Annotated in this window: 65 protein-coding genes, 1 tRNA gene and 1 pseudogene (2 of these 67 only partly in view); 32 read left to right on the top strand and 35 right to left on the bottom strand. The window is 39.1% G+C overall.

Translation table 11 applies throughout. The annotated features are described in order from the left end of the window. On the bottom strand, window positions 1-163 hold the 5' portion of the coding sequence (locus QZ289_RS00855; RefSeq protein WP_295698100.1) for an FAD-binding and (Fe-S)-binding domain-containing protein. Its footprint begins 2,855 nt before the window's first position; the window shows 163 of its 3,018 coding nt (coding positions 1-163); the start codon lies at window positions 161-163; its stop codon lies off the left edge, out of view. Window positions 164-260: 97 nt separating this feature from the next. Here QZ289_RS00855 and QZ289_RS00850 point away from each other — a divergent pair, with 97 nt between their 5' ends. The 10 genes and pseudogenes from QZ289_RS00850 to QZ289_RS00805 all read left to right on the top strand — a co-directional run bounded on the left by QZ289_RS00850 (window position 261) and on the right by QZ289_RS00805 (window position 7,214). After that, window positions 261-362: a hypothetical protein gene (locus QZ289_RS00850; protein WP_295698098.1), complete on the top strand. Its 102-nt coding sequence runs from the start codon at window positions 261-263 to the stop codon at window positions 360-362. A gap of 15 nt (window positions 363-377) precedes the next feature. Beyond that, window positions 378-1,058 (top strand): HNH endonuclease, encoded by a 681-nt coding sequence (locus tag QZ289_RS00845; RefSeq protein WP_295698096.1) that lies wholly within the window; start codon window positions 378-380, stop codon window positions 1,056-1,058. Window positions 1,059-1,062: 4 nt separating this feature from the next. Beyond that, window positions 1,063-1,616 (top strand): annotated as a pseudogene (locus tag QZ289_RS00840) (DNA adenine methylase); the annotation flags it as partial. 136 nt (window positions 1,617-1,752) lie between these two features. After that, complete coding sequence (gene ureA / locus QZ289_RS00835; protein WP_295698095.1) at window positions 1,753-2,430, top strand: urease subunit alpha; 678 nt, start codon at window positions 1,753-1,755, stop codon at window positions 2,428-2,430. Window positions 2,431-2,445: 15 nt separating this feature from the next. Next, a complete protein-coding gene (gene ureB / locus QZ289_RS00830; RefSeq protein WP_295698093.1) occupies window positions 2,446-4,155 on the top strand; it encodes an urease subunit beta in 1,710 nt (569 codons plus the stop codon). Window positions 4,156-4,164: 9 nt separating this feature from the next. Next, entirely contained in the window at window positions 4,165-4,677 is a 513-nt protein-coding gene (locus QZ289_RS00825; RefSeq protein ID WP_295698091.1) for an AmiS/UreI family transporter, read from the top strand. Beyond that, on the top strand, window positions 4,674-5,180 hold the full coding sequence (locus QZ289_RS00820; protein WP_295698088.1) for an urease accessory protein UreE: 507 nt from the start codon (window positions 4,674-4,676) through the stop codon (window positions 5,178-5,180). Before QZ289_RS00825 ends, QZ289_RS00820 begins: the two co-directional genes overlap by 4 nt. A 1-nt stretch (window position 5,181) precedes the next feature. Beyond that, window positions 5,182-5,844 carry an urease accessory protein UreF gene (locus tag QZ289_RS00815; protein ID WP_295698086.1) on the top strand — a complete coding sequence of 221 codons (663 nt, stop codon included), beginning with the start codon at window positions 5,182-5,184 and terminating at the stop codon, window positions 5,842-5,844. A 9-nt stretch (window positions 5,845-5,853) separates the two neighbouring features. Further along, window positions 5,854-6,453, top strand: coding sequence for an urease accessory protein UreG (gene ureG / locus QZ289_RS00810; RefSeq protein ID WP_295698084.1), 600 nt, complete (start codon window positions 5,854-5,856; stop codon window positions 6,451-6,453). A 2-nt stretch (window positions 6,454-6,455) separates the two neighbouring features. Further along, a complete protein-coding gene (locus QZ289_RS00805) occupies window positions 6,456-7,214 on the top strand; it encodes an urease accessory protein UreD (RefSeq protein ID WP_295698081.1) in 759 nt (252 codons plus the stop codon). A 327-nt stretch (window positions 7,215-7,541) separates the two neighbouring features. On the opposite strand, the gene QZ289_RS00800 is transcribed toward QZ289_RS00805, so the two are convergent. After that, a complete protein-coding gene (locus QZ289_RS00800; RefSeq protein ID WP_295698078.1) occupies window positions 7,542-7,796 on the bottom strand; it encodes a helix-turn-helix transcriptional regulator in 255 nt (84 codons plus the stop codon). A gap of 114 nt (window positions 7,797-7,910) precedes the next feature. On the opposite strand from QZ289_RS00800, the gene rmuC reads away from it, so the two are divergent. From rmuC to QZ289_RS00780, 4 genes are all read left to right on the top strand, one after another. Beyond that, window positions 7,911-9,452, top strand: coding sequence for a DNA recombination protein RmuC (rmuC, locus tag QZ289_RS00795; RefSeq protein WP_295698076.1), 1,542 nt, complete (start codon window positions 7,911-7,913; stop codon window positions 9,450-9,452). Between the two features lies 1 nt (window position 9,453). Next, window positions 9,454-9,816, top strand: a complete 363-nt coding sequence (locus QZ289_RS00790; protein ID WP_295698073.1) for a hypothetical protein — start codon at window positions 9,454-9,456, stop codon at window positions 9,814-9,816. Continuing rightward, window positions 9,813-10,361 (top strand): hypothetical protein, encoded by a 549-nt coding sequence (locus QZ289_RS00785; RefSeq protein ID WP_295698072.1) that lies wholly within the window; start codon window positions 9,813-9,815, stop codon window positions 10,359-10,361. The genes QZ289_RS00790 and QZ289_RS00785 overlap by 4 nt, the downstream gene beginning before the upstream one ends. A 124-nt stretch (window positions 10,362-10,485) precedes the next feature. Next, on the top strand, window positions 10,486-10,878 hold the full coding sequence (locus QZ289_RS00780; RefSeq protein ID WP_295698070.1) for a hypothetical protein: 393 nt from the start codon (window positions 10,486-10,488) through the stop codon (window positions 10,876-10,878). A gap of 148 nt (window positions 10,879-11,026) precedes the next feature. Here the strand turns inward: QZ289_RS00780 and QZ289_RS00775 are convergent, their stop codons facing one another. Beyond that, the gene (locus QZ289_RS00775) at window positions 11,027-11,671 is read right to left on the bottom strand and encodes an NAD(P)-dependent oxidoreductase (RefSeq protein WP_295698067.1); all 645 of its coding nucleotides are present in this window, start codon (window positions 11,669-11,671) and stop codon (window positions 11,027-11,029) included. 180 nt (window positions 11,672-11,851) lie between these two features. Between QZ289_RS00775 and QZ289_RS00770 the strand changes: the two genes are divergently transcribed. Further along, a complete protein-coding gene (locus tag QZ289_RS00770; RefSeq protein WP_295698064.1) occupies window positions 11,852-12,184 on the top strand; it encodes a helix-turn-helix domain-containing protein in 333 nt (110 codons plus the stop codon). A gap of 585 nt (window positions 12,185-12,769) precedes the next feature. Here QZ289_RS00770 and QZ289_RS00765 read toward each other — a convergent pair. From QZ289_RS00765 to QZ289_RS00695, 15 genes are all read right to left on the bottom strand, one after another. Next, window positions 12,770-13,498 (bottom strand): hypothetical protein, encoded by a 729-nt coding sequence (locus QZ289_RS00765; protein WP_295698060.1) that lies wholly within the window; start codon window positions 13,496-13,498, stop codon window positions 12,770-12,772. Between the two features lie 12 nt (window positions 13,499-13,510). Then, complete coding sequence (gene coaBC, locus QZ289_RS00760) at window positions 13,511-14,734, bottom strand: bifunctional phosphopantothenoylcysteine decarboxylase/phosphopantothenate--cysteine ligase CoaBC (RefSeq protein ID WP_295698058.1); 1,224 nt, start codon at window positions 14,732-14,734, stop codon at window positions 13,511-13,513. Between the two features lie 73 nt (window positions 14,735-14,807). Next, window positions 14,808-15,299: a ferritin gene (locus QZ289_RS00755; protein WP_295698056.1), complete on the bottom strand. Its 492-nt coding sequence runs from the start codon at window positions 15,297-15,299 to the stop codon at window positions 14,808-14,810. Window positions 15,300-15,373: 74 nt separating this feature from the next. Further along, complete coding sequence (pseB, locus tag QZ289_RS00750; RefSeq protein WP_295698154.1) at window positions 15,374-16,363, bottom strand: UDP-N-acetylglucosamine 4,6-dehydratase (inverting); 990 nt, start codon at window positions 16,361-16,363, stop codon at window positions 15,374-15,376. Between the two features lie 18 nt (window positions 16,364-16,381). Then, window positions 16,382-18,166 (bottom strand): penicillin-binding protein 2, encoded by a 1,785-nt coding sequence (gene mrdA, locus QZ289_RS00745; protein ID WP_295698054.1) that lies wholly within the window; start codon window positions 18,164-18,166, stop codon window positions 16,382-16,384. After that, window positions 18,163-18,615 (bottom strand): hypothetical protein, encoded by a 453-nt coding sequence (locus QZ289_RS00740; protein WP_295698052.1) that lies wholly within the window; start codon window positions 18,613-18,615, stop codon window positions 18,163-18,165. The genes mrdA and QZ289_RS00740 overlap by 4 nt, the downstream gene beginning before the upstream one ends. Further along, complete coding sequence (locus tag QZ289_RS00735; RefSeq protein ID WP_295698051.1) at window positions 18,579-19,049, bottom strand: N-acetyltransferase; 471 nt, start codon at window positions 19,047-19,049, stop codon at window positions 18,579-18,581. The genes QZ289_RS00740 and QZ289_RS00735 overlap by 37 nt, the downstream gene beginning before the upstream one ends. Further along, on the bottom strand, window positions 19,039-19,695 hold the full coding sequence (gene yihA, locus QZ289_RS00730; RefSeq protein ID WP_295698048.1) for a ribosome biogenesis GTP-binding protein YihA/YsxC: 657 nt from the start codon (window positions 19,693-19,695) through the stop codon (window positions 19,039-19,041). Before yihA ends, QZ289_RS00735 begins: the two co-directional genes overlap by 11 nt. Before the next feature lie 3 nt (window positions 19,696-19,698). Beyond that, window positions 19,699-20,172: a lipopolysaccharide transport periplasmic protein LptA gene (gene lptA, locus QZ289_RS00725; protein WP_295698046.1), complete on the bottom strand. Its 474-nt coding sequence runs from the start codon at window positions 20,170-20,172 to the stop codon at window positions 19,699-19,701. Further along, window positions 20,172-20,705, bottom strand: a complete 534-nt coding sequence (locus QZ289_RS00720) for a hypothetical protein (protein WP_295698043.1) — start codon at window positions 20,703-20,705, stop codon at window positions 20,172-20,174. The genes lptA and QZ289_RS00720 overlap by 1 nt, the downstream gene beginning before the upstream one ends. Continuing rightward, on the bottom strand, window positions 20,686-21,180 hold the full coding sequence (locus tag QZ289_RS00715; protein ID WP_295698040.1) for an HAD family hydrolase: 495 nt from the start codon (window positions 21,178-21,180) through the stop codon (window positions 20,686-20,688). The genes QZ289_RS00720 and QZ289_RS00715 overlap by 20 nt, the downstream gene beginning before the upstream one ends. After that, window positions 21,177-21,779, bottom strand: coding sequence for an imidazoleglycerol-phosphate dehydratase HisB (gene hisB, locus QZ289_RS00710; RefSeq protein WP_295698037.1), 603 nt, complete (start codon window positions 21,777-21,779; stop codon window positions 21,177-21,179). Before hisB ends, QZ289_RS00715 begins: the two co-directional genes overlap by 4 nt. Window positions 21,780-21,801: 22 nt before the next feature. Beyond that, on the bottom strand, window positions 21,802-22,713 hold the full coding sequence (locus tag QZ289_RS00705) for a septal ring lytic transglycosylase RlpA family protein (RefSeq protein ID WP_295698034.1): 912 nt from the start codon (window positions 22,711-22,713) through the stop codon (window positions 21,802-21,804). An 11-nt stretch (window positions 22,714-22,724) separates the two neighbouring features. Beyond that, window positions 22,725-23,834 (bottom strand): lytic transglycosylase domain-containing protein, encoded by a 1,110-nt coding sequence (locus QZ289_RS00700; protein ID WP_295698032.1) that lies wholly within the window; start codon window positions 23,832-23,834, stop codon window positions 22,725-22,727. A gap of 19 nt (window positions 23,835-23,853) precedes the next feature. Beyond that, a complete protein-coding gene (locus QZ289_RS00695) occupies window positions 23,854-24,648 on the bottom strand; it encodes a TatD family hydrolase (protein WP_295698152.1) in 795 nt (264 codons plus the stop codon). Window positions 24,649-24,793: 145 nt separating this feature from the next. On the opposite strand from QZ289_RS00695, the gene ribE reads away from it, so the two are divergent. The 11 genes from ribE (at window position 24,794) to ruvX (ending at window position 32,816) form a co-directional block, all read left to right on the top strand. Continuing rightward, entirely contained in the window at window positions 24,794-25,426 is a 633-nt protein-coding gene (ribE, locus tag QZ289_RS00690; protein ID WP_295698029.1) for a riboflavin synthase, read from the top strand. Window positions 25,427-25,447: 21 nt separating this feature from the next. Beyond that, window positions 25,448-25,726: an EscU/YscU/HrcU family type III secretion system export apparatus switch protein gene (locus QZ289_RS00685; protein WP_295698026.1), complete on the top strand. Its 279-nt coding sequence runs from the start codon at window positions 25,448-25,450 to the stop codon at window positions 25,724-25,726. Next, window positions 25,723-26,925, top strand: coding sequence for an ABC transporter permease (locus QZ289_RS00680; RefSeq protein WP_295698023.1), 1,203 nt, complete (start codon window positions 25,723-25,725; stop codon window positions 26,923-26,925). Before QZ289_RS00685 ends, QZ289_RS00680 begins: the two co-directional genes overlap by 4 nt. A gap of 101 nt (window positions 26,926-27,026) precedes the next feature. After that, a complete protein-coding gene (locus QZ289_RS00675; protein WP_295698021.1) occupies window positions 27,027-28,235 on the top strand; it encodes an argininosuccinate synthase in 1,209 nt (402 codons plus the stop codon). A gap of 203 nt (window positions 28,236-28,438) precedes the next feature. Next, a complete protein-coding gene (locus QZ289_RS00670; protein WP_295698019.1) occupies window positions 28,439-28,588 on the top strand; it encodes a hypothetical protein in 150 nt (49 codons plus the stop codon). Between the two features lie 277 nt (window positions 28,589-28,865). Next, window positions 28,866-29,222, top strand: coding sequence for a hypothetical protein (locus QZ289_RS00665; protein ID WP_295698016.1), 357 nt, complete (start codon window positions 28,866-28,868; stop codon window positions 29,220-29,222). Between the two features lie 267 nt (window positions 29,223-29,489). Then, window positions 29,490-30,305 (top strand): septum site-determining protein MinD, encoded by an 816-nt coding sequence (gene minD, locus QZ289_RS00660; RefSeq protein ID WP_295698014.1) that lies wholly within the window; start codon window positions 29,490-29,492, stop codon window positions 30,303-30,305. Then, window positions 30,302-30,547 carry a cell division topological specificity factor MinE gene (minE, locus tag QZ289_RS00655; protein WP_295698011.1) on the top strand — a complete coding sequence of 82 codons (246 nt, stop codon included), beginning with the start codon at window positions 30,302-30,304 and terminating at the stop codon, window positions 30,545-30,547. The genes minD and minE overlap by 4 nt, the downstream gene beginning before the upstream one ends. Continuing rightward, window positions 30,544-31,515: a divergent polysaccharide deacetylase family protein gene (locus QZ289_RS00650; RefSeq protein ID WP_295698008.1), complete on the top strand. Its 972-nt coding sequence runs from the start codon at window positions 30,544-30,546 to the stop codon at window positions 31,513-31,515. The genes minE and QZ289_RS00650 overlap by 4 nt, the downstream gene beginning before the upstream one ends. Continuing rightward, the gene (locus QZ289_RS00645) at window positions 31,515-32,396 is read left to right on the top strand and encodes a DNA-processing protein DprA (protein ID WP_295698005.1); all 882 of its coding nucleotides are present in this window, start codon (window positions 31,515-31,517) and stop codon (window positions 32,394-32,396) included. Before QZ289_RS00650 ends, QZ289_RS00645 begins: the two co-directional genes overlap by 1 nt. 9 nt (window positions 32,397-32,405) lie before the next feature. Further along, window positions 32,406-32,816, top strand: a complete 411-nt coding sequence (ruvX, locus tag QZ289_RS00640) for a Holliday junction resolvase RuvX (RefSeq protein ID WP_295698003.1) — start codon at window positions 32,406-32,408, stop codon at window positions 32,814-32,816. A 52-nt stretch (window positions 32,817-32,868) separates the two neighbouring features. Here the strand turns inward: ruvX and QZ289_RS00635 are convergent, their stop codons facing one another. The 7 genes from QZ289_RS00635 to QZ289_RS00605 form a co-directional block, all read right to left on the bottom strand. Then, on the bottom strand, window positions 32,869-33,567 hold the full coding sequence (locus tag QZ289_RS00635; protein ID WP_295698001.1) for an endonuclease: 699 nt from the start codon (window positions 33,565-33,567) through the stop codon (window positions 32,869-32,871). Between the two features lie 201 nt (window positions 33,568-33,768). Beyond that, window positions 33,769-33,990, bottom strand: a complete 222-nt coding sequence (locus QZ289_RS00630; protein ID WP_295697999.1) for a YdcH family protein — start codon at window positions 33,988-33,990, stop codon at window positions 33,769-33,771. A 115-nt stretch (window positions 33,991-34,105) separates the two neighbouring features. Then, entirely contained in the window at window positions 34,106-35,320 is a 1,215-nt protein-coding gene (gene argJ / locus QZ289_RS00625; RefSeq protein WP_295697997.1) for a bifunctional glutamate N-acetyltransferase/amino-acid acetyltransferase ArgJ, read from the bottom strand. Further along, the gene (locus QZ289_RS00620; protein ID WP_295697994.1) at window positions 35,313-36,440 is read right to left on the bottom strand and encodes a TrkA family potassium uptake protein; all 1,128 of its coding nucleotides are present in this window, start codon (window positions 36,438-36,440) and stop codon (window positions 35,313-35,315) included. The genes argJ and QZ289_RS00620 overlap by 8 nt, the downstream gene beginning before the upstream one ends. An 8-nt stretch (window positions 36,441-36,448) precedes the next feature. Further along, a complete protein-coding gene (rpmB, locus tag QZ289_RS00615; RefSeq protein ID WP_295697991.1) occupies window positions 36,449-36,637 on the bottom strand; it encodes a 50S ribosomal protein L28 in 189 nt (62 codons plus the stop codon). A 74-nt stretch (window positions 36,638-36,711) separates the two neighbouring features. Further along, window positions 36,712-37,686, bottom strand: coding sequence for an efflux RND transporter periplasmic adaptor subunit (locus tag QZ289_RS00610; protein ID WP_295697989.1), 975 nt, complete (start codon window positions 37,684-37,686; stop codon window positions 36,712-36,714). Window positions 37,687-37,698: 12 nt separating this feature from the next. After that, window positions 37,699-39,048 (bottom strand): TolC family protein, encoded by a 1,350-nt coding sequence (locus QZ289_RS00605; protein ID WP_295697986.1) that lies wholly within the window; start codon window positions 39,046-39,048, stop codon window positions 37,699-37,701. 65 nt (window positions 39,049-39,113) lie between these two features. On the opposite strand from QZ289_RS00605, the gene QZ289_RS00600 reads away from it, so the two are divergent. Beyond that, window positions 39,114-39,971: a TIGR02757 family protein gene (locus QZ289_RS00600; RefSeq protein WP_295697983.1), complete on the top strand. Its 858-nt coding sequence runs from the start codon at window positions 39,114-39,116 to the stop codon at window positions 39,969-39,971. Here the strand turns inward: QZ289_RS00600 and QZ289_RS00595 are convergent. From QZ289_RS00595 to fabD, 5 genes are read right to left on the bottom strand one after another with little or no spacing between them, the layout of a single operon-like run. Beyond that, the gene (locus QZ289_RS00595; RefSeq protein WP_295697980.1) at window positions 39,960-40,385 is read right to left on the bottom strand and encodes a type II secretion system protein; all 426 of its coding nucleotides are present in this window, start codon (window positions 40,383-40,385) and stop codon (window positions 39,960-39,962) included. The genes QZ289_RS00600 and QZ289_RS00595 overlap by 12 nt on opposite strands. Then, window positions 40,372-40,845, bottom strand: coding sequence for a prepilin-type N-terminal cleavage/methylation domain-containing protein (locus tag QZ289_RS00590; RefSeq protein WP_295697977.1), 474 nt, complete (start codon window positions 40,843-40,845; stop codon window positions 40,372-40,374). The genes QZ289_RS00595 and QZ289_RS00590 overlap by 14 nt, the downstream gene beginning before the upstream one ends. After that, entirely contained in the window at window positions 40,842-41,357 is a 516-nt protein-coding gene (locus QZ289_RS00585; protein WP_295697975.1) for a histidine phosphatase family protein, read from the bottom strand. The genes QZ289_RS00590 and QZ289_RS00585 overlap by 4 nt, the downstream gene beginning before the upstream one ends. A gap of 10 nt (window positions 41,358-41,367) precedes the next feature. After that, window positions 41,368-42,060 (bottom strand): 5'-methylthioadenosine/adenosylhomocysteine nucleosidase, encoded by a 693-nt coding sequence (locus QZ289_RS00580; RefSeq protein WP_295697972.1) that lies wholly within the window; start codon window positions 42,058-42,060, stop codon window positions 41,368-41,370. Window positions 42,061-42,081: 21 nt separating this feature from the next. Further along, window positions 42,082-43,020 (bottom strand): ACP S-malonyltransferase, encoded by a 939-nt coding sequence (gene fabD, locus QZ289_RS00575; protein ID WP_295697970.1) that lies wholly within the window; start codon window positions 43,018-43,020, stop codon window positions 42,082-42,084. Between the two features lie 183 nt (window positions 43,021-43,203). Here fabD and QZ289_RS00570 point away from each other — a divergent pair. Continuing rightward, window positions 43,204-43,294, top strand: a tRNA-Ser gene (locus QZ289_RS00570). Window positions 43,295-43,646: 352 nt separating this feature from the next. Continuing rightward, window positions 43,647-46,004, top strand: a complete 2,358-nt coding sequence (gene eptA, locus QZ289_RS00565; RefSeq protein ID WP_295697968.1) for a phosphoethanolamine--lipid A transferase EptA — start codon at window positions 43,647-43,649, stop codon at window positions 46,002-46,004. A 695-nt stretch (window positions 46,005-46,699) separates the two neighbouring features. On the opposite strand, the gene QZ289_RS00560 is transcribed toward eptA, so the two are convergent. From QZ289_RS00560 to pta, 5 genes are all read right to left on the bottom strand, one after another. After that, a complete protein-coding gene (locus tag QZ289_RS00560) occupies window positions 46,700-49,081 on the bottom strand; it encodes a TonB-dependent receptor (protein WP_295697966.1) in 2,382 nt (793 codons plus the stop codon). 171 nt (window positions 49,082-49,252) lie between these two features. Next, window positions 49,253-50,143 carry a J domain-containing protein gene (locus QZ289_RS00555; protein ID WP_295697964.1) on the bottom strand — a complete coding sequence of 297 codons (891 nt, stop codon included), beginning with the start codon at window positions 50,141-50,143 and terminating at the stop codon, window positions 49,253-49,255. 187 nt (window positions 50,144-50,330) lie between these two features. After that, window positions 50,331-50,876: an isochorismatase family protein gene (locus QZ289_RS00550; protein ID WP_295697961.1), complete on the bottom strand. Its 546-nt coding sequence runs from the start codon at window positions 50,874-50,876 to the stop codon at window positions 50,331-50,333. 21 nt (window positions 50,877-50,897) lie between these two features. Further along, window positions 50,898-52,097: an acetate kinase gene (locus tag QZ289_RS00545; RefSeq protein ID WP_295697958.1), complete on the bottom strand. Its 1,200-nt coding sequence runs from the start codon at window positions 52,095-52,097 to the stop codon at window positions 50,898-50,900. 25 nt (window positions 52,098-52,122) lie between these two features. Continuing rightward, on the bottom strand, window positions 52,123-53,133 hold the full coding sequence (pta, locus tag QZ289_RS00540) for a phosphate acetyltransferase (protein WP_295697955.1): 1,011 nt from the start codon (window positions 53,131-53,133) through the stop codon (window positions 52,123-52,125). Between the two features lie 585 nt (window positions 53,134-53,718). Between pta and QZ289_RS00535 the strand changes: the two genes are divergently transcribed. The 3 genes from QZ289_RS00535 to QZ289_RS00525 all read left to right on the top strand — a co-directional run. Next, window positions 53,719-54,594, top strand: coding sequence for an NAD(+)/NADH kinase (locus QZ289_RS00535; protein ID WP_295697953.1), 876 nt, complete (start codon window positions 53,719-53,721; stop codon window positions 54,592-54,594). Between the two features lie 23 nt (window positions 54,595-54,617). Further along, window positions 54,618-56,162: an AAA family ATPase gene (locus QZ289_RS00530; protein ID WP_295697952.1), complete on the top strand. Its 1,545-nt coding sequence runs from the start codon at window positions 54,618-54,620 to the stop codon at window positions 56,160-56,162. A 66-nt stretch (window positions 56,163-56,228) separates the two neighbouring features. Next, window positions 56,229-56,620 carry the 5' end (the start) of an NFACT family protein gene (locus QZ289_RS00525; RefSeq protein ID WP_295697949.1) on the top strand. It continues 925 nt past the right edge of the window, so only the first 392 of its 1,317 coding nucleotides appear in the window; it begins with the start codon at window positions 56,229-56,231; its stop codon lies beyond the right edge, outside the window.

Below are 56,620 nucleotides of genomic sequence, written 5' to 3'. Positions count from 1 at the left end.
AGGCAAACCGCCGCAAATAATCTGTGTAGATTCTATCTTTGAAAACATCTTGTGCTTCTGTGATGAATCCTCTAAAATCCCTGAATACCTCTGCCTTTGCTTGTGTCTCTGTTTCTGCTTTTGTTTTTGCCTCTGTGGGAGTGGGATTATCTATACTCACCATCTCTTCCTCCTTGTTGTTATCATTGTCATCTAAGGGGCATTATAGCAAAAGCGGCATTAAGCACAAAGAGGTTAGAATATTTTCATAAGGAACATAAATGAAAAAGACAAAAATGGATTTATTTTTAGAGCTTGCCAAACCAGATAGTATGGGGTTTTCACGATGGGTAAATATTACAGAGTTTATTAAGATAATATAAAAATGGGGGCTTGAAATGACTTATGATGAGGCGATAGAAAAAGTAATGCTAGAAAATGGGGAATTTGCCTCGTTGAAATGCTTATATGAATATATTTGGCACTATAAGGACAAAAATGAGATAAGCGGAAAAACGCCTAATAACACCATTCAAGAACGTTGTCAAAGAAATCCAAAGTTTATAAGAATTGCCTATGGCATATATGCGCTTAGAAGCTTTATTAATGATATAGAAAATAAGAATGCAGATATACAAATTATTCTAGATTCTAAGCAGATAAAAACAAGGAATCTTACAGAAAGTCAAAGCCTACAAAATATAAGAATTGGGCAACAAGATTTTAGAAAAGCATTAATACAGACATTAAAAGAATGCCCTATTACACATATACAAGATTTAAAACTTCTTATTGCATCACATATTAAGCCTTGGGTGTTTTGCAGTCATCAAGAAAGGCTTGATGTGTGTAATGGATTGTTGCTATCACCATTGTTTGATAAACTTTTTGATAAAAGTGTAGGACTTATCACTTTTGCGCAAGATAGAGAGATTTTATTTTCAAAGAAAATGGATAGAAGCACTAGAGCATATCTTAATAAATTAAATCTTTTTAATGGAAAAATTATTGAAAATTTGCCAACCAATGGCAGAGAAGCATTTTTAAAATACCATTATCAACATATTTATCAAAAATAAATCTTTAGAAACTGCTGATAGCGTGGCGAATACCGCTTCTGTTTATGGAGCGTTTTTAAAGCATCTTAAAAAAGTGCCACAAGGCAAATGTTTATAACCCCTGCTTATTTTGAATGTAATGAAAATCAACATTTAGTATTTAATGAGGACGCTAATATGCTTATTAAGAGCATTAGTGGTGATATTCTTTACTTAGACCCTCCTTATAATGCTAGAGAGTATGGGGCAAACTATCATCTTTTAAACACCATTGCCCTCTATGATGACTTTATCCCGCAGGGCAAAACAGGCTTAAGAACATATCAAAATCACATTGGTGTAAGAAAGCAAAAGTAGCAAATGAGTTAGAATCGCTTATCAAAAACGCACATTTTGAATGGATTTTTTTAAGCTACAATGATGAGGGATTATTAAGCTTAGAACAGATTAAACAAATCTTTGAAAAATATGGTAAATATGCGCTTAAAAGCCAAAAATACCAGCGTTTTTAAGGCTGATTCTAAACGTGTGTGCAAACAAGATTCTACAATAGAGTATTTGCATATTTTACATAAATAGCTTGTTTGTAGCATATAATAGTGGCAATTCCCACATAATAAAAGCCTAGTTTAAGCCATAAAAAGAGCATTATTTCCTAAATATTAGGATTCTCAAGATTTAATTAATAAAGCAAAGTTTTATATTAAGGATTACAATGCATTTAACACCCAAAGAAACAGATAAACTTATGCTCCACTATGCTGGGGATCTTGCAAAAAAACGGAAAGAAAGAGGTATTAAGCTTAATTATGTCGAAGCTTTAGCGCTGCTTAGTATGGAGATTATGGAACTCGCACGAGAAGGAAATAAAAGTGTGGCTGAGCTTATGAGCTATGGTAGAGAAATACTAAAGACTGAAGATGTGCTTGATGGTGTAGCCTATATGCTCCACGAAGTGCAAGTAGAAGCTACCTTCCCCGATGGCACTAAGCTTGTAACAATCCACAATCCTATACAAGACAATGGAAAGCTAAAACCCGGAGAGTATATCTTAAAAGATGAAGATATACTCCTCAATGTCAATAAAGAATGTATATCTCTCAAAGTAAGCAACCAAGGGGATAGACCTATACAAGTAGGCTCACATTTCCATTTTTTTGAAGTAAATAGATATTTAAAATTTGATAGACAAAAAGCCTTTGGGAGACGTCTTAATATAGCTTCGGGAACTTCTGTGCGATTTGAACCCGGAGAGGTTAAAAATGTGGAGCTTATAGAGTTTGGAGGCAAGAAAAAGATAATAGGATTTAACGACCTAACAAATGGGGTTATTAACCAAGAAAATGAGCAAAAAGCTATAAAAATCGCACAAAAGCAAAACTTCGCAGAATAAGTAAAAAGGAAAGATATGAAAAAAATTTCAAGAAAAGAATATGCTTCGATGTATGGTCCTACAACCGGGGATAGAATAAGGTTAGCAGATACACATTTGCTTGCAGAAATTGAGAAAGATTATACCCTCTATGGAGAGGAGATTAAATTTGGCGGGGGCAAGACAATACGTGATGGTATGGCACAATGTGCGAGTGATTATCCAAATATGCTTGATTTAGTGATTACAAATGTAGTTGTTATTGACTATACAGGTATTTATAAAGCTGATATTGGTATAAGAGAAGGCAAAATCGTAGGTATTGGCAAAGCCGGGAATCCAGATACGCAAGATGGTGTAGGGGAAAATATGATTGTTGGGACTAATACTGAAGTTGTGGCAGGAGAAGGGCTTATACTCACTGCTGGAGGCGTTGATACGCATATTCACTTTATCTCTCCTACACAGATTCCAACTGCCCTTTATAGCGGGGTTACTACAATGATAGGAGGAGGGGTAGGACCAGCTGCTGGGACAAATGCTACAACCTGCACAAATGGAGAGGTGAATATAAAAAGTATGCTTAAAGCCGCTGAATCCTATACAATGAATCTTGGCTTTTTGGGTAAAGGAAATAGCTCAAGTGAAAGTGCCCTAAGCAAACAAATACAAGCTGGTGCCATAGGCTTAAAAATACACGAGGATTGGGGTTCCACTCCTGCTGCAATCAATCACGCCTTAAATGTAGCAGAACGTTACGATGTGCAAGTAGCCATACATACAGATACGCTTAATGAAAGCGGCTTTGTTGAAGATACACTTAAAGCCATAGCTGGTAGAACGATTCATACTTTCCACACAGAAGGAGCAGGAGGCGGACACGCTCCAGATATTATTAAGGCCGCAGGAGAGGCAAATGTCCTCCCTGCCTCCACAAACCCAACGCTTCCATTTACTAAAAATACACTTGATGAACATTTAGATATGCTTATGGTATGCCATCATTTAGATAAAAATATCAAAGAAGATGTAGCCTTTGCAGATAGTAGGATTAGACCTGAAAGTATTGCCGCAGAAGATGTGCTACACGATATGGGGGTGTTTTCTATCACAAGTTCGGATTCCCAAGCAATGGGACGGGTAGGAGAGGTTATCATAAGGACATGGCAAGTCGCAGATAAATGCAAAAATGAATTTGGAAGCCTTAAGGAAGAGCAAGGCGAAAATGATAATTTTAGAATCAAAAGATACATTGCAAAATACACCATAAACCCAGCTATTGCATCAGGCATTGCTGATTATGTAGGCTCTGTTGAGGTGGGTAAATTTGCTGATTTGGTGCTTTATAAACCTGCATTTTTTGGTGTAAAGCCTGAAATGATTATCAAAAATGGAATGATTGTAGCGGCAAAAATTGGCGATGCAAATGCTTCTATCCCCACTCCTCAGCCTGTAGTGTATGCAAAGATGTTTGGGGCAGAAGGAAAGGCAAAATATGATACAAGCATCACCTTTGTTTCACAAGCTGCTTATGACTTAAAGATTCAAGAAACATTAGGCTTGCAAAAAAGAATTCTGCCTGTCAAAAACTGCCGTAAAATCGGTAAAAAAGATATGAAGCATAATGATATTATCACGCATATAGAAGTCAATCCTCAAACCTATGAAGTAAAAATCAATAATCAAACAATCACCTCAAAAAGTGTAGATAAAGTCCCTCTAGGACAACTTTATAGCTTATTTTAGGAGAAGTAAATGCTAGCTCTTGTTTTACTCTATGTTGGGGCTGTGCTTATTAATAATGGCATTTGCCGCTTAAGTAATATTGATGCAAAAACCACAGCTATTATGAATCTTTTTGTCGCTTTTTTATCCATCACTACAAGCATTATTCTTGTAATATGCGCGAGCGCAACCTCTGCTGAGATTCAGTCTTTTTATGCAGCGGCGATGAGCTTACTTTTTGGATTTACGTATTTGTTTATCGCTTGTAATTTGCTTTTTAACCTCGATTTAAGGGCGTATGGCTGGTATAGCCTATTTGTAGCGCTAAATACTATCCCCGCGGCTTTACTTAGCTATGGTGAGAGCTTTCAAGAAAAGGCTTTTATGTGTATATGGCTTGCTTGGGGAGTGCTATGGTTCATAGGTTTTGTAGAATGTGTACTTAAAATTACATTGAAATGGACGCCTTATTTGGCAATTTTAGAGGGTATTTTCACAGCTTTAATCCCTGCTTGGCTGTTCTTTTTGGGATATTGGCATTGATAATTGTAGAAAAAATTTGTGGCAATATCAAGCATATAGATTCTACAGCACTTAAAATTGATGAAGTAAAAATAGAATGGTTTGATTCGTATAAGAAAATCGCTCGTCTTACATCTCAAGGCAATAAACTCATAGGATTAAAACTTACTAAAACATCTGGCTTAAATGATGGAGATATACTTGCCCTAGAAAATAGTGAAGCGATAGTTGTCTCTATTATCCCCACTTCTGCCATTTGCGTGGGTTTGCACGACTTGGGAAGTGTGGCTCACTTTTGCTATGAGATTGGGAATCTCCACGCTCCTCTATTCTTTGCACAAAATACGCAAGAGTTTCACACACCCTTTGAACCAGTGGTGCAAAGAATGCTTGAAAGGCTTAAGATAGATTTTCAAAAAAAGCCCTGCATTTTAGAATCTAAAAATAGGCTCCAAAGTCTCTTTATGAAAGAACCACAGATGCTTTATAGTCCAAATTTCGAAATTGCATTTAAAAAGGCTTAAAATGAACTTTTTACTTTTGCAAATCAACGACTCACTTTTCCCCATAGGAGGCTATACGCATTCTTTTGGGTTAGAAAGCTATGTACAATTAGGCACTATAAAGAATCAAAAAGACGCTAGAGAATATCTCATATCTTATTTACACACACAATTTTTATATACAGATATGCTAGGTATTAAACTTGCTTTAGAATCTAAAAATGTAGAGAAAATCCTTGAGCTAGAATCCTTCTTATACGCAGCAAGTGCCGCAGAGGAATCAAGAAATGCTATGCAAAAAATAGGCATAAGATTCATAAAAACACTGCAAATAACACAAGAAGGGCAAAAGGAGCTTTTTTTAAACTATGCCAAGATGAGTAATTATTTCTTATATCCTATATGCTATGGCGTCTTTTGCAAATCACATCATTTTAAACCCAAAGATTGCATAAAGCACTACATATACACCCAAATATCAAGCACCCTTACAAATTGTGTGAAGCTTATCCCCCTAGCCCAAGGTGAAGGGCAAAAGATTCTTATGAGTTTGCATAAAGAATTTGATATGGCATATACACAGTTAGAAACTTTAGGGGAAGCAGATTTTTGCGCTATAAGCCCTCATCAGGAAATCAAGGCTATGCAGCACGAGAATCTCTACTCAAGATTATATATGTCTTAAGGAGAATAAATGGTAAAAATAGGCGTATGCGGACCAGTAGGAAGTGGCAAAACAGCACTTATAGAAGCACTCACACGAGCAATGAGCGAGGAATACTCTCTCGCAGTGATTACAAATGATATTTACACAAAAGAAGATGCGCAATTTTTGAGCAAAAATTCCATTTTACCACAGGAGAGAATTATAGGTGTAGAGACAGGAGGCTGCCCTCATACAGCTATTAGGGAGGACGCCTCTATGAATCTTGAAGCTTTAGATGAGCTTTTAGAGCGCTTTCCTGAACTTGATATTGTGTTTATAGAAAGTGGGGGAGATAATCTCTCTGCTACCTTTAGCCCAGAACTCGCCGATTTTACGATATTTGTTATTGATGTTTGCGCGGGAGATAAGATCCCAAGAAAGGGGGGACCGGGCATTACACGATCCGATTTATTGCTTCTTAATAAAATTGACTTAGCTTCGTATGTAGGAGCAAGTCTAGAAGTGATGAAAAATGATACACAAAAAATGAGAGGGGATAGGGCATTTCTCTTTACAAATATCCGCCAAAAAGAGGGGATTGCAGATGTAATAGAGTGGATAAAAACTTATGCCCTTTTAGAAAAATAATAATGAGTAACTTTCCGCAAAAAAGTGTGCTAGAGCTCATAACAAAGGTAGGAGCAGATAATAAAAATATCATAGATAAAGTATTTTTCACTCCACCTTTTAAAATTATACAGCCCCTAGAGTATGGGGATTTTGCCGAGATTATGCTGCTGTGTGTCTCTGCTGGGTTAATGAAAGATGATACGCAAGAAATACACTTACGCATAGGTGAAAAAAGCAAAATACTCCTTAGCACCCAAAGCTATGAGAAAATACATAATACACAAGATGGCAAAGCCCAAAGAAACACGCAAATAGTCGTAGAAAAAGATGCTTTTTTGCGCTATTCTCCCCTGCCTTGCATTCCTTTTGAAAATTCCTCCTTTGAGGCACATACAAATGTATTTTTACACGAGGATTGTAGATTCTATTATGATGAAATCTTTTGTGCGGGTAGGGTTGCGATAGGTGAGACATTTGCCTTTAAACAATTTGCTTCAAAAATTGCCCTTTATGCTCAAAATAAACTTATATTTTTTGAAAATATGAGGCTTATCCCTGCGCAAATGCCACTTCAAAGCCTTTGTATGTTTTATCATCATACACATCTTTTAAGCTACATTATCTTTGATAAAAGCATAGATAAGGAGGCATTAAAGGCTAAGGTTTTAGATTCAAAGCTTAATGCCGGCATAAGCTCTCACGGAGATGTTATACTTATCAAAGCTCTAGCCAATGAAAGTGAAATCTTGCTTGATTTTAAAGAAAGTCTATTGAAATAGCTTAAGTTTTATCTTAGCATAGATTCTATGCTCTAATCTATTGTGCCTTTGCTATTTGCAAGTGTGGATAAAACACTGCGTGTTGTATGTGGCTAAAGCTGCTACAAAGGTCTTGTAAATGGGAGCTAAGCCCCCATTTCCGCCATGCAACCCCTTAAAAGGGGCAAATCCCGCAGTGGCAAAGCCACGAGGGAAAAAGGTTGCACTTGATGACTTGCCAACGCAATTTACAGGTATGGATTAGCACTTCGTGTGAATCATCAAGTGAGATTCTAAGGTTTAGAATTTCTATTATCAATCCTCCATTATTACATACAAAAGCCTAAATTAAAGCATAAAAAACTCTGTAATATCTACTTCAAGGGATTTAGCGATTTTGTAGCAATGCTCTAGGTTGAAGTGTTTGCCATAGCGATTATTCTCACAATTAGAATAAAAGGCTACGGATTTAATGCCTATATCAAGAGCTAAGTCAAGCTGCGAGACTCCTCGCTCCTCACGTAAAGAGCGAATCTTACGTGATATGCGTGTATGAAAGGCTAGAATCTCTTCTTGCGTGGCGTTACCAAAGCCATTTTGCATAACTCCCCCGATGATACAGAAAGCTTATCCTATGGGATATTGAATAACGCACTTTACAAAGTTAAAATGTGTTTTCATATATCCTATGGGATAAATACATAAGGAGAAAGTCAAATGATCTATTTTGCAATTACGTGTGTTCTAATATTAGCAGTTATTTGTGTTTATAAATTTGTTAGCACATATACAGAAAAAATTAAAATTGAAACAAAATACGAAGAGTTGGAAATAGAAATTGAAAGACTGAGCAAAGAAAAATATGCAATGAAAGAGGTTTGCGATATTGCACAAGAAACAAAAATAAAGCTTGAGGCAGAAAATAAACACAAAAATGAACGTATCGAAGAATTGTTAAGGCAGGCTGAGCAGATGAATAAAGATAAAAACACTATTGAAGAAAATTACAGCACCATACACGAATACAAGATAAAACTTGAAGCAGACAATAAAAATAAAGAAGTGCAAATTTGTAATTTAAATAAAAATATTGGAGAACTAGAAGAACATATAGAACAAATAAGAAAAGAAAATCAAAGCATAAAAGATGATAATGCAAGATTTAAGGCGACAAATGAGGCAAATGAAAAACGTATTAATGAATTAAATAACGATATCGAGAGGGAAAAAGCACAACATAAAGATATGTTTGAAAGTATTCAAAAAGGACTAGAAAAATACATTAAACTACAAGATGATAATGTACTCAAGAAAGTGGAACTGATATTTAATAGGGATTCTAAAAAAGCATTAGATGATGTTTTTATACCTATTAAAAAGACTATCCAAGAATATTCGGTTAATTTGAGAGAAAATGAAGCCAATCTAAAAGGACAGATTAAAAGTGTGTTTGAATATGCTAGAACAATGCAGGAAACTACAGAATCATTAAGCAAGATTCTTAAAGGAGACAAAAAGGTAAGAGGCAATTTTGGAGAAATACAGCTTAAAAATGTTTTAGAAAATAGTGGGCTTATTGAGGGTGAGCAATATAAACTTCAAACACATTTCAAAGACGGAAACAAAGGATATAAGCCCGATGCTGTAGTATTCTTAGATGGTGGTGCAGAAAATGATAATAAAAGGCGGAATATTATTATTGATTCTAAATTTCCTTTACCCGATGACTTAACGTTAACTTCAGATTCTGATATGGAGCTGGAAAGTCGTATAGCAAAGGAGATAGCTAAAAACCTGAAATATCGTATAGATGAACTTGCTGATAAACCTTATAGAGAGTTTAATGACTACACCTATGATTATGTTTTGCTTTTTTTACCATACAACAATATCTTAGACCTAGCACTCTCGGCAGACCATAACATTTATCAATATGCGTATAGCAAAAAAATATACTTAGTTACTCCTCATACACTTTTTATGGCATTAAAGACTATTCATATAAGCTGGACATACATTCAACGAGAAAAAAGTGTGCAAAGCGCATTTAAAGAGATTAATGCTTTTTATGAAAAGTTTGCCACTGCAATTGAAAGTTTTCAGGGCATTCAAAAACATTTCAAATCTTTAGGAGACGATATTGACAAGCTAGATAAGCAACTTGTGAGTGGCAGAGGGAACTTGTGTGGCAAATTTGAGTCGCTTAAAAATTTTGGAGCTACACCTAAGAAAAACCTACCCAATGTTGAAGGAGAGTAATATGGACGAAATAAAAGGAGACAGAATGAAAAAGTTAATTTTAGCAGGATTTTTAGTAGCAGGTGCTATGGCAAATGATGACGATAAATTAGCAGAATCATTATTGTTTGGACTTGGCTATAAGGTTTTTGAGTGTATGGGGCAAAAACTTTTACAATTACCAAAATCACTTGATGTTGAAACGTATTATAAGTTAAGTGACGTATTTGAACGAGATTGCAGAAAAGAACATATGGATAATCTCACTCCAGATGAACAGGCAACGTTGAGTGCTTATATTAGCAAACGAGGCAGAGAATCTGCAAACAAAGTTTATAATGCAGGTGGAGAAGCAGTAGTGAAGCAATATGAGGGTAAGAAATGAATTTTTTATACTATTGCTTTATTTGGCTTATAGTGCTAGTTTTAGCCATACCAGCGCTCCCCATATTGCTATTACTCTATTATTTAGAAGTAGATGTGAGCGAGGTATGGGAAATATTAAGCTTTAAAACTTGGCGTGATAGAGAACTCATCACTCAAAAAGGTTTCACTACCTTTGGCGCGATAGTAGATATGCTAGTTAATATTGATAGTATAAAAAATCTCAATACTTATCAAATAGCTTTTTATCAAGGTGAGCATAGCAATCCAAAAGATTGTATGCCCTTAAGAGTATCTAAGAATATGAAGCACTTATCTTATAAGCAAAAAGTTAATAAGACAGAGAGAGGCAAGCTAGAGTTTGAAAAGATAGAGGGCAATATCATTATGCTTAATCCCATAAAGAGCAGCACGAGCCTATTTGAAAAAAATATCAAATACACAGCAGAGAAAGATTATATATACAATATCCTTACTTCATTTAAAGATGAGGTATTGGAGAGGCGATACAATTCTTTGGTAAGTTTGGTATATTTGATAATGTAGATTTTATTATGCTTAATAAAACCACAGGCTTTAAGTTTATAGGAAAATATAGAACTACCAGCGCAGCAGTTAATAATGGAGATATATTCTATTGTAAATCAATGGTATTTAATGAGGAGTAAATATGAAAAGATTAGTTTTAACTTTAGGTTTAGGTTTGGTAATGGGTTCATCTCTATACGCAAAGGATAGATATGTTTGTAAAGATAAGTCGTGGGAAGAGTATATGAACGGAGGCAAGATTGAATTTAGGGTAACAAACAGGGAATACAATGCCGATGAGAAATCTAAATTTATTTGCCAATATATAGATAATGTATATGCAGAAACGCGTTGTAGCTACGATGTCGTATCCTTCACTGACATAAATGGTAAAAGCTACCATAGAGAGAATGAAGTTTTAATCAAAGTGCAAGAGTTACAAACTGCTATGATAGGTAACCTCACTTCCTATCTAACAAATCTTAGGCAAGAACTCATAGATAAAGGTGAGTGCAAGATTATCGATTTTGATTGAAAAGCTTTACCAAGTGTTGCCAATGCCCCCTTTTTTTATTTATGGGCGATTTAATAACCTCAATAACACACTCATCCCCCACGTATCTTGCTAATAATTTTGCAATCCTCGCATTTTTTTGCAGTTAAGCAGTGGGCTAAAGCCCTAATTATTTTGCAAGGAGTGAAATGCGCCTCTTAGCATATTTGCTTTCAAAATTTGTGTTTGTAGCAATCTCAATAAGCGCTAGAGCATAATCTTTGTAACTAATATAGCTTTGATTTTGCGCATTTAGCTTAAATTCCTCGCCTATAATCTCGTATTTGCCACTCTCTGCCCCCTCAAAGTCATATATCGCCGCAGGGGAGATATAAAGCCAATTAAGAGAATCTTGTGTGCGGATAAATGCTAGCACATCAGCCGTAGCCTTTGCCACGCCTAAATATTCAGCTGGAAAATCAGGCGTATCCATAAGCCTTGTAGTGTGCGAACTCTCCATATAGAGACTTCCCGCACCGCCCACGATGATAAATCGCGCCTTATTGCCTTGCAAAATCTGCACTAAATGCTTGATATGCTTTATATGCAGCTCTAAATTGACCCATTCAGCAAAGGCATCGACAATCACATCAAAGCCCTGCAAATCTTGTGAATCTAATGCGAAAATATCCTTTTCTACAAGCTTTACATTTGCGGGGAAATCCGCCTTTGCGCGATTACGGACAAATGCCACAATCTCCAAGTTTGCCCTTAATGCTGCTTCTAATACACATCTGCCACTTTTACCACTCGCACATAAAATCGCTATTTTCATTGATGCTCCTTAATATAATAAAACATTGCAAAATGATTTTTGCACTTAGCATTATAAATACACTTAGTTATTAAAATCAAGTAGGTATAAAATTATAATGTAGTTAGATTTTCTATACCTTTATGTAAAATAGGGAAAATCTGTGATATAATTTTTATAGATTTTTTATAAGGAGTGTAGATGAATGCCTATGTTTCACCCTGTCCTGTGGAGACAAGCCTCAATCTTATTGGTAACAAATGGAAGCTTATCATCATACGCGATTTACTCAGTGGCACAAAGCGATTTGGGGAGCTTAAAAAACTAGCGAGTGAGACAAAAAATCAAAATATATCCCAAAATGTGCTCACACAGAATCTACGAGAACTTGAAGCAGCAAAGCTCATTAAGCGCAAGGTATATCCGCAAGTGCCACCAAAAGTGGAGTATTCTCTCACAGAGCTAGGGCAAAGCCTAGAGAGTGTGCTTGATGCGCTTAAAAGTTGGGGAGAGAAATATCAAGATTCACATTAATACCGCTTAATTTTTATAGAAAACTATAAAAATGCAAAACGCTTTCTCTCTTTGCTTAGAATCTTTAAGATCTTCCTCCCACACACTACCCACGTTTGAATATATCCCCCCCCCGATTCAACGATATGCTTCACTTAAGGGGAAAGACTTTAAATTCTCCTACTCTCTTTAATTAAATATATTTTTATTCCCATCCCCTAACCCCCTTCGCTTTGGGAGGGGGGGAACAAAAGGTGAAAGAAATTCTGCAAGGGAGGATAAAACAATATAAACTCTATAATAGAAGGAGAACAAAAAAGCCCCTTCCCTTGTGGGAGGGGGAATAGAGAAAGGAATCTCTCTTAAGGAGTGGAGAAAAGAAAGGCAAGGCAAGGTAATCTCCAAAAGGAGGGGGATAATATATCCGCACAGCAAAAGAAACAAAATGTGAAGCTATATTTGCAAACGCTATGATAGTAAAGCATTAGCTTTAGCTAAAGTCTGCTTTTTAGGTATTTGTAAGTTTTGCTCTACAAGATGAAGTGCTCTAAAAAATAGGGCTATATGATAAAGCTATGCAGACACAAAAGCTAAAGCATTGTCTCATTATCCGCGCACATCAAGCAGGGCTTCTTTATACTCATAGAATGGGCTAAGGTGGGTATTAATGCTGATTTTGCCAATCTTAAAGCCCTTAAGTTTATTCAAATTCTGCTCAAGGAGCGTTTTTGTGCTTTGATAAAGCACTTTCATATCAAGCGTATTGCCCTCTTTATGCACACCAATTTCCCCCTCCACAATCCCCAAAAGCGGCATTATTGCGCTAAATCGCACTTTGTTCGTGCCATATCTTTTCATTTGTAACACTTCATTTTTCTCATCAATCACAAGGCTTAGCACACCATGTTTTAGTCCAAGCAAAAGATGGCTTAAAAAAATGAACTCCTCCCTGCTTTTTGCTTCTGCGAGTTTATAGCTCAAAAAATCTCTAAATCCTTCAAAAATATCACTCTTTTCTCCCATTTCCTGCAGATTCTGTAATGAAAATTTAAGTGGTGCGTCAAAAAACATTTCCATAATTTTAGGCTGCGCGATGAGGTTTTTTAATGCAATATGCCCTAGGGAGCTTCGCCCCATTTCACCCCAATATCGCTCCCCAATATGCAGGGGCTTATAGCTTTTTGTCTCAATCTTTTGTGTGCCAATTTGCAAAAGATACATATCGCCCTTTAGCTTTGCTAATACCTTAATCAAAATAGGCAATGAGGCATTATAGGTAGTGGGCGTTTGTGTGCTTTTGAGCGCGGTGGAAATCTTTTGCAATGCGCCTATCATTTGTCAATCCTGTCACTTAAGGAGGGATTCTAAACTTACAGCAATCCCTAAAGCCACTTCAAACTTTGAGCCTTTAAGCGTTTCTACGCCCTTATGTGTGATGAGCTGTATGCTGTTATTATCATTCCCAAAGGGATTTTCCTCGCTAATCACATTTAAACACACCATTTGAGCGGACTTTGCTTGTAACATATCTTGTGCGTAGTTTTGTGCCTCTAAGTCATCAATCTCCGCCTTAAAGCCCACTTTATAGGCAATATCAGGTGGAATAGAGGCAAGAATATCTTTTGTCTTATGGCAGGTAAGCTGTAGAATCTCACCTATTTGTGCTTTTTTGAGTTTGCCCTTTTGAGATGGTGGGGCATAGTCTGCGAGAGCTGCTGCCATAAACACAATAGGCTTTTTCTTGGAATCTATAGTGTGGAGGGCGTTATTTATAGCATTATCAAAGGATTGCACATCTTGGACATTCACACATTTGATAGCCAGAGGGAGTTTTAACGGAAAGGCACTTGAGATAAGCGTTACCCTCGCACCCAATGTAAAAAGCGCTAAGGCTAATGCACTTGCCTGTTTGCCGCTGCTGTGATTAGAGATATAGCGCACCTCATCAATGTTCTCCTTTGAGCCACCACCGCTAATAATCACCTCTCTCTTATCCCAAAATGCGCTCCTTGTAGTGAGGGCTTGAGCTAGGGTAAAAATAATCTCATCAATATCCGCAAGTGCGCCATCTCCCTCATCGCCACAGGCAAGCACACCCGAGCGTGAAGGGATAATGTGATAATCCATTTGTGCTAATGTAGCGAGATTGCGCTGTGTTTGAGGGGCATAGAGCATAGCTGTATTCATCGCGGGAGCTAGAATCTTTGGCGCTGGAGCGGCTAGAAGTGTGCTAAGCAAGACAGAATCTGCTATACCACAGGCGATTTTTGCAATGGTATTAGCCGTTGCCGGAGCGATAAGCACAATATCCGCCCATTTAGCATAAGCGATATGATTAATGCCCTCTGTATCTGCATTTGCCCAGCTTTGATTAGATTCAACAAGGACGATGTGATGGCTTAGGGTTTCAAAACTAAGAGGATTCACAAACTTACAGGCTTCATCGCTCATAACAACTTTTATCTCTGCGCCGTATTTATAAAGCTGTGAAATACAATCAAGCATTTTATATACAGCAATGCTGCCGCTAATGCAAATAAGGATTTTTTTGTTTGTGAAAATATGCTGCATATACTCTCCTATCAAGCCCTAAAATTTAGGGCTTTGTATGAGAGAATCTAGCAAAGAAAAGCTTATTTTGAGATTACTTCGCAAGATCTTTGATGAATCTATCTGCAAGATAGGGACCATCATCTTTAGAACCAATAAGCTTAATTTTATCTACGATACCGCGGAAAAGTGCTTCCTCTTCGTGCTGTTCGCTGACATACCATTGCAAGAAATTAAATGTAGAATAATCTTTGTTTTTGAGTGTAAAATCTACCAAATCATTAATAGATTGAGTGATTTTTTGCTCGTGGGCGTAAGTTTTTTCAAACACATCAAGTAAGCCATTAAAGTTAGATTCTGGAGCGGCTACTTGCCCAATGCTTACTTTTGAATCTGTTTCATTCAAATAAGTGATAAGACGTTTAGCGTGTCCGCTTTCCTCATCGGCGTGTTGGAATAAAAACAACCCTGCACCATCAAAGCTATTTTCATAGCACCAAGAGCTCATACTCAAATAGAGATTAGCCGCATACATTTCTTTTGCGATTTGCTCATTGAGCAATTTTACAATTTCATTTGAAATCATTTTGTATCCTTTAATGAGAATTTGGAAACGCGGAATTGTAGAATCTATTTTCTAAATTTTTACTTAAATTTTTATCATTTTTGAATAATTTTGAGAATATCATCAGCTTCAAGCCACCACGAATTGCTCTCACTACTATATTCAAATCCAGAGGCTACACTCACGCCACACTCGCCTTTAAACGTTTTATGATAATTGATTGGTGTTTGGAAATTAATCGTTGGCATAATGATGAAAAATCTATCAAATTCTACGCACAAATGAGAATCATCACGAGGCACCATCACTTCGTGTAGTTTTTCTCCCGGACGGATACCAATAATTTTATGAGGCAAATGCGGGGCGAGAGTTTTAGCAAGTTGAGTAATCTTTATGCTTGGAATCTTGGGGATAAAAATTTCTCCTCCGTGCATTCGCTCTAAACTCTCTAGCACAAAATTTACCCCAGATTCTAAAGTGATAAAGAATCGGCTCATACGTTCATCAGTGATAGGCAGTTCTGTGGCGCCATCTTTAATTAGCTTTTGAAAAAATGGAATAACAGAACCGCGTGAGCCTACGACATTGCCATAGCGCACCACGCTAAATTTTGAATCCTTGCTCCCCTTGATATTATTTGCTGTGATAAAAAGTTTATCCGAACACAGCTTAGTAGCGCCATAGAGATTGATGGGATTTGCCGCTTTATCTGTGCTTAGGGCGATGATATGCTTGACATTATTGCTTAAACACGCGCTAATAACATTACTCGCGCCATCAATATTAGTTTTAATGCACTCCATAGGATTGTATTCTGCAATCGGCACGTGCTTTAGGGCTGCTGCGTGGATACAAATATCTACACCACTAAGGGCTACCTCAAGACGTGATAAATCCCGCACATCACCGATAAAATAGCGCATTCTCTTATCATTAAACATCTGTGCCATTTCATATTGCTTTAGCTCATCGCGGCTATAAACGATAATTTTTTTAGGATTATGCCGTTTTAAGAGTATCTCTACGCACTTTTTGCCAAAGCTCCCTGTGCCGCCTGTAATCAAAATCGTTTTAGAATCTACTATATGCTTCATCTGTGCTCCTTATTTGACATAGCCTAGCTCTTTAAGCTTATTTGCGATTTTCACAAGCACAGGTGCGCCACTCCCACCACTCCCACCGTGTTCTATTAGAATGGTTACTGCATATTGTGGATTTTCATAGGGTAAAAATGCAGTAATCCAAGCGTGAGAGCGATGGAAATATTCCATTTCGGATTCTTTAATACGTTTTTGCACATCTTGGGGGATACCCACTACTTGAGCTGTCCCTGTCTTACATGCAAGCTTTACTTGTGAGCCTTGTGCGCGGGAGTATGCTGTCCCACCCGGCATAGAGCAAACCTGATACATACCTTTGCGCAAAACATTAAGTTTTGATTTTTGCACATCGTTGAGCACATCTTTAGTCGCAAATACGGCTTGCTCTCCATTGAAATCTTTAGCAAAATGCGGTGTTACAAGCTTACCAGAAGCTATAAGGGCGGTATAGCGCGCAATCTGTATAGGTGTGGAGAGAAAATAGCCCTGTCCTATTGATGTAGTAATTGTATCGCCTGTATACCATTGCTCTCCATATCGCCTTAGTTTCCATTCAGGTGTGGGCAGAATCCCACTTACCTCATTGGGAATATCCACTCCCGTAAGCCTACCAATACCCATTTGTTTAAGCACATTTGCCATATTTTCAATCCCCGTATATTGAGAGAGGATATAAAAATATACATCTACAGATTCTCTAATTGCCTTGATTGCATCAGCACTGCCGTGTCCTCCTGCTTTCCAATCGCGGAACTTTCGATTTCCAAATTCAACAAAAGCTGGAGTTTGAATCACGGAGTTTTCATTAATATTTGCAAATTCTAAAAAGCTAAGCAACATACCCATTTTAATAACCGAGCCGGGTGGATAGCGACCATATACGAGCTTATTAATCAGGGGCTTATGCACATTTTCTATTAATTCCTGCCAATTTTTATGGCTAATACCATCAACAAAATAATTAATATTATATTCTGGGTAACTACCTGCAGCGAGAATCTCCCCATTGTGTACATTCATTACTATAACTGCTCCAGAACGTTGTGTAAATTCTGCATCAATACTTTCTTGCAGTTTCAAATCAAGTGAAAGCCGCAAATCATTGCGTTTAAGCACATTATCTTCTTGTAATAGTTTCACTTCTTTATACAAAGAGTTAATTTGTGATTTTCTATATCCAGCCTCACCTTGTAAGTAGGTATTATATGTTTTTTCTATACCTTCTTTACCTATAATCTTACTATATGCTGATAATGGATTATTTTGAATATCTTTATTGTTTGCCTTAGCCACATAGCCGATTACGTGGGAGGCGGTGCTTTCATTAGGATAGAATCTTTTGCTATTTGCCGCCACAATCACATAAGAGGAACGTTTAAGATGGGCGTAGATTCCTAGCATTTGTGCATAAGGCACAAAATGCACTAATTCCACAGGATTGTGATTATAGGCGTGATTGTTCTTTTCGTAGAGTTTTAAAAGATTATCTTTATCCAAATGTGGCAGAAATGACACGATATGTTGTATTTCTCGCTCAAGAATACTTTTATCTCGAATCTTAGGGACTAATGATACAGAAAATCCTAGTTCATTAATGGCTAAAGGCTCATTGTTCCTATCGACAATCAAGCCACGCATAGGGAGCAAAACTTCTGTCCTGATGGCATTTTTTTCGGCAAATTTTTCATAATACTCGTGATTAATCACATTAATAACAAACAAACGTATGCTGATGATAAGCCACACTATCACCATACAAATAACAAGAATTGCATAACGTGTATTCATACAAACATCACTACAATAATCTCAATAAACATATAATAAAGCACAATCCACATATTTGGCGCGATACTACTTCCCATTAAGCCATCTATCATAAGAGCCAGAAAGTAAAATCCCACATAAGCTAAAACCACATAAATAGCCCGAGCAATACGAGGTGTATCGAGCACAGCCTGTATGCGCGGAATCACCAAAAATGATAAAAATAAAAACAAGCCTAAAAGCATACCCATAGGGAGATTATTCTCTGCTTCTATGAGTATCACACCTAAAACAACAGCTAAAAATCCATAAAAATTATCTTGTTTGTCAAAGCGCATAAACAGGCTTAAACACACGCCAATAAATGGTGGTAGCCACATCTGCATACTCGCTACACTCTCATAGACATAAAATCCTACAAAGAGTAGGATACTTATGAGAGTTTGTTTATAAGTGCTATTTCGTCGCATATTGGAAAATGTTTGCATTTGATACAATCCGCCCATATTTTGTGATTTGGCAAAAGTGATTTGTCTATTATAACAAAACCTAGCCTTTGAAACAAATGCGCTCGATAGGTAAGAGTGAGAATCTCCTTTATCCCTAACGCCCTGCCTTCATCGATAGCCTTTTGTATGAGCTTACTCCCTAAGCCCTGTCCGCGCAAAGTATCTTTTACAACCAAAGAGCGTACCTCTGCTAAATCCTTGGAATAAATATACAAAGCGCAAAATCCCGCTATCTCCCCACTCTCATCATCTTTTATTATATGATAGGAGCGGATAGCATTTGCCATTTCATCTTCGCTCCGCTCTAAAATATTGCCATTTTTCACTTCAATATTGACAATTTCTCGCATAGCAGGTATGTCTGCAAGTGTGGGTTTGATAATGTTATACGCCATTTGAGTATCCTAATGTGTGGGTAATGATAGATTCACGCATATTAGCAATAGAGGTCATTTTGCGATGATTTTTTGCAGTGGCACTAAAAAGAAAGTGATATATCTGCTGTGAATCTGTCTCATTATGCGATAGATTCTCTATCTTACTTTTAAGGGTATTGAGAGCAGATTGCGTGAGTTTATCAGCTTTAGTGTAGATTCTCATAATGCGACTATCGCCACGACATATACTTTTAAGCACTTCATTCATCATTATATCCGCCTCCATATCTGTATGTCTTGAATCTACTAAATGTAAAAAGAGTTTAATTGATGGGCGATTGCTTAGAAATGGCAATAAATGCTTTTGCCATTCATTTTTGAGACTTTTGCTTACCTTTGCATACCCAAATCCGGGCAAATCAATCAAAGTCAATGGAATGCGCTCATTTCTCATCGCCCATAAAGAGTAAAAAAAATTAATAAGCTGTGTTTTGCCCGGTGTGGCGGAGCTTTTTGCTAAAGGCTTATTTAAAAGCGCGTTGATAAAGGTGCTTTTGCCCACATTGCTACGTCCTAAGCATACAATCTCCGTAGTACTGGGTGATGGGGCGTTATCGATACTGCTTGCACTGCTTAAAAAACGAGATTCCAACACTTGCACCATATTTCACTCTTTTTTATCATCTTCCATAATAAAGGTAAGCACACTAGGTTTTTGATTTGAGCCTTTCACGGAAGCCTCTTGTGTTGTGGGATTAAGCGTGATGATATTACCTCTAATGGCGTTACTTTTCCCCACCTCCTCAATCATCGCATTATTAAAAAGTTGATATTCATCTTTTTGCACATCATACACTGCCCTTTTTGCCCTCCCTTTGATTTTCTTATCAGGCATTTTGGTATAGAATCTCACATTGCCAATAGCCGTGTATGTAAGAGGTTGATTCTTTTTATCAGTTTGTATCACCACTTCATCAGCCCATAGTTTATCCTCACCCTTTATTATCATCACTTCGCCACTTAGTATCGTCTGCCCCTTTTTTAAATCGCTTTGTATTGTTTTTGCACTCACTTCTAGATGCGACGAGGTAGCAGCAGCACACATACACACACACATTATTATAGGGCAAATCTTATACATTATTTGCCCTCCATAGTGATATTTGCTCGTATAGAATCTGCTTTAATGGTATGTTGCAGTATATTATAGTAGATATTCTGCCCTATGGCTTGTGTCGTGGAATTGTGCAAAATGAAATCGCCCCTGCCTCTAAAAATACGCGTGGCGTAATGATAAGTCGCCCATTTGCTCCAAAAATACAATCCATCTAAACGTAGATAATCTACACCTTGCGAAAAGGTGTAGATATGATTTTTACTATATACAAAAGGGGCATATATATATTCATTAAAATTATTATTAAGTTGATTCATAAAAAGCTCATAAATCTCCTCGTGTTCTTCAAAGCGCAATGCCCTTGTCCCCCACGAAATAGCTTGTGTGTATTGGGGATTTATCAAATAGAGTGTGAAGTTATTGATTTCAATATTAGGAATCTCCTTGCCAATGGCTTTATGTAGCTCATTATCCTGTGTGAAAAACACTATACTTCCTAAGCTAAAGCATAATAAAGCAATAAAAAATGTATAGATTCTATAAGAAATATTTTTCAAGTTTTTTATCCTTATTGAGCCTTAAGACATCTTCTATCATTTCTCGTACCGCTCCATCGCCACCAAGTGATGAAAGCACCTTGTAGGCATATTTTTTTAACGCCTTTGCACCGTTTTTTGGCATATAGGCAAAGCGACATTGTCTAAACATACTTAAATCATTCAAATCATCGCCAATACAGGCTACTTCATTCTCTTGCAAATGTAGCTCTTCAAGCAATGCCCTAAGCACCTTACCCTTATCCTCTACGCCCATATAAATATGCGCTATACCTAGCTCCTGCGCACGTTTGCGCACCATTGCAGATTCTCTTCCTGTGATAATCGCACTAGCACGTTTAAGATGGCGATTCCATACATTGATCGCTAATCCATCGCGTATATCAAAGCTCTTTATCTCCTCGCCACTTTGGGAATAATACACCTTGCCATCGCTCAATGTCCCATCGACATCAAAGACAAGGAGTTTTATCATAGGATACCTTTTGTAGAGGGAATGCAGATTCTAGGATTTTCACTCAATGCACGGCGGAATGCCACGCCAAAGGATTTAAACATCGCCTCAATGATATGATGGAGATTCTTGCCACGTTTAAGCACGATATGTGCACTTAAATGTGCATTAAAGCAAATTGCACGGAAAAACTCCTCCACAAGTTCTACATCAAGTTCCCCTACCATACCTTTAAATGGGAGCGTGTAGTTATGCGTGTCAAAGACTAAAAATGGGCGATTGCTCACATCAATATCGCATTCTACGCAAGCTTCGTCCATCACCACACTTGCATTACCAAATCGCTCAATGCCTTGTGCGGGGTAAATAGCTTCGTTTAATGCCGCCCCTAGCACGATACCGCAATCTTCTATGCTATGATGCCCATCGACAAATACATCGCCCTTGCATTGCAAAGTAATATCCATCAATGAATGCTTTGTGAGGGCTTCAAGCATATGGTTGAAAAAGCCAATTTGGGTTTGTATATTTGCCTTGCCACTGCCATATAGCAGCACACTTAAGGCAATATCTGTCTCTTTTGTCTTGCGACTCTTTTGTATGATATTATCTTGTTTCATTGCCTTACTCCTTGCAATTAGCTCAATTGCGGATAAAGAATCCTCCCTGAATCTGCGGATTTTTCTTTAAAAAATCCCTTGCTTCCTGCTCACTTTGGAATCCTCTCAAAAATACCCGATAGATAGGCGCACCATCAAGCTCAAATTCCTTAATCACGCTTTGATAAGGTGGTGTGTGAGAGAATCGCTCCTGTGTGATTTGCGCCCCCTCATATCGTCTAAATGCTCCCACCTGAATGGCGAAATCCCCGCCACTGACAGATTTTGGTGTGCTTGATACTTGAAATTCACTTTTTAATATATCATCACTCTGCACATTTTGCACGGCTTGTTTTACATCTTTATTTATCACCCCACCAAAACCAATGACTTCTAAACGCACTTTTGCTGTGCCAACTTTGACCATATCAATATCGTGAGCTGCCACAGAGCTTAAATCTATAATGCGCCCCTCTACAAATGGTCCTCTATCATTAATGCGCACAATTGTGCTTTTGCCATTTTCTACATTTAACACCTTTACCACCGTATTCATAGGGAAGGTTTTGTGTGCGGCAGTGTGAGCGTGCATATTATAAGTTTCACCATTAGAGGTTTTCTTGGTATGAAAGTCCTCCCCATACCAGCTCGCATAGCCATCAAAGCTGTCGCCTAAACTTACCTTTTCAGGGTAATACCACTTCCCTGCGACTTGATAGGGGCGCATTGTGGCTTCTTGAATGGCTGGAGATTCCCTCATAGAATTGCCCCCGATATTAGGCGTAATACCTTGATTAAAGGCATCTAAATCATCAAAGCTATCATTAAAGCCCTTTGTGCTTTTAGCATTATCATTCCAATCTGCACTTTTCTCCAAACAGCCTAAGAATCCTATGCAACACACCACCATAAACAAAGGATATAAAAATATTCTCATCATATTTACCTTTTTCATAATTTACCTCCTTATCGTCCATCTGCGATTGTAGCTTTCTTTCCCTTTAGGACGGGAATAGTTAGCTTTTGGTCAATGCGTATATGCGAGCCCTTAATGCCATTAATATCTTGCAATTCTTTGATGGATACTTTATAGTTTTGCGCGATTACGCTAAGGCTCTCACCCTTTTGCACAATATGTGTTACAAACACAGATTCTGGATAATCCTCTTTGAAATTTTGCTTAAAGATGCGAAGTTTATCATAAGGCAAATAGACATTATAGTATCGATTGCCCGGCGGGAGGATAGAACGTGTAAAATGGCGATTATATTTTTGTAGTTCATTTAATGGAATCTTAGCACTTTTAGCAATAGCACTTAGCGAGATACCACCCTTAACGCTTACACTTGCAATACTATCAGTTACCCCACGATTAAGTAAATAATCTACATTTTGTGCCCTTAAAAAATCTACATCATTAAAAAGCAAACTCATAGCTAAAATCGTGCGGATATAATTGCGCGTTTCTGCTGGAATGTATTGTGCCTCTTCATCAAGCAATGTCCCTATAGAGCTATCACCACCAGCTTCTTCTATACCTCTTTTCAATCGCCCTAATCCACAATTATATGCCATAGCGGCTAAATACCACTCGCCTGTGGCATCATAGAGATACTTAAGATACTTTATTGCTGCTTCTGTGCTTTTAATCGGGTCTTTTCGCTCATCAATATAGCTATTAATCTCTAAGCCCAAGCCCTTAGCCGTTCCGGGCATAATCTGCCACATACCCATAGCTTTTTTAGGACTTTTTGCTGTGAGAGTAAATTCGGATTCTGCCATAGCGAGAAATAAAAACTCTTGTGGCACTCCCTCTTTTGCCATCATATTTTTCAGCACAGGGATAAATTCATAGCTTTTGGTAAATTTCTGCACGAAATATTGCCATTTTTCCTCGATTTTCTGCACCCTCTGTGTATCCGCCATACTGATGATAAACCCTGTATGCACACCAAAGGAGTTAAGAACACTATTTGTTCTTTTATTATAAGTAAGAGCATAAATATCCCCTTCATCACTTAAAGCAGTGCAAAAAATAAGTATCCACGCACAAGCTACGCGCAATAATATAGACATCAAAGCTCCTTGTTTTTGCTTAATCATTAAGTTCCTTAAAGAGTCTTAAAGCATTTGCTGTGCTAGATTCTATCACTTCTTTTTCGCTCATTTGTAGCACATTAGCAATCTGTGCCATAATCAGCGGAATGTGATAGGGCTCATTACGTGTGCCTCTGTGTGGGTGAGGCGTGAGATAGGGCGCGTCTGTTTCAAGCACGATACGTTCCTTTGGAAGTAGGGGCAACACCTCTAAAAGTCGGCTTGCGTTTTTAAACGTGCAAACCCCGCCAATACCATAATAAAACCGCTCCTGTAAATCAAGCAAGATTCTATCCGCATTATAGCAATGCAACACCCCATAAGCTAAAGGATAGTTTTGTAAAATCTCAAAGCTATCATTGCTTGCCTCACGTATATGCACGATAAGGGGCTTTTGATAGGATAAAGAGAGTTCAATTTGTGCGATAAAACATTCCTTTTGTCTCTGCTTAATGGCTTCTCTTTGCTGCATTATAGATTCTGCAGAATCCTCTACTATCTTTGGCAAATAATAATAGTCTAATCCACACTCCCCAATAGCGATACATTTGTTATCTTTGAGCGCGTCTTTTAGTACCAATTCATCAAAGAGCTCAATGTCCGTGGGATGCACCCCTGTGGCATAATACACATTCTCATATTTGTGTGCTATGGCTTGTGCTTGGGGTAAAGTGCGTATATCCGCGCCCGGAATGATGATTTTGCGCACTTTATGGCTTAGGGCGCGTTCAATCACTTGCTCTAAGTCATTTTCAAATTGTTTGGAATCTAAATGACAATGCGTGTCTATCATATAATCAAATGGTATAGGTTCTCTCGCACTCATCGCGGGTAAAATCCTTTTAATTGGTATTGATATGTTAGAATAAAAGGCGAAATTCTAGCACAATTAAGCTATGTTAAAATTAAATATCAAAGAAACTCTATAAGGAAAGATGATGTTTAGTGGATTGGTTCGGTATATCGCACAAGTGAAGTCTTTTAGAAATAACACACTTGAAATTCTCACATCGTATAATCAAGCGCACATAGGAGATTCTATTGCGATTAATGGGGCTTGTCTCACGGCTATAAGGGTTTTTCAAGGTGGTATGGTAATGGAGTTAAGCACACACACACAAAAGCACATCGCCACAGAAAACTACGCACAAGGAGCATTCGTGCATTTAGAGCCAGCTTTGCAAGTGGGAGATAGATTTGATGGGCATATCGTGCAGGGGCATATCGATGGTATAGGGCGTATTACAGACATTAAGCACCATAGGGATTCAAGCGATTTTTGGATAGAATCTTCTAAAGAAGTGCTTTCATACATTATCTCTAAGGGCTCTATATGCATAGAGGGGATTAGTCTAACGGTTGTAGAATCTACAAAAGACGCCTTTAAGCTTACTCTTATCCCTCATACCTTGCAAAATACGCTTTTTGGGAAGTTTCACATTGGTAGGAGAGTGAATCTTGAGACAGATATTATCACGCGTAGCGTTGTTAGCACACTTCGCACGATAATGCAAAACAAGCCCGATTCTTTCTCGTGGAGTGAGATAGATATGGCTTCATTGAGCTATTAAGCACATTGTAAGGAAAGATACGTGAGAGATAAAAAAGCAGTTGCCCTTAGCTACAATGCAGTAAATGACAATGCCCCACGTGTAGTAGCTAAGGGCAGAAATGAACTTGCTATGCGTATTATCGCTAAGGCAAAGGCTTTTGATGTGCCACTTTTTACTAATCATTTGCTTGTAGAATCTCTTTTTGATGTGCCACTAGATTCCCATATCCCGCCTGAAATGTATAATGCCGTGGTAGAGGTGTTTATATGGCTACTCCAATGTGAGAGAGAGGCGCAGCTTAGCAAGGATATTATGTGAAAAATAGCAAACAAAAGCTAAAAATGGCGATAAAAGCGCATTTCTTGGAGTTTTTATCATTTTTTAGACGCGAATTTAATGGCTTTATTCATGATAGATTCTCTGTGTTTCTTTGCACTCTCGCACCGCTTTTGCTTGGGCTTTTTGTATGGGCGGTATTTTCACAAAGCTTTGTGAGGGCTGCGCCTATTGGCGTAGTGGATTTAGACAAAAGCCCATTAAGCAGAGAGCTTATAAGCAACCTTGATAGCATTCCCACAATGTATGTCGCGCAGAAGTTTAGCAGCCTTGAAGAGGCAAAAGCTGATATAAGCAATGTCAAAATCTATGCTTTAGTTATTTTTCCTTATGGGCTTGAAGCGCGGAGCAAAAAGGGGGTGCTTAGCCATATTCCTATTTATTATAACGCGCAGCTAGTGCTTATCGCTAAATCTATTGAGGGGGCGTTTAAGCAGCTTATTGCGACAAGTAATGTCAAGGCAAAGCTAGGCACTCATCTCATCGAGACACATAATCTCAATGCTGCATTAGCGCAAAGCTCCCCTATTCTTATGCAAATCACTCCCCTTTATAATATCAATAACAGCTATTCGCAGTTTTTGCTCACAGGGATTCTGCCTTGCTCGTGGATTATGCTCGTAATTTTATGTGTGATTAATGCTCTCGCACGTGATGAAAGCGATGTGGGCTTTGTGAAGGGTAAGCAAAGTCAAATGCCTCAAGGCATTAGCGCGGGGGTGTATATCCTCACAAAAGTATGTGCCTATGCGGGAATATTCTCATTTTGGTGGGTGATAATGATGCTATTTTTTACCGCACTTGGCTTTAGCTTCCGCGGGAGCTATTTGGTCTTGTATGGCGGAGCGTTGCTTACGATTTTAGGCTACTCGGGGGTTGGGGTATTTGCCTATGCGCTCTTTCGCGACCATACTCGCGCCCTTGCCATAGCGGCGATTTATTGCGCTCCAAGCTTTGCATTTACAGGGCTTACCTTTCCTTTAAACTCTATGGGAGAGTTTGCAAGTTTTTGGCATACGATCTTGCCTATCAGCCATTATTTGAAGCTCTATGTGCAGGTCGCAAACTATGGCGTAGATTTCGCCACCGCTTTAAAAACGATGTGTGAGCTGCTGCCTTTTGTCCTCTTTGTGCCCTTTGGGATTATGATTTATAAAAAGCGTGAAGCTAGAGTAGAGTAGCTCTTATTTTAAGCCTAGAGAAAGACTTGCCTGTTTGTCCTTAAAGTTTAGAGAATTTTTATTATAATACCTGCCTTAGATTCTAAACAAGGGAGTGGCAAATGGCAGCAATTAAAAAAGTCGTTTTAGCATATAGCGGTGGGTTAGATACGAGTGTAATCCTCAAATGGCTAGGAGATAATTATCATTGCGAGGTGGTAACTTTTACCGCAGACATCGGGCAGGGTGAAGAGGTAGAACCCGCACGAGAGAAGGCATTAAAACTTGGTATAAAGAAAGAAAATATCTTTATTGAGGACTTGAGAGAGGAATTTATCAGGGATTTTGTTTTCCCTATGTTTCGCGCTAATACGATATATGAGGGTGAATATCTGCTAGGCACAAGCATCGCGCGTCCTTTGATTGCTAAGAGATTGGTAGAAATCGCCCAAAAAGTCGGGGCGGACGCTATCGCTCACGGAGCCACAGGCAAAGGCAACGACCAAATGCGATTTGAAATCGGCGCGTATGCGCTTAACCCAGATATTAAAGTTATAGCCCCGTGGAGAGAGTGGGACTTGAATAGTCGCGAGAAGCTCCTCTCGTATGCAGAATCTGCAGGGATTCCCATTGAGAAAAAGGCAAACAAATCGCCCTATTCAATGGACGCAAACTTACTCCATATTAGCTATGAGGGGCAGATTCTAGAAGACCCAAATGTGGAGCCTGAAGAGGATATGTGGCGATGGAGTGTCTCACCTATGAATGCCCCAAATGAGCCAGAGAGTATAAGCATTACCTTTGAAAAGGGCGATGGTGTGGCGATAAATGGAGAGCGTTTAAGCCCGGCGGCATTTTGGGGCAAACTCAATGAGCTAGGCGGGAAGCACGGCATTGGACGACTTGATTTAGTAGAAAATCGCTATGTGGGTATGAAGTCTCGGGGCTGCTATGAGACGCCCGGCGGGAGCATTTACCTTAAGGCTCATCGTGCCATAGAATCTTTATGTCTTGATAGAGAGGAGGCGCATTTAAAGGATTCTATTATGCCTAAATATGCTGAGCTTATTTACAATGGCTATTGGTTTAGCCCTGAACGTGAGGCGCTTCAAGCTCTAATCGATAAGACACAGCAAAGGGTAAGCGGGGTAGTGCGGCTAAAACTCTATAAGGGCAATGTGATAGTCATTGGCAGGGAATCTAAAAATTCACTTTTCAGTGCGGCATACAGCACCTTTGAGGAAGATTCTGTATATAATCAAAAGGACGCGGCAGGGTTTATTAAGCTTAATGCCCTGCGTTTTATCATTGCTGGTAAAGCGCGAAAGTAAAGTGAATAAGTGCTTTAAATAGATATTTCTTGCCTTTATTTTATGCGTTAATGCTCTCCTTGCTTCACTATTTGAGCTAATCAGGGCAAACTGCATATTGTGAGCTATCACTTTATTTTTAGCCTTAGTGAATGTGGAGAGTGGTTTGGTGGAGTGGGGTTATATCGAACATATCAAAAAAGAGCAGCAAAGACCCATTCCCTATGCTAAATGTAGAATCTGCAAATAGCAGGGCTTGTCTTACAAATGCCACAAGTAAAAAGCGACAAAGGCAATCGTATGAAATCGCTATGAGCGAGGTGTGGCTAGGCATTTTTGAATCTATTCCTGAAAAAGCGAGAGCTGTTGCATAAATATGAGCTCAAGGCTTGTGCGTTAGATTCCGCTTTTGGTTGCCGTGTGCTAGGGATAAGCTATTGAGCTAAAAGATAGCAGGGTTGCTATAATCTCTCTATGCTTTATGAACACGCACAAGGACTAACACAAGATATTATATAAGCAAAGCGATATAGCGCACTTGCTTGTGAGTATGGTTTTAAGGCAGGATGTGAAAACCTAAAGTTTTTAGAGCAATCCAGCGACACAGAGAATCTTAATGAATATGGCAAAGTCTATCAAAAGCATTGTGAGATGGGGCTAGGTATAGCGTGTGGGAACTTAGTGTTTTATTATTATCAGGATATATCAGGCGTGAATAAGAATCGCACAAAGGCGCGAATGCTGTTGCAAAAGGGTTGTGAATCGCAAGATATACATCGTTGCTATCAGCTGGAATTGTGGGAAATGCAGGGGCTTGGCAGGGTAAGAAAGGATAGCAAAAGCCCTAGAGCATATTTACAGGCTTGTGGGAGTGATATAAAGGCAAATTGTAAAACTTTGGCAAAGCTTGGTGAGAATTCTCAACATACCTATAAATGTGAGGTAAATGTGGAAAATATCGCTCGTAGTGCGTGTTTGATTGCTGGGGAATCTATGAGCACGGCTTAGAATCTGTAAGAGTGATGTTTCTTAAGTATTAAAATACTATAAAAAAGCTTGTGATAGCGGATTTGATGTAGGCTGCACCCATTATAATAAGGCGAAGTGGAATAGATAATGCTTATAAGATTACAACAATATGCTACAAAAACTAAAACATACCCTCATATTTTAACAATCTTTAGTGTGTAAGGCTTTAGCCTCACTTTAAGGGTTATGGCGGGCGCAGTGTCGTGGTATTTACAGGTGGCATATTAAATCCTATGGGAGTGAGATATGGCACAAGTGATTACTATTACTTCAGGCAAAGGTGGTGTAGGTAAATCCACTGCTACGGCAAATCTAAGCGTAGGCTTGGCTATGCAGTTAGAAAAAATAGGCAAAAAGGTCGTGGCGGCGGATTTTGACATCGGCTTGCGGAATCTTGATATGCTACTTGGGCTAGAAAACCGCATCGTATATGATGTAATCGATGTGATGGAGGGCAAATGCAATCTCTCTCAAGCCCTCATTAATCACAAAAAGACAAAGAATCTCTATTTCCTTCCAGCTTCACAAACTAAAGATAAAACTATACTTGATAAAGATAAAGTAGGCAAACTTATTGAAGCGCTAAAGGCAGAGTTTGATTATATTTTGATTGATTCTCCTGCGGGGATTGAGGGGGGATTTGAACACGCCATATTATATGCAGATAGGGCATTGATAGTCGTTACACCAGAAGTTAGCTCTGTGCGTGATAGTGATAGGGTAATAGGTATTATTGATGCAAAATCCTTTAAAGCACAGCATAACGAGCAGGTGGAAAAGTATATTATCATTAATCGTATTAAGCCAGAGCTTGTCAAAAAGGGTGAAATGCTAGATGTTGATGATGTGCTTAATATACTTGCTCTGCCTCTTATTGGGCTTATACCAGAGGATAACAAGATTGTAAGTGCGACAAACACAGGTGAGCCTGTCATTTATACGCAATCCCTAAGCGCCAAAGCCTATATGCGCGTTGCAAGGAGGATTCTAGGAGAGGAAGTAGCCTTTGAATCCTTAGAAAGCGAAGGCGTAATAGGAGCATTAAAAAGGATTTTCAAATGAATTTGTGGGGAATGTTTAATAACTCGCCAAAAAGTGCTTCAATGGCAAAAGAGCGGCTTACGCTTGTTTTATCACACGAGCGAAGCGCGAATCTCCCCTATCTAGAGGATATGAAAAAAGAGATTTTACAAGTGGTGCAAAAATATACCCAAACAAAAGAAAGCGATATACAATTTAGCACTAATAGCAATCAGCATATCAGCACATTGGAAGTGCAAATCACATTAGGGAAAAAACAATGAGAATATTATATTGCTTCATTTTTGCTTTATGCTATTTAAGGGCAGATTCTGTTGTGAATGTCGAAACTCTACGAAATATCGCTACAAAAGTGAGTAGCCACCCTCTTGTTTCAAGTGTGCAGAGGGCATTATCTCGCTTTCATAATGATAATTTTATCGATATAGGAGAGAATCTTAAGACACAGATGTGGGAGAGTGTGCAAGTGCCTCAATCTTACACCTCGCAACCCTATGTAGCTAAGGTTTATGATAAACCAAAGGTTTTGCTCATTATGGATGATCTTACAAGCTTAGAGCAAATTTACAAACTAGAGCATTTAGGGCTAAATATCACACCCTCAATTTTCCCTAGAACAAGGCATAATCCTACCACACCAAAACTTGCAGAATATCTTAACAAAAAAGGCAAAAGCTTTATGGTGCATCTCCCGCTTGAGGCACAGCAATTTTCTCAAAGTGAGTTAGCCCCCATTCGTGTAGGTGCAAATAAAGAAGCGATAAAACACGCTCTTATAGGAATCAAGGCAGATTTTCCTCATCTTGTGTATCTTAATAACCACACTGGCAGCAAATTCACTCAAAGCTATGATGATATGCGCAATCTCCTAGAAGCCTTTGATGAGCTTAATTTGAAGTTTATCGATAGTGTTACCACAAGCACCCCTGTAAGCGAGAGAATTTCAATGGAGCAGGATAGGCTTATTATGGCACGTGATGTGTTTTTAGACAATGAAACACATATAGCCTATATCAAGGCACAGATTCGCTCTCTCATCACTAAAGCCCAAAATAAAGGCTACGCGATTGCTATTTGCCACCCTAATAGCGGCACATTTCAGGCATTAGCCCAAATGAGTGATGAAATCAAAGAGGAAATAGAGCTTATCTCACCTAGTGATTTAGAAACTTATTTAGTTGCTAATAAAACTCTGCGCTATGTCCGCGCTCCATTTACTCGACCCAATTAATGCAAACATACATAGATTCTATATCCTTTAAAGAGTTATCCTTAAAAGATATGCCTAAAGGTTTGCAGCAGCTGCCTAATCCTCCGCAAAAGCTATATTACTGCGGGTCTTGCGAAGCACTCAATAATCTTTTAGAATCTAACCTAGCTGTAAGTACCACCCATAAAGCCACCCAGACAATCACCTCCAAACCCATTTCACAAATCGCTCCAAAAATCGCTATTGTCGGCTCACGCAAACCCAATCCCTACACAAAATCCTTTGTCGCTACTTTGGCTACTCGTATTGCTAAACATAGTGGTATAGTGGTAAGCGGTGGGGCGCTGGGCGTGGATATTATCGCTCATACTTATGCCTTTCCACGCACGATTATGTTTTCTCCCGCAGGACTAGATATCATCTATCCTAAGAGCAATGCAAAAATGATAAAGCAAATGATGGAGCAAGCCCTCGTAATGAGCGAATACGATAAGGGCTATATGCCTCATCAATACAGCTTTTTAGATAGAAATCGCCTTGTGATAGGCTTAAGCGATTATGTGGTGATACCACAGGCAGATATGATGAGCGGCTCTATGCAGAGTGCACGAATCGCGATGAAGCTTAACAAACCGCTTTTTGTGCTACCTCATCGCATAGGTGAGAGCGAGGGGACAAACCACCTTTTAGCGCAAGGCAAGGCACAGGGTATATATAATATAGATGATTTTATAGAATCTATATTTGGGGCGAGTGTGTCGCGGTGTGATGATGAGGTTTTGCTCTTTTGTGCAAACAACCCTAGCTTTGAGGAGGCTTTTGCGCGATTTGGAGAGAAGATTTATGAATATGAATTAGAGGGCAAAATTATGCGAGAATCTGGCACTATCCGTGTGCCTTAGGGAGAAGTGATGAAGTTACTAGCGTGTGATGTGGGGCTTAAACGTATAGGATTAGCGATATATAAAGCGGGTATTGCCTTTCCATTAGAGCCTATTATACGCTTCAATCGACATCAAGCAGCAAGCGACCTCGATAAGATTCTGTGTGAATATGAGATAGAGCAGCTTATCGTAGGGCTACCAAGTGGCGGTGAATCAGGACACACAGAGATGATGCAGCGCATAAAGCATTTTGTGGGATTGCTGACCTTTAAGGGCGAGATATGCTTTATCAATGAGGATTATAGTAGTATTGAGGCTTTGGAATCTCTAGCATATATGAAGCGGGAGAATCGAGCAAAAGCACAAAAAGATGGCAGGATAGATTCCCTAAGTGCATGTATTATCCTAGAGCGGTATATACAATCTATCAAGTGCTAATATATCGCGCAAAGCAAGACTACATAGTAGGTTTAGCTAATAAGTGCAGGAATCAGGGTAATGCTCCTTGAGTTCGCAAAAGCCGTTTTTCATAATCACTTGGTGGATAGAGCTTATCCCATTTACGCATAAGGCTTTCCTCTTCTTTGGAGAGCCTTATATCATAACGTTTGCTCATATAAAGATAGATTCGAGCGATAATTCCCCTACTCTCTACTCTGGGATAAAATTTCTTCGTTTTAAAGTCCGTATATACTTCACAAGCCCCATATTGCGTATAAGATATATCAATAGGAGGCTCATCAAAGCTAAAATTGTTCCTATCGGCATTAATCTCGCCAATAGCAGGGACAAGATTCCGCATATCTGCCTCCATTTGCCTAAACTCCTTATCTTTAGCACAAGCCTTTCTTCCGCCATTTTGCCAACAAGGCAATGTGTTACCAAAGCGATGGGCTGGCATAATATGTTCAAACTCTATCCTTTGAGCACGGACATTTGGCTTATTTGCTTTGGTTAGAGCATTGCGTGGGGTATAGTCCTTTGAAGGAAGGATACGCAAGGTATCTGGTTCAAACTCCACACCACAATAAAATTCCTCTCTAAAGTCTTGCTCCTTATAGGCTTTTTGCAGGGTTACTTTACTTTGTGAGAAGCTAAGCGGGGAGGCTTGGAAACTCTCTTGCGGATTATAAGAGGCACAGGCACAGAGTAAAAAGGCAGCATATAATGCAAAGAAAAGAAAACGCAAATTTACCCTTATATTGAGATTGTCTAGCATACCTATAGCTAGGCTTCGTGTGAAGCTTAGATTCCAAACCTTAAGAATTCGCTCAATAAAAAAGATAACATCTTAGCCATAAGATTTGCTTCCTGTGAGAGAATACTCCCTAGCTAGTTGTAGCAGTATAGAGACATAGGCTACGAGGCAAGGAGGCGTAGCGGCGCTAAATTAATGACTCTTGCGATATTCTAAAATCATCGCATACGCTTCATCTTTGAGGCGCAATTTCTGCTTTTTCAACACTTCAAGCTCCATATCATTCATTAGCTCCTCGCCATCTTCAATCTTTTTGATTCTATCATCAAGCTCATTATGCTCATCAAAAATCTTTGCAAAATGCGCATTGCTCGTCTTTAACGCGGTAACCTCATCTCTATATTCGTGAAACATACCTACTCCTTGTGAAAATAAATTAAGATTCTATTGTAAGATATTTTTGGTAATAGCCTATCACTTCGGGCGATATTACGCTGGTCTTTATGGCAAATTCCTCTAAAATGAAGCATTAGCTTCTATAATCGGCATTGATTTTGACATATTCATATCCTAAATCACAGCCATACGCGACAAATCGCCCTTTCCCTTTGCCTAAATCGCAAGTAATCCTAAAACTTTCTTTCTGCATTACCGCTGCTGCCTTAGATTCCATCTTCTCATCAAAGCGAATCTCCCCTCTATCAAATACCACAACATCATCAAAGGCAATACTCAATGAATCTTGTGCGCATTCCACACCACTAGCACCTATCGTAGAGGCGATTCTCCCCCAGTTTGGGTCTCCACCAAAAATGGCGGTTTTCACTAAAAGTGAGCTTGTGAGGGCTTTTGCTGCCTTTATCGCTTCTGCCTCATCTTTTGCACCTTTGACTTCAAAGGCTACAAGCTTACTCGCGCCCTCTCCATCGCGCACCATATCTGTGGCAAGTTTGTGCAGGAGCATTTTGAGAGCTTCTTTAAACGCTGCTTCATTATATGTCCCGCTGCGTCCATTGGCAAATAAAAATACAGAATCATTGGTGCTTGTATCGCCATCTACGCTAATGGCATTAAAGCTATGTTTGACACATTCACGCAAGATTCTATCTCCAGAATCTGCTGGAAGTGTGGCATCTGTGGTGATAAAGCATAGCATTGTGGCAAGGGCGGGCTGTATCATACCCGCGCCCTTTGCCATCGCCCCGATACAAAAGCTCTGCCCATTTGGGAGATTAACTCTTAAGGCGATTTCTTTGCTAAAGGCGTCAGTGGTGCGTATGGCATCAGCGGCTCTTGTGTGGGCTTTATTATCCCTATCGTGGGGCTTAAATAATGCAAAAGATTCTATAATTTTTGCCTTGGGGAGATACTGCCCTATCACGCCTGTGCTAGACATAATGGGATTTTGTACAAAAGGAAATTGCGCTTTGAGAGATTCTAAAATTTCACACACATCTTGTATGCCTCTCTCACCTGTCATTGCATTTGCATTTTTAGTCGTAATCAGCACAAAATTACTTGCTTTGCCTTGCACAAATCGCTTAAAATGTGTGATAGGAGCGGCTTCAAAGGTATTGCTTGTAAAAAGTGTAAAAGGTATCAAGGCATCTTCACTATACAAAAAGGCTACATCAAGTGCCTTGCTCCCATCGGGCAATGCAGCCTTTAGCCCCGCGCTCACACCATCAGCATAGAATCCTTGCGGTGCGTTGATTCCGCCCTTGATAGGAATAATATCAAACATAATCCACCTCTTGGGGTTTTTGCTTTTTCATAATCAAACGTTTAGTGGAGCGGATATTCTCACTCGCGCCTATCACAAGGAGTTTGCACTCGCTTGAGACAATTGTATTGCCATTAGGCATAGTGATATAGGTGCCATCTTTTTGCGTAAGTCCCACCACAGAAACATTTGTAACATCGCGGAAATGCGCTTCTTTAAGCTTTTTTAGCACAAGCCACGAATAGCGAGGAACGATAATCTCCTCTAAATCTAAGGGCGTATCGCGGTGGTAAAGAAAACGTTCTAGTAGATTCTCCATATCTGGACGCACCGCCATAGCGGAGATTCTCTGTGCCATAAGCTTAGAGGCAGAAATCACAGAATCACAGCCCAACTTCCTTAATTTCTTATCCTCCTCTTGGGAATTTGCACTAGCGATAATGTAATAGGGTTTGCGCCCTAGCTCCTCCTCAAATAGTCGCGCACTCACTACCATTGTGATATTGTCCGCCGCATTTTTAGAAAAGCTCACAATGCCCTTTGCACTTGAGAGATGAGACTTTAGCATAGCGATATGCGTATGTGGGTCATCGACAATATAATAGGGATATTTGCATTTTTGCGCTTGGGATTCAAAATCGGGAGAATTATCCACGACAACAAAGGGGATATGGGATTCTAAAAACTGCTGGGCGAGTTGTATCGTAAATTCATTATGATAGCAAATCACATAATGATTTTGCAGCCGCGCGATTTTGTAAATCATTTTCTGCTCCTTAATCAATTTAATGAGTGTGCCATTATTGATTACACTCATAATAAACGCCACGCTAAAGGTTACCACTCCCGCACCGCATACCATAAGCACTGCTGTGAAAATAATCGTAATCGTGCCAAACTTATCCTCTCCTAATGAGCCAAAACCAGTATTTGTAAAGGTATAAGAGGTTTGAAAAAATGCCCTCATCAAGTCATAATCTTCTAATATCAAATAGCCTAAAGTGCCAAAGAGGAGGAAAAGCTGGACAAGAATAAGCGGGAGGCGAAAGGGCTTGAGCTGCTGATATAGTTCACTAGAGAGGGAAATATCGGGCTTGGGGTTATTACCCCAATGAATAAGGTTCTTAAACTTTCTTAGCAAGATGAGAATTAAGAGTATTTTTTCATCGTGCGTAAAGTAGAAGCAGCTACCTTAACGCGCACCTTTGTACCATCTTCAAGCTTGAGGGCGATACTACGGAGATTGGGGAGGGAACGTCTCTTTGTTTTGTTATTAGCGTGGCTTACATTATTGCCTACCATAGGACCTTTACCTGTGAAAAAACATTTTTTTGCCATAAGCTTACCTTTATGTGGGATCAATGAAATAAGCTTAGGATTCTAATAAAACTTAGCACAAATCTACCTTAAAGCTAATCAATCAGCACACTCATACCCACACGTAAGCCCTCAATATGTGATAGAGGGTGGGCTTCTACTGCAAAGGTTTTGACATCATAGCCTTTATGTGCGCTTGTAGCTCTCCAAGTCGCAAAGTCTCCCATCACAGAGACAAATGTTACTTTAAATTCCGCCTCTCTCTCAAGTGCAGGGATATATGCCCTAAAAGTGCTATCTTTAGCAAAATCCTTTAAGCGATATTCTGGCACAGCAAAGCTAATCCACGCCTCATTCATATCAATCATTAGCACAACAGGGAATCCACTCGGGGCAAGCTCTCCCTCGTGTAGTAAGATATTGCTTACCTCACCATTTGCTGGGGCGATAGCCTGTGTATCTTTGGCATAGCTTTCTACTTCATTGACTTGCCCTGCGGCAGCGTCTGCTTTAGCTTGGGCGGCGATTTTCATCTCGTTACTTGCACCATCAAGGGCGATTTTATACTGCTGATAGGCAGCATTTTCATTATGCTTGGCGGTTGTGTAGTTTGCATATGCTTCATCACGTCTTTGCTGACTTACTACACCATCTTTATAGAGAGATTCTATGCGCTCATAAGTGCTTTTAGCAAGATTTGCCATCGTCTTTGAACCTTGCCACACATCTTTTGCACTTTGAATACTCTCTACTCTCGCACCCTGCTTGGCCTCCGTGCTTAAAGCTTGAGCTGCTTCATATCCTGCCTTTGCCTGTTCTATCTTAGCTTGAAGCTCGGGGGAATTAATGTTATATACTAAATCGCCTTTTTTGAGCATATCACCCTTTTTGACAAAGATATTTTCCACACGACCAGCTACTTTAGAGCTAATGGCATATTCTCGTGCTTGCACTTGTGCATAGATTCTGTCTTCTTTAGGTTCATAGGCGCGTTTGAAGCTAATAATAAGCCACACCACAAAACACAAAGCGATTAAAACAAGTGCTACCACCTTAAGCGATCTTTTCATTATGCTTCTCCATTAATTAAAAAAAATATAGAATCTCTCCACCTCTCCACTCAAGGCTAAAAGCCTTGAAAGCGCGATAGCATAGTTATATGCCACACTTTGCCTTTCAATAAGGGCGAGCGAAAGGGCATTTTGCGCATCGCTTACCTCTGCGCTTGTGCTCATACCTTGCAAAAACGCACTTTCTCGCAATTTGAGATGTTCCTTAGCGAGTTCGACAGAGGATTGCAGACTAAAATATTGGGTTTTATAAGAAAGCACCTCATTATAGGTTTTTTCACATAATGTTTTTAAGTCTTTTTTTGCTTGAGATGTGGTGTATTGCGCCTCTAGGGAGGCGATTTTACTTGCTTGATATTTTTGAATTCTCCCATTTGGGCTAAGGAGCGACCATCTCGCCCCGATACCCACATACCAGTGCGGCATAGCCTTATCTAATAAAGAGCTATTATCATTGACTATATAGCTACCAAAAAGCCCTACATCAGGCAAAAAAGAGGCAAATTCAATATGGCTTAGCTCATCAGCAGATTTGATTTTATTATTCATCATTTGCAAGGCAGGATAGATTTCAAGCGACTTTTGGATGAAATAATCTACATTTTGCAGCAGCGCATCGGGCTTAATATCAATGCTTGCTATCAGTTCAAGTGAAGCATTAGAATCTCTGCCTAACATCGCATTAAGCGCCATATTGGCGATTTTGAGATTATCATTTGCTTTTTGCATATCAATGCTTGATTTATCATAATTCACTTGTGCTTGAAGCGTCTCTAAACGGGCAATTTGCCCCTTTTCTTGGAGTTTGAGCGCATTTTGATAATGCAGTAAATGCCCCGCATTAGCCTCTTCTAGCGTATGCAGAATCTGATTGGCTAATACCGCACCATAATAGAGCTTTGCACAATCCTCAAAAAGACTTAATTCTTTAAGCTTAAGTGCAAGAGTGGCATCTTCAAGCGCGATTTGAGAGAGCTTATTGGCATAATATTTTTTTCCGCCGCTAAAAATGGGATAGATAATATTAAGTGCACCAAAGACAATATTTTCATCCTCTAAGGTAATGCCATTAAAATGCGACAATAAGGGAGCAAATATCGGGTTATTGAGGGATTGGGCGTTTTGCACTAGATTGAAATTCATCGGCTCTTGCAGACGGATATATGCGGCATTAAGCGAAATTTGAGGGAGGTAGAGCATTTTTGTCGCGCTTCTTAGTTTTTCTTGTTTATCTAGCGCACTTTGTGAGCTTTTTAGCCCATCATTATGCGCTAAAGCCTCTGTATAGGCAGATTCAAACCCTAAATATTCCGCTTGTAGAAGATTTACAAATACCACAAGCATAAGGAGGTATTTCCTCATTTTTTGCCTTTTATGTTAAAATTATCCCGATTCTAACTCACAAATATCAATAATCAAGGAATAGTATGCAAAAGCTAAAGACGATACTTGAGGAGTATTATTCATATAAAAATACGCCCGATGAATTAAGTGAGGAGAAGCCAGACCCGCTATTTGTAGCAAAAACATATCAACACAAGCCCTATACTGCAGAAATTGCCCTTATATGTGCTCTACTTGCTTATGGCAATGCAAGGGCGATTGTCAAAATGCTACAAAGCCTTGATTTCACACTTTTAGAATCTGTGCGCAAGATTACTCAAAGCGATGAGAGCATATTTCCCTATTATAGATTCCAAACTCAAGTAGATATAAAAGCACTCTTTCATATTATAGCTCTTATGTGCGAGAATGGAGGATTGTATCCACATTTTCTACAAGCCTATAAAAACGCGCCTATTAATAGCGCTTTATGGGATAAAAGCAAGAATGCCCATCACGCACGAATGCTCTATGGGATTTATGAGTGTATAGAGATACTTTATCATTATGCAAAAACGGCTCATTTGCCCTTAAGCAAGGGGCTATGCTTTGCGCTTGGGACATCACATAGCGCGTATTTAGTGGCTAAAAATAGCATTCCTTCTCACACCTCCGCGCTGAAGCGGTGGAATATGCTGCTTAGATGGCTTGTGCGTAAGGATCATATAGATATGGGGATTTGGCAGGAGATTTCACCCTCACATTTGATTTTGCCCCTTGATACACATACTTTCACGCTTTGCATTCACCTTGGAATCTTGCGCTCCCGCGTATATAATTTGCAGAGTGCCCTACAAGCGAGTGATAGCCTTGCTCTTATGTGTGAAGATGACCCTATTAAGTATGATTTTGCTCTCTATCGTTTGGGGCAGAGCGGCAAGTATAAACATTTATTTATCTAAGATTCTATCGCTAAAGTCCTTACACAAGGGAGTGGAGAGATTGCAGGATATTTTTGGATTAACTTCTAATGTGGGAGGCTCTAGGCTGAAAGCAAGGCTTTGTGTGCCAATGGTAGCGATGATTTGATGTGATTGTATGTTAAAGCCACATTGTGGGGTGTTTGTCTGCGATAAATATGATAGAATCCTTTGTGGATAGGTTATGTCAATAGATTCCGCACGAATGAATGTATCCGTATAGTAAGCACTTAGGGCATTTTGGGTATGTGTAAGCCTAGCCTTAAGGTGTAAAAGACATTGTTTAGATGTGATATACCCTAGATAACGTATCCCTACACTTGCCATAATGGCGATAATAACAATAATACATAATAGTTCAAACGCGCTAAAAGCCGCCCTCTTAGAATATCGCATTTGAGGTGCTAAGCGGCACTTCTCTACGCGCTTGATGTCGCTCAAGGAGTTTAGTGCATAATGTAGAATCTGCCTTTGGCTGCACGAAAAATACTAACTTGCCATTTTCCTGCATTAATGTAATGCAGTCATTTTGCACATCAAGCACACCATTTTTGGCTAAACGTACACCATTGCTCTGTGCTACCCAACGCGAAGGGCTTAGACCAGCAAGCTCTAGCATTCTTATCCCATCAATATTGCTAGGCTCAATATTTTGGCTAAACACTTCTCTTTGAATAGCATTAATAGCACTCACAATATCATTTTCTACAGCGATAAGCTGTGCGTCTGAACGCGTGAGTGAAAGGCGCGGAATGGCGATAGCAGCAAGGATTCCAAGTATGATGATGACAAAGACAAGTTCCATCATACTAAACGCATCACGTCTTTGCCCTATATGCAGTAGTTTGCCTTTCATTTATAATCTTCAAGCATAAAAGGCGGGATAATAAAATCAATCACACCGCTTCCCTCTAAGGAATCTTTATTAGCGCTAATAACAAATCGCATTAGTACACCCTTTGGCACAAGGGAGTGAAATGAGGGGCAAAGATAAGTCGCAAAGCTCTTTAAATCCGGCTGATGTCCTACAATAAGCACATTTGAAGCCTTTTGAAAAGCCTTTGTTTGCGTGAGTTTCATATATCCATCAAGCCCATAATCAGGTGAAATATCCTCACAAATCACAATAGAATCCGCATCAAGATACTTTTTTAAAGGCTTAAGTGTCTGCTGTGTGCGTTTAGCAGGGGAGCAAAATACCATATCAAATTGCAAATGTTGCTTTGCAAAATGTGCAATATCTTTGCTTTGGCTTTTTCCAAGCTTACTTAATGGGCGGAAAATATCGCTTTTGTCTTTTTTATTTTTCAATCGATATTCCTCCCTGCTTATTGTATCAGCGTGTCGCAAAAGTGTGATGGTCTGCATTCTCTCTCCTTTAAACTAAAATGTGTTCGCACATTGATAGCACAAAATCCGCACTACGTTTTGCAGAACTCTCTAAGAACTCATCAAAGTTTATATCCGCGCTACCATCGGCACTATCGCTAATAGAGCGCAAAATACAAAATGGAATCTTACACGCATCGCATACCACCGCCACCGCTGCACCCTCCATTTCTACAGCTATGGCGTTAAATTGTTCCATAATCCAGCGCTTTTTTTCAGTATTAGCAATAAAGCTATCGCCTGAAGCGATAATACCCTCTTTTAACGCAATGCCCTGTGCTTTAGCAATCTTTTTGGCGATGTCATTAAGGGTGGGAGAGGATTCTATATAGAGCTTACTCTCGGGGATAAAGCCAAGCGGATGTCCAAACGCGCTAATATCCACATCATATTGACATAGCTTACTTCCAAGCACTAAATCGCCTACTTTCAAATCCGCGCTTAAGCCCCCCGCCACGCCACTAAAGATAATCTGCTCACAGCCAAATTTTAGAATCATCACACTTGCGCTTAGTGCTGCATGCACCTTGCCAATCTTGCTATAAGCGACAAAGATTCTGTGATTGTTTCGGGTAATTTCATAATAAATATTGCTGCCTATTTTATGCTCTTTATAAGTGCCAAATCGTGCTAATAATGGAGTGATTTCCTCAACCATTGCTCCAATAATGCCAATTGTCATATTTACTCCTTTATAGAATCTTTATACGTTACTTTTGATACCCTCGATACATTCTTTTAAACTCGTTAAATTGCTTACATTCCACGTAGGCACTTGACTGAGACGTTTGTTCAGACCGCGCAAGACATTGCCATTGCCAAATTCAATAAAGGTATCGATTTCATCATTAAGCTTTAAGATAGATTGCTTATATAGCACAGGTTGAGTGAGCTGGCTACTCAAAAGTGCCTTTGCCTGTGTCTTTTGGGTGTAAGTTTCAAGTGTGGCATTAGAGAGAATAGGGGTACTTAAGCTTTCGTTAAGGATTTCCTTTAAGAGTGCTTCAAATGGCGCGGTGGCAGATTCTAACAAAGGACAATGGCTTGCCACAGACATAGGCAAAAGTAGGGCGCGTTTAGCGCCTAAGGCTTTGAGATGGGATTCTGCTGCGCTTAAATCATCTTTGCTCCCGGCTAGGACAACTTGCCCATCGCCATTATAGTTCGCACACCAAATACTTTTACCTGCTTGCTGAGATTGTTTGCAAAACTGCTCTAGCTTCTCATCATCAAGCCCCACGACAACCATCATTCCTGCATTTTTACCCTCACACGCCTTAGCCATTAGCTCCCCTCGTTTGTGGATAAGCTTTATTCCATTTTCAAAACTCGCTCCATCGCTTAGCACCACCGCACTTACTTCACCAAGTGAATGCCCCATCGCCACACTTGGCATAAGCGGATATTCACTTTGGAATACGCTATGGGCGATAGCACTTACAAGAAATATCGCGGGTTGCGTGTATTGCGTGAGATTAAGCTTATCATTTTCCTCAAATAGTAGCTGCTTCATATCCATATTTAAGGCAGCAGAGGCTCTCTCAAATAGCTCCTTTGCTACGGCAAAATTTTCATAAAATTCCTTACCCATACCTACGCTTTGCGAGCCTTGCCCGGGGAAAATAAACGCATATTTTTTCATCACAATCCTTTTGTTGTTAATATAAAAATGCTTTAAAGATTCTAAGGATTGTAGCAAAAAGCATATAAATTTTTGCAATTTTAGAGATGATTCTTATAGATTTAGATATAAAGGTGTTAAGTGTATTTTTATGATTTTTGCATATAATAGCGTTCTTTTTTGCCCCTATGACAGATTCAATACGGACAGGTGGGTGAGTTGGCTGAAACCACATCCCTGCTAAGGATGCGTAGTCGCAAGATTACCGAGGGTTCGAATCCCTCCCTGTCCGCCACCCCCTTGAAAAATACTTACATAGAGAGACTCTAAAGGCAAAAAAGATTTGCAAGGGTAAGGAATAGCTTACCTATACTTAAAGAACTTATCTCGATATTTGTGAAAAAAATCAAAGTTTTTATGTGCTAAATATAGCTATAAAGCACCAAAAATTTTAGCTTTTTGAAGTAAAGATACAAGATAAATATAATTTTCTAGCTTGCTGAGGGTCTAGGTTAGAATCTAAGCAAGGGCATTTAGATTCTTATGAATTTAATAATCAAATTGCACCAAAGATAAATAACAATAAAACTACAATAAATTCTATTGATAATTTGTGTATAATCCCAGCTATGAATAAACAAGTCAGTATGAATTTTGCCAAAGTGAATTTATGGCATTTAGGCGTCGTAATAAGTACTTTTGTCTTATTGTTGGGTATGTTAAAAATCTTTGGTTGGAGTGAGCCGGAGGTATATCCACAGATTCAAAAGGATATTTTTTTAGCCATCAATTCGCTTTGGTCCAATGTCCCATCTCTCGCATACAATCTTACCCAACTCGGTGATGCGAGTGTAGCATTCGCACTCTTACTAGGGTTTTCACTTGTCGCACCTAAGCTTTGGGAAGCACTCATAGCAAGCTCCTTGCTTTCTCTTGTGCTTTCTATATTGTTCAAGACAATCTATGCAATGCCGCGTCCAGCACGTATTTTTGACAATACTTTTAATATCATTGGTGAGCGACTCACAGGCGTAAATAGCTTACCATCAGGGCATTCGATTACTATATTCACAATACTTTCTGTGCTACTTTTTGCTTTTATGCCAAATACTCGCAAATGGCGTTTGCCTTTTATCATAAGTATCACTCTCTTAGGTGTATTTGTGGGGCTTTCACGCGTGGGCGTGGGAGCACACTATCCGCTAGATGTCCTTGTGGGTGCGTCTCTTGGGTGTGTGTGCGGAGTCTTTGGCGTGCTTGTGGCAAGCAAGACGCGTATTTTTGCTTGGCTAGATTCACGTTTTGGTTTGCTTATTTTCGCTACTTTGGGTGGAGTTGCTGTCGTGATGGCGATTTCAAATATCAGCAAACATAATCTTTTGGTATTTTATCTTGCACTTATTTGTGCGTTAGGCTGCTTATTTATGATACTCCATAAATATTTTACTAACACTCAAAGATTGGATTTACAATCCACACCCACTAGAGCTAATCCTATCGCCTTTATTTTCGTCATTTCCGCACTTCAAGTAGCATTTTTTCATTTTCCTTTTTTAGGATTTGTGCGGACAAATCTCGCTTTAGATTCACTAAGTGCAATTGTGCTATTTGTCTCACTCGTGCTATTTTTGTTCGCACTTACTACACTTATGCCACTCTTATTAGCACTCATCTCTTTCAGGCTCACCAAAATATGGTTTGCGCTTATCTCAATTACAAACGCCATAGCGGTGTATTTTGTCTCTGTATATGGAGTGTTTTTGGATAAAACGATGATGGGCAATCTCTTTAACACAAATCCAGCAGAAGCAGGAGAGTTTCTATCTTTAAAAATGGCACTTTATATAGTTATACTAGGTCTTCTCCCAGCGTGCTTTCTACTCTTTGAAAAGGTGGCAAGACCTACGCGCAAATCACTTACTAAGAGCTTAGGCTTGATATTTTTTGTGCTTATTGTGCTTACTGGAGTTAATTTTCAGAATCTATTGTGGCTTGATAAATACTCTAAACAACTTGGCGCACTTATTATGCCTTGGTCATATATAGGTAACTCAGTGCGGTATTTTCAAGGGGAACTAGCAAAAAACAAAAAAGAAATTCCACTCCCTGATGCACACATTGCAAATGACAAAAAATCTGTAGTCGTGCTCGTAATTGGTGAATCTGCACGTGCAAAAAACTTCTCACTTTATGGTTATTCACGTAATACCAATCCCCTCCTTTTAGAAGTGTCAGGACTCCGACATTTTTATGCAAAATCAAGCACGACATATACGAGCGCATCTGTGAAAAATATGCTTTCATACAAGGATAGTACGAATCTATATGAGATATTGCCAAACTATCTTGCACGCACTGGAGTGGATGTGATGTGGCGTTCGACAAATTGGGGTGAGCCTCCACTTCACCTACCCAGTGAAAATATTATGCGATATCCGCAACTTGCAGAGAAATATATTCATCTTAATGATAACTATGAGTCTGCACTTGTGGCGGGACTAACTGAGGATATTGAGTTAGCAAAATCGCCCAAAGTGCTTATTATCATTCATACAAGCACGAGCCATGGACCAACATATTATAAGAAATACCCTCCTCAATTTGAAATCTTTAAGCCTGTGTGCAAAAGTGTCGAACCAAGGGGATGCTTACAGAGTGAAATTATTAATGCGTATGATAATACAATCCTCTATACTGATTTTTTATTGCATTCAGTCATTAGTCAGTTAAGCAAACTTGATAAATACGACAGCACAATGATTTATGTAAGTGATCACGGCGAGAGCTTGGGTGAAAATGGTGTATATATGCACGGGATACCATTAGCATTTGCACCAAAGGAGCAATATGAAATACCATTTTTTGTGTGGAGTTCTAATGCCAGTAGGATTAAAGATTTGAATGAAGCAACACACTTTCATATCTTTCATAGTGTTTTGACATTTTTAGATGTAGAGAGTGAAGTGCTTGATGAAAAGATGAGCATATTTACTAAGAAAGAATAGCAAATACTAGCGTTTGTATAATGTTTGCATTTTTGGTAAAAACTTCACACAAATAATAAATATAAAATCAACAATGCGCAATATCTCCTCCTCAATACTTTGTTGATATTCTTCATTATTATGTGCATTCCTTTTGATAGGTACTAGGTATCAGGCTTTATTAATTGCGTTCATAGAATCTTTTAGATTCAAAAATGTATTTAAAAGGAGTAATTGTGCTATTAAAAGAGAATTTGACACAAGCAAACACAGGGTAAAGAATCACCGCAAAAGGTTACGCCGTAGCGTATAAAAGCGATACCTTTAAGCCCTTTAGCTTTTCCCGCCACGCGCTCGGCGAAAATGATACTCTCATTTTAAAGCATCGTAAGGGTAGTGAGCGGGTAATCTAGCAAACGATATATAAGGGGGAGTGAGAAGCATATCTTTGAGCACTGATAACTAAAGTGTAGCCTTAGTTATCAGTGTGTTCTTTTGCTCTTGCGGGATTTCATCTAAAAAAACTGCGTTTTTGCAGGAAGTTTTACTTTGTCCCCGTAGCTTCGCTATTGCGAGAGTATATCGGCAAAGCCTTTTATAAGTGTGGATAAGCACTTCATGCGTATGGCGTTGAATGGTGTAAATGGGGGGGGGGCTTAGCTCCCATTTACAAGAGCTTTGTGGTGCAAAGGATAGCAGCAGGGGCACAATAGTATCTAAAAATCCATTTGCACGGAGAGATAATACCTTCTGCCCTCTCTTATGTAGTTATAGGCAGAAGTGTAGGTAGTGGTATTGTTGTTAGTATAGGGAATATAATTAATAAAGTTAAAATTAAGCAAGTTATAGATGGCAAGGTTAAGACGCAAATTGTCTTTAAACTTATAATATCCGCCTGTATGCGTTAGATAATAAGGATCATAAAATTCTCCTGCAGCACGTGCTTGAATTGCTATATTGCCTCTCCCATTGGGATTACCACGATAGATTCCATCTTTATACTCTTCTCTTATATACAATCCCCATTTTGGTGTATCATAGTTAAGAGAGGCATTCAAGATATGTAAAGGCACATTTGTAAAGGCTATGCCTATATCTGCAGCAGTATTGCTTTTTGTAATCTCTGTGTGATTGTAAGTATAAGCTGCGCTCAAGCTTATACCACCATAACCTACGTTGATTGGCTTTATCCCCACAAACACTTCTGCTCCATAGCTTAGTGCTTCATCGGCATTGCTATAATAGGAGCAATTTCCGCTTGTAGCTTGGCAGGCAATACCTAAGGTAGGGATAATCTGCCCGTTGGTAATATTACCGCCCAAACCACCTGTTTGATTGATTTTATCTTTAAATTGAATATAGAATCCTGTAAGAGAAGCGGAGAAATAATCATTATCGCTTAATATTGAGAGCTCATAATTCACGCTAGATTCTGGCTTTAAGTTTGGATTCCCATAAGTGGGGTTTGTGCCTGAACCTGAATAACTTACAATATCCGCTACAAGCTGATTGAGGCTAGGACTTTTGTAGCCTGTGGAGATACCGCCCTTAATGGTTAGCTGATCATCAAGCACATTATAGGCAAGATAGGCGCGTGGGCTTATGTTTGAACCAAAGATAGAATTAAAATTGCCCCTTACACCTGTGGTTATGAAAAGCTTATCAAAAAGGATAAACTCCGCCTCGCCAAAGAGTGCGCTAATATGCTGATGAACATTTGCATCGCCTGTGGAAACTTTGAGGAGATTATCATTAAAGTTATTATACCAATACCTCCCTCCCAAAGTGGTGTTGATACCAAAAGATGAGCCAAGATTCAAAAAGAGATTGCTCTTATGGTCTAGTATTACATCTTGATTAATCAGCTCCCTGCTATCTCCTGCATTTACACCATTAACAGAGCTAGTAGATAAGCCGCTGGCTGCATTTTGAGGGACAAATCGCCCGGCATTATTAGTAATATTATAGGTTAGCGAAGTATCGGTTGAAAAATTGGAGAGAAGCCCACTAGGATTAGCAATATAGCTTCCATTATGAGCGAGGACAACATTGCCACGATAGATATTGTATTTTTTGCCATAACCGCTATTTTTCTGGAAGGTTAAATCGTCCCAAGACACATTAAAAGAGTTTGCATTACGATTGCTCATTACTAAGCCTTGTGAGTTATCATAGCTTTGCTGTGAGTAGTCAATGTCTAAATAGACATTATTTTTGGGCTTTTTACCAACAGATTCTGTGCTGCTCCAATTAATCCTCGTGCCTACATTGTAGATTCTACCCGGTGCAGAGCCTACAATTTGCGAGGCGGTGGCTGAAGTGGCATTATTTTGTCCACTATTGCTTGTAACGCCTGTGTGATTTGGGGCTACGGCTAAATCGCTATTAGATACGCCATCGCGGGTATAGATTCTACTGCGTAATATTAAGCCCAGAGTTTTAGCAGTATTAAGTGGACCTGCGGTATAGAAATTAATACTTTGGGTATTGCCAAAGGGGCGAGATTCTTGAAAAGTGTAATCATAGGTGATATTTGAGCCCCATTGTTCATAATTTTTCTTTGTGATGATATTTACTACACCGCCAATAGCATCACTTCCATAGAGTGTGGAGGCAGGTCCTCTAATCACTTCGATTCTTTCAATCGCACTGAGTGGTGGCATAAATGAGGTTACAGAATCTCCAAAGCCATTAGGGAAAGTGCTAGAATCTGCATTTACTCTTTTGCCATCAATGAGAATGAGTGTATAAGCTGTCCCCATACCGCGAATAGAGATACCATAGCCTCCGGTTTTGGTTACACCAGAATCTATGCTTACGCCGGGCACATTAGCTAAGGCTTCGGCTAAGTCTCTCACAGGGCGGGATTGTATATCTTGTGGGGTTACTACAGAAATAGAGGCAGGGGCGATATTTAAATCCTGCTCAAAACCAGAGGCAGTAATCACAGAGCGACCAAGATTTATGCTTTTGAAGGGTTCTTTTGCTGGTGAGTTGTTATATGCCCCCCCCCCCCTCACTTCACTGCTTTGAGAATCTGCCAAGAGACTCGTGCATACAAGCAATGCAGCGGTGAGGTTGAAATACGATTTATTCATATATACTCCTTGAAATTTTGGGTAACATTCATACAAATAATAAGAATGATTTGTAATAGTATGGAAAAATGGCTAAAAATAAACTGAAAGCAAAGTGGAAACAAAAGCAATAGACGTATAATTCAAAAATAAGAAGCAGATTTATAGTATTAGAGAGTGATGAGGGATAATTTAGCTTGCGCGCAGATATTTTTTGATTTTCTCATACGCTTCTTGAATCTTTCTAAATCGATCATTATAACTTTCTATGATATGCGCTTCTTGCCCAAAGACATTGTCAGGGTGATATTCTTTAGCAAGTTTGAGGTAACTTTTTTTTACTTGCTCAAAATCATCTTGATAATGGCACTCTAGTGTCATATAACAGCCACGCAAGATTCTCTCCTCATCGGTAAGGAAAGAGGATTCAAAACTCCCTAATCCTCCACGATTGGCAAAACTATCATAATCAAAGTCCAAAATTACATTATGGATCACCTTAAAACTAATAAGATTCATAATGCTATCCCAAAAATAAGGCTTTGTGCTATCTAAATAAATTTCATTTCTATCGCAACCTACATAATAATCTTCGAAAATATTTGCAATATAGCGCCTTGCTACATTGTTGGCTTTATCCATTCTAAGCATCACGCGCTTGGTATTAAGAATCCGCAAAGCGATTTTTACACGCTCTATCAGAGCATTTTTATTCACAATTTTAATGCGTATAGGCAGATAGGTAAAATCAAGCAGATATTTTAAATCCTGCAGAGGCTCCTCTAGGGGTGTTTGTATGGATTGCACCTCATCTTGGGCAGGGGATTGGTTTTCGGGGCTGTCTAAGTTATCAAGGAGATGATGGATTCTTTGATGTTTTTCATCTTGCCCAAAGGCGTGATAAGCCCAATTCACAAGATAATCTTTTTTAAAGCGCTCTCCATCATCTAAGATTAAAATTGTGCGTGATAAGCGGTAGCTTTTGGAAAAATATTTTTCAGCATACGCGAGGGCTTTATGCAAGAAGTCGCTTTCTTCTTCAACGGTGATTTGAATATAGTTTTGTGTAAGCGCCACATTCATTGTAGGGTCGAATCCTCCGTATCACTTCTTTAAATACTATTATATTATAACTTTCAAAAAGCAAAGTTAATTCCTTTGTCGGGGCTCATAAATTTGTGAGTTGATAAAACAAAGATTATGTTGCATTGTTTGCCTCGGTAATGATGGACTACCGAGGGTAGAGAGATAAGATGATAATAAAAGAGAGCTATTTTACAAGTGTGGATATGGCTTTAAATGATGGGTGCTTGCAATCACCCAAGATTCTAAAAAGAATAGATTCACTAGGCAGCACTTCTATACCTTGAGCGTGGAAAAATGCTAGAGCAAGTTGGTAGTTTTGCACCTCTCTTGAGCTACACGCATCAGCAGCAAGGAGGCATTTATAGCCTAGATTCTGTGCTTCTATAATGCTTTGCAAGACGCAAATATGGCTTTCAATCCCAAAGAGAATAAGCATTTTTGCCTTGCTTTGTGCGATATATTGAGCGATTTTTTCATCGCCAAAAATACTAAAATGTGTTTTTTCTAGTATTTGTGCGTGAGGAGGAATCTTTACTGCATTATGCGTTTTGCCTAATCCTTTGGGATATTGTTCGGTAATAAGTGTGGGGATATGCAGTTCTTGGGCAGATTCTAAAAGTATATTAGTGCTTTTAATAAGCTTTTCTTTATCCGCCATCACCCCTACTAATTTTTCTTGCACGTCAATGCAGATAAAAAGCATTTGCTCTATTTTGAGTATATTTTGCATAGACTTCCTTTGAAAGTTTATTTAGAGTTGAGAAACGATAGTTTTTGTATCTCTAGCGATGACAAGTTCTTCATTAGTGGGTATCACGCACACTTTTACTTTAGAATCTGCCGTAGAGATGATGGCTTCTTTGCCACAAATATTATTTGCTTCTTCATCGAGTTTGACACCCAAAAATGCGAGATTATTCACAATCATACCGCGTATGAATTTTGCATTTTCTCCCACACCAGCGCAGAAGCTCACCGCATCAACACCATTCATCGCCGCACAATACGCCCCTACATATTTCATCACACGATAGGCAAAGGCAACCCGTGCGAGTTTAGCGCGTTCATTCCCCCCTAAATCTGCATCAAGCAAATCTCTAAAATCACTTGAAAGCCCAGAGATTCCAAGCACACCGGATTTTTTGTTAAGGATATTAAGCAGACTTTGAATATCTAAATCCTCGCGCTTAGAGATATACTCTAAAATCGCAGGGTCTAAATCCCCACTTCGTGTCCCCATAATTAAGCCCTCTAGCGGTGTAAGCCCCATACTTGTATCCACGCACTCGCCATTTTTAATAGCTGAAATTGATGAACCATTCCCCAAATGGCAGACGATAATCTTAGAATTATAATAATCAAGCCCTAAAAATTCGGCAGTTTTTTGTGATACATATTTATGACTCGTCCCGTGGAATCCATATCTACGCACTTTATGCTTCTCATACCATTCATAAGGCACACCATAAATATAAGCTTTTGGTGGCATAGTTTGATGAAATGCTGTGTCAAAAACTACAACCATAGGCGTGTTTGGCATTTTCGCTTTACACGCCTCAATGCCCATCAAATGTGCAGGATTGTGTAATGGCGCGAGATCAGAGCATTCTTTAATGCGATCAATCACATAATCATTGATGAGTACAGATTCTTTGAAAAATTCCCCCCCATGAACTACACGATGCCCAATGGCGTGAATATCTTCAAGTGAGCTAATCGTGCCATATTCTTTATTGATAAGCGATTCTAGCACCATTTCAATGGCTTTAGTATGGTTGGGTATAGGCTCTTTTTGCTCATATTTTTTTCCTGCAGCATTTTTGTAGTTAAGCACACTGCCATCAATACCGATTCTATCGCATATACCGCTTGCTAAAACCTTCTCTGTATCAGCATCAATAAGCTGAAACTTTAAAGATGAACTTCCACAATTAACGACTAAAACATTCATTTTTTCTCCTTTTTTTGATTTGGATTTATTTGGCTTGAAGTGCGCTAATAGCTACTACACCTGCTATATCATCAGCACTACACCCTCGTGATAAATCATTGATGGGTGCACTCATACCTTGTGCGATAGGTCCATAAGCTTCAGCCTTAGCAAATCTCTGCACGAGCTTGTAGCCGATGTTCCCCGCGTCTAAATCGGGGAACACAAGCACATTTGCCTTTCCTGCAACCTGTGAGCCTTTAGCTTTAGATTCACCGACACTTGGCACGATTGCTGCATCAAGTTGCAATTCCCCATCGACTTTAAGGTGTGGAGCGAGGCTTTTTGCGATTTTGGTAGCTTCTATGACTTTATCCACATCAGGGTGGCTTGCGCTACCATAGGTAGAATGACTTAGCATTGCTACAAGCGGCTCATTATGAGTGATAGATTCAAAACTCTTAGCAGATGAAAGCGCAATGTGTGCAAGTTCTTCGGCATTAGGATTTTGGCAAAGCCCACAATCAGCAAACACAAATGTCCCCTGTAACCCATAAGTACAATCAGGCACTACCATAATGAAAAAGCTTGAAACAAGCTTAGAATCTGCTGCTGTGCCTACAATCTGCAACGCCGCACGTAGCACACTAGAAGTAGCGTGAATCGCTCCCGCTACCATACCATCAGCTTTGCCTGATTTGACAAGAGCTGCGCCAAAATAGAGACAATCATTTAGTAGCAACTCTTTTGCTTTTGCGCTATCCATACCTTTATGCCCTCGTAATTTCACTAAAAGTGCAATAAGTTTATCAAGGAGTGCTTCATCTTTGAGCGTGAGAAAAGATGCCTTTTGTAACACATCTGTTGGGAGATGAGAGAGCTGATCTTTAGCCCTTTTGCAAATCTCATCTTGCTCTCCTAATAAAATTAAGTCAGCAAAGCCCTCATTGAGAATCTTTACAGCAGCTTCAATCGTGCGCAAGTCCGTTACTTCAGGCAAAACAATCGTTTTTTTACGCGCCTTTGCCTGTGCCTTAATAGAATCAATAAAACCCATCTTTTCCTCCGTATCTAAAAAGTTAAAATTTAGGATTCAATCATAGACTAAGTGTGTTTAATTTATACGCAATAAAAATAGGCTTTATGTTTAATGTGTAAAATTGATACATTTTAGACAAGCTTTTTTTAATCTTTTGGAAACAAGTGATTGTTTTTATTACTTTGGATATCTCAAAAAAGAAAGGATTTTGTCAATAATTTAGCTTATTGCAAATAGGATTTATTGATATATAGCTAAAGTGTAAGTTGTAGTGCGCAATATCAAGCCTTAATATAATTTATACGCTTCATTTGTCATTTAAAAATAAATTCATCATCTCCTTGCATAAAGCTAAGATATAATTTAATTCGAAACTTGGCTAGAATCTATAATTATTCTACTGATTTTGTAGCTGAAACTACCATTTAGGCTTATTTACAGGGGAGTTTAGTTTTATTTTTAGGGCACAACCCCACATAAAGAATTAAGATTATGGGCGCTCAAGCATTCATAAGATTAGATTCACTATGGCTACATTATTGTGATAAAATGCCACGTAGCTTTAAGTTAAGGATTATAAACCCGCAATTAATGGAGATAAATATGAATAAGCTAAATCCACCATTGCAAAAGGTAGGTATTGTTCTGCGTCCATCAAGCCCAGAGCTAAAGGGTGTATTCTTACAAGTGTGTGAGGAACTAAATAATGCGGGTATAGAGGTGAGCTTAGAGAGCATAAGCGGGGGTATGATTGAGCTGCTTGGGCGGGATTTTTCATATATCGCCACGCAATGTGATGCACTCTTTAGCCTAGGTGGCGATGGGACGCTTATTTCTATGCTTCGTCGTGCTTTTGAGTATAGGCTGCCATGTATGGGGATTAATACCGGGCGGCTAGGCTTCCTCACGGCTATTATGCCCGATAGCCTTAAAAGCTTTATTCCAAATCTTAAAAGCGGGGATTATACATTGCAAAATCATCTTGTGCTTCAAGCAAAGGTATATAATACCCAAACGCAGCAGGAAGCCATGCACACATTTATAGCCATTAATGAATTTTTGATTTCTAAGCACGATTTAAGCGGTATGGTGAGCATTGATGCGCATATTGATGGGAAGCATTTTAATACCTATGGTTGCGATGGCTTGATTATTGGCACTCCTACAGGTTCTACGGCGTATAATATTAGTGCAGGTGGCTCGGTGATTTATCCTTATTGTCGCAATATCTTGCTTACCCCCATCGCACCGCATTCCCTCACGCAATGCCCTTTAGTGCTTAATGATGAATTTGTGCTAGAATTTCGTCCAAAGCAGAGGGCAAAGCTCATTATCGATGGGCAGGAGATGATTGATATTATGCCCTTTCACAAGGTGCAGATTCAAGCCCTCAAGCAAAGCGCGATGTTGATTTACCCCCGCACAAGAGATTATTTTAATGTGTTGAAAGAAAAGTTTAAATGGGGCGATGAATATTAGCCAAGCATATAAGGAGCAAGTCAATGATTAAGCGTATCTTAATCCATAATTCCCCTGCCTTTAAAGATGTAGAGCTATATATGCAGGAGGGATTTAATGTCTTTAGCGGCGCGAGTGGGAGCGGGAAATCCGTATTTATGGAATCCTTATTGGCGATTTTTGGGATTAAGGAGAGCAATGCGGATTTGATTGAAGCAAATATTAATGTTGAAACTATGAATTTTGATTGGGAGGGTTATGGTATCCCGCACGAGGAGGACGAAGATGAAATCGTCTTAAGCATTTTAAAAAAGGATAAAACGCGCTATTTTCTAAACCACGCTTCAAGCTCCAAAAAAAAGCTCCACGATATTGTCCATGGCTTTGCCAAACATATTAGCACCAAAGGGGCAGATGAGCTAAAAAATAGCAATATTTTAAGAATCTTAGATAACTTTATCGCAAAAAAGCATAGCGTTCATAAAAGTACACTGACCACTTATGAGAGCGATTTTAAACAATTATGCACCTTAAAAGAGCAGCTTAAAGAGATAGAATCTAATGAAGCAAATATCACGTCTTTAAAAGAATTTGCGGCATTTGAAATCGCTAAAATTGAAAAGATTAATCCTAAAGAGGGTGAGTATGAGGAGCTTTTAAACCTTAAAAAAATGCTAAGCAAGCAAGAAAAGATTAAAGAGCAACTCTTAAAAGTACGGGAGGTGCTAGAATTAAGCCAAAGTTTTGAGGGTTTTTTGAATCTTGTGGATAAGAGCTGTCCTAATCTCATTGATGGTTTGAGCGAGTTTGAGGCGATTGTGGAGCAAGAAGCAGAGCGAATGGAGAATCTTGAGCTGATGAATGTAGAGGAGCTGCTTGATAAAATCGCAGGACTTGCCGAGCTTATCCGCAAATTTGGGAGTATTACAAACGCGCTTAACTATTTGCAAGGGCAGAAGCAAAAGTTAGCCCAATATGAGCATTTAAGCTTTGATAAACAAGCCCTACAAAAGCAGATTCAAGCCCTTGAGGCTACTTGTGAAGCAAATGCTCAAACCCTCCATCACAATCGCCAAAAATGCGCAAAGGATTTAAACGCACGGATTGAACATCTTTGCACACAGCTGCGATTAAAGCAAAGCCATTTGTTGCTTAAAGAAGTGCCTTTATATCAAAAGGGCATAAGCGAATGTGAATTAAGGCTAGGGGATAGCGATGTGAATGTGATTTCATCAGGTGAGTATAATCGTTTGCGTTTGGTGATGATGTGTATTGATATGGAATTACAGCCACGTAAAGGGATTTTAGTGCTTGATGAGATTGATGCGAATTTGAGTGGGGAGGAGAGCGAGGGGGTAGCGCAGATTCTAAAAACACTCTCACGTGATTATCAAATCTTTGCCATCTCTCATCAAACGCATATGCCCTCCCTAGCTGATAATCACTATCTGGTGGAAAAACGTGGGCAAAGTAGCGTTATCACAAAGCTTGATTTTGAAGGCAGGGTGCAGGAGGTAGCACGGATTATTAGCGGCTCAAATATCACGCCACAAGCCCTTGAATTTGCTAGGACACATCTTAGTAAATAGGATAAAGTAGTGAATCTTGCTTTGCTGAAAGGGTTTTGCGCCTATATGCAAAATATGGAGCGAATTATGTGCTTTAGACGCATAGATAATAATCTCTTGGTGTTGATATGTGCGGATAGACAGGGGGAGACGCATAGATTCTATATGGATATGACGCGCTCACAAAGCAATATATTTATTGCTCAAAGAGAGATTATAGGGACAAAAGTCTTTTGTGCGCCTTTTGATAATAAACTCGCTACTTGCACGAAAGGGGCACATATAGAGCAGATACGTATCGATGGGAATAATAGAATCTTGCAATGCTATCTCACCCAGAGGGAGCACTATAAGGTGCGGTATTTTTGGCTTGTGTGCGAATTTACCGGCAAATATACCAATGTGGTGCTTTGTGATAAGGATTTTATTGTGCTTGAAGCATTGCGCCATATACCACAGCATAAATCCTCGCGAGAGGT

The organism is uncultured Helicobacter sp. (genome assembly GCF_910577135.1).
Classification (GTDB): Bacteria; Campylobacterota; Campylobacteria; order Campylobacterales; family Helicobacteraceae; genus Helicobacter_C; species Helicobacter_C mastomyrinus.
The sequence above is the reverse complement of the archived record's forward strand: the minus strand, read 5'-3'. Positions and strand labels throughout refer to the sequence as shown.

Excerpts from the sequence above, each read along its gene's own strand:
- yihA (WP_295698048.1), bottom strand. The coding sequence starts at position 19,695 with ATGGTGCAAGTGTTGGAATCTCGTTTTTTAAGCAGTGCAAGCAGTATC.
- argJ (WP_295697997.1), bottom strand. The coding sequence starts at position 35,320 with ATGTTTGATATTATTCCTATCAAGGGCGGAATCAACGCACCGCAAGGA.
- QZ289_RS00670 (WP_295698019.1), top strand. The coding sequence starts at position 28,439 with ATGCTAAATGTAGAATCTGCAAATAGCAGGGCTTGTCTTACAAATGCC.
- QZ289_RS00775 (WP_295698067.1), bottom strand. The coding sequence starts at position 11,671 with ATGAAAATAGCGATTTTATGTGCGAGTGGTAAAAGTGGCAGATGTGTA.
- QZ289_RS00705 (WP_295698034.1), bottom strand. The coding sequence starts at position 22,713 with ATGAAAAAGGTAAATATGATGAGAATATTTTTATATCCTTTGTTTATG.
- QZ289_RS00590 (WP_295697977.1), bottom strand. The coding sequence starts at position 40,845 with ATGAAAGGCAAACTACTGCATATAGGGCAAAGACGTGATGCGTTTAGT.
- QZ289_RS00630 (WP_295697999.1), bottom strand. The coding sequence starts at position 33,990 with ATGTTTCACGAATATAGAGATGAGGTTACCGCGTTAAAGACGAGCAAT.
- QZ289_RS00740 (WP_295698052.1), bottom strand. The coding sequence starts at position 18,615 with ATGCGACGAAATAGCACTTATAAACAAACTCTCATAAGTATCCTACTC.
- QZ289_RS00560 (WP_295697966.1), bottom strand. The coding sequence starts at position 49,081 with ATGAATAAATCGTATTTCAACCTCACCGCTGCATTGCTTGTATGCACG.
- eptA (WP_295697968.1), top strand. The coding sequence starts at position 43,647 with ATGAATTTTGCCAAAGTGAATTTATGGCATTTAGGCGTCGTAATAAGT.
- mrdA (WP_295698054.1), bottom strand. The coding sequence starts at position 18,166 with ATGAATACACGTTATGCAATTCTTGTTATTTGTATGGTGATAGTGTGG.
- QZ289_RS00600 (WP_295697983.1), top strand. The coding sequence starts at position 39,114 with ATGCAAAAGCTAAAGACGATACTTGAGGAGTATTATTCATATAAAAAT.
- QZ289_RS00825 (WP_295698091.1), top strand. The coding sequence starts at position 4,165 with ATGCTAGCTCTTGTTTTACTCTATGTTGGGGCTGTGCTTATTAATAAT.
- QZ289_RS00675 (WP_295698021.1), top strand. The coding sequence starts at position 27,027 with ATGGCAGCAATTAAAAAAGTCGTTTTAGCATATAGCGGTGGGTTAGAT.
- QZ289_RS00815 (WP_295698086.1), top strand. The coding sequence starts at position 5,182 with ATGAACTTTTTACTTTTGCAAATCAACGACTCACTTTTCCCCATAGGA.
- QZ289_RS00790 (WP_295698073.1), top strand. The coding sequence starts at position 9,454 with ATGGACGAAATAAAAGGAGACAGAATGAAAAAGTTAATTTTAGCAGGA.
- QZ289_RS00755 (WP_295698056.1), bottom strand. The coding sequence starts at position 15,299 with ATGATTTCAAATGAAATTGTAAAATTGCTCAATGAGCAAATCGCAAAA.
- QZ289_RS00850 (WP_295698098.1), top strand. The coding sequence starts at position 261 with ATGAAAAAGACAAAAATGGATTTATTTTTAGAGCTTGCCAAACCAGAT.
- QZ289_RS00645 (WP_295698005.1), top strand. The coding sequence starts at position 31,515 with ATGCAAACATACATAGATTCTATATCCTTTAAAGAGTTATCCTTAAAA.
- ureG (WP_295698084.1), top strand. The coding sequence starts at position 5,854 with ATGGTAAAAATAGGCGTATGCGGACCAGTAGGAAGTGGCAAAACAGCA.
- QZ289_RS00605 (WP_295697986.1), bottom strand. The coding sequence starts at position 39,048 with ATGAGGAAATACCTCCTTATGCTTGTGGTATTTGTAAATCTTCTACAA.
- ureA (WP_295698095.1), top strand. The coding sequence starts at position 1,753 with ATGCATTTAACACCCAAAGAAACAGATAAACTTATGCTCCACTATGCT.
- QZ289_RS00545 (WP_295697958.1), bottom strand. The coding sequence starts at position 52,097 with ATGAATGTTTTAGTCGTTAATTGTGGAAGTTCATCTTTAAAGTTTCAG.
- QZ289_RS00580 (WP_295697972.1), bottom strand. The coding sequence starts at position 42,060 with ATGACAATTGGCATTATTGGAGCAATGGTTGAGGAAATCACTCCATTA.
- minE (WP_295698011.1), top strand. The coding sequence starts at position 30,302 with ATGAATTTGTGGGGAATGTTTAATAACTCGCCAAAAAGTGCTTCAATG.
- QZ289_RS00780 (WP_295698070.1), top strand. The coding sequence starts at position 10,486 with ATGAAAAGATTAGTTTTAACTTTAGGTTTAGGTTTGGTAATGGGTTCA.
- ruvX (WP_295698003.1), top strand. The coding sequence starts at position 32,406 with ATGAAGTTACTAGCGTGTGATGTGGGGCTTAAACGTATAGGATTAGCG.
- QZ289_RS00800 (WP_295698078.1), bottom strand. The coding sequence starts at position 7,796 with ATGCAAAATGGCTTTGGTAACGCCACGCAAGAAGAGATTCTAGCCTTT.
- QZ289_RS00595 (WP_295697980.1), bottom strand. The coding sequence starts at position 40,385 with ATGCGATATTCTAAGAGGGCGGCTTTTAGCGCGTTTGAACTATTATGT.
- rpmB (WP_295697991.1), bottom strand. The coding sequence starts at position 36,637 with ATGGCAAAAAAATGTTTTTTCACAGGTAAAGGTCCTATGGTAGGCAAT.
- QZ289_RS00845 (WP_295698096.1), top strand. The coding sequence starts at position 378 with ATGACTTATGATGAGGCGATAGAAAAAGTAATGCTAGAAAATGGGGAA.
- ribE (WP_295698029.1), top strand. The coding sequence starts at position 24,794 with ATGTTTAGTGGATTGGTTCGGTATATCGCACAAGTGAAGTCTTTTAGA.
- QZ289_RS00550 (WP_295697961.1), bottom strand. The coding sequence starts at position 50,876 with ATGCAAAATATACTCAAAATAGAGCAAATGCTTTTTATCTGCATTGAC.
- QZ289_RS00770 (WP_295698064.1), top strand. The coding sequence starts at position 11,852 with ATGAATGCCTATGTTTCACCCTGTCCTGTGGAGACAAGCCTCAATCTT.
- QZ289_RS00785 (WP_295698072.1), top strand. The coding sequence starts at position 9,813 with ATGAATTTTTTATACTATTGCTTTATTTGGCTTATAGTGCTAGTTTTA.
- hisB (WP_295698037.1), bottom strand. The coding sequence starts at position 21,779 with ATGAAACAAGATAATATCATACAAAAGAGTCGCAAGACAAAAGAGACA.
- coaBC (WP_295698058.1), bottom strand. The coding sequence starts at position 14,734 with ATGCAGCATATTTTCACAAACAAAAAAATCCTTATTTGCATTAGCGGC.
- QZ289_RS00535 (WP_295697953.1), top strand. The coding sequence starts at position 53,719 with ATGAATAAGCTAAATCCACCATTGCAAAAGGTAGGTATTGTTCTGCGT.
- QZ289_RS00700 (WP_295698032.1), bottom strand. The coding sequence starts at position 23,834 with ATGTCTATATTATTGCGCGTAGCTTGTGCGTGGATACTTATTTTTTGC.
- QZ289_RS00555 (WP_295697964.1), bottom strand. The coding sequence starts at position 50,143 with ATGAATGTGGCGCTTACACAAAACTATATTCAAATCACCGTTGAAGAA.
- QZ289_RS00665 (WP_295698016.1), top strand. The coding sequence starts at position 28,866 with ATGGGGCTAGGTATAGCGTGTGGGAACTTAGTGTTTTATTATTATCAG.
- ureB (WP_295698093.1), top strand. The coding sequence starts at position 2,446 with ATGAAAAAAATTTCAAGAAAAGAATATGCTTCGATGTATGGTCCTACA.
- QZ289_RS00715 (WP_295698040.1), bottom strand. The coding sequence starts at position 21,180 with ATGATAAAACTCCTTGTCTTTGATGTCGATGGGACATTGAGCGATGGC.
- QZ289_RS00735 (WP_295698051.1), bottom strand. The coding sequence starts at position 19,049 with ATGGCGTATAACATTATCAAACCCACACTTGCAGACATACCTGCTATG.
- fabD (WP_295697970.1), bottom strand. The coding sequence starts at position 43,020 with ATGAAAAAATATGCGTTTATTTTCCCCGGGCAAGGCTCGCAAAGCGTA.
- pta (WP_295697955.1), bottom strand. The coding sequence starts at position 53,133 with ATGGGTTTTATTGATTCTATTAAGGCACAGGCAAAGGCGCGTAAAAAA.
- QZ289_RS00610 (WP_295697989.1), bottom strand. The coding sequence starts at position 37,686 with ATGAAAAGATCGCTTAAGGTGGTAGCACTTGTTTTAATCGCTTTGTGT.
- QZ289_RS00805 (WP_295698081.1), top strand. The coding sequence starts at position 6,456 with ATGAGTAACTTTCCGCAAAAAAGTGTGCTAGAGCTCATAACAAAGGTA.
- rmuC (WP_295698076.1), top strand. The coding sequence starts at position 7,911 with ATGATCTATTTTGCAATTACGTGTGTTCTAATATTAGCAGTTATTTGT.
- QZ289_RS00650 (WP_295698008.1), top strand. The coding sequence starts at position 30,544 with ATGAGAATATTATATTGCTTCATTTTTGCTTTATGCTATTTAAGGGCA.
- QZ289_RS00530 (WP_295697952.1), top strand. The coding sequence starts at position 54,618 with ATGATTAAGCGTATCTTAATCCATAATTCCCCTGCCTTTAAAGATGTA.
- QZ289_RS00585 (WP_295697975.1), bottom strand. The coding sequence starts at position 41,357 with ATGCAGACCATCACACTTTTGCGACACGCTGATACAATAAGCAGGGAG.
- QZ289_RS00765 (WP_295698060.1), bottom strand. The coding sequence starts at position 13,498 with ATGATAGGCGCATTGCAAAAGATTTCCACCGCGCTCAAAAGCACACAA.
- lptA (WP_295698046.1), bottom strand. The coding sequence starts at position 20,172 with ATGTATAAGATTTGCCCTATAATAATGTGTGTGTGTATGTGTGCTGCT.
- QZ289_RS00695 (WP_295698152.1), bottom strand. The coding sequence starts at position 24,648 with ATGATAGACACGCATTGTCATTTAGATTCCAAACAATTTGAAAATGAC.
- minD (WP_295698014.1), top strand. The coding sequence starts at position 29,490 with ATGGCACAAGTGATTACTATTACTTCAGGCAAAGGTGGTGTAGGTAAA.